Consider the following 57,671-nt stretch of genomic DNA (forward strand, 5'->3'; position numbering starts at 1 on the left):
ACCGATAATAGAAACTGTAAAAAGGCTATGGCAAAACTCGATTTCCAGCACGAAGGAACGATGAAAGAGTGTGAAGTAAAAAATGGACAATTTTTAAGTGTTGATATTTACGCAAAGCTAAAGACGAGCTAGTAACCGTTTATAGCAAAGAATAAGTAATTAACCTACTTTGAGACAATGTCTCCTGGAGTATCCAGGATTTCAAATAGAGAAGTACATCATATTTGTGGAGCAATGAATTTCACCCATTACGAAAATATGGTGAACTTATATAAATTAATAGGAAAGGGAAGATTTCGCTTTATTGGATTACCATTAAAAATACGCGGCGGCACAGGTTCACCGGTTCGGGCCGTGGCTATTTTTGAGAATTAGAAGCTAATCACTTGTATTTTTAATTAAGCCACTAAAATTTATGAAAATTTTCAAAATTCTAATATGAGTATTAAATTTCAAACTAATCGCCTACTCATAACACCTATTTCCTTATCAGATTTAGATAAGATACACAATCTACATTCGCTTCCCGAAACTGATAAATTCAATACGCTAGGCATTCCTGAAAATATTAATCAAACAGAAAAAATAATTAAAGATTGGATTGAAAAGAATAACAATCCAGAAAAGAAAAATCTTACATTCAAAGTGGAATTATTAGAAAACGAATCATTTATTGGTTTGATATCATTGAATTTGGGTAAACCTAAATTTAAAAATGCAGAAGTCTGGTATAAATTTCATTCTGATTTTTGGAATAAAGGCTATGCAACGGAATCTTTAAATAGAATCCTGACTTTCGGATTTGAGGAACTTAAATTACATAGGATTGAAGCTGGATGTGCAGTAGATAATATAGGCAGTATGCGTACCTTAGAAAAAGTTGGTATGCTTAGAGAGGGAAGAAAACGAAAAGTTTTACCTCTAAAAGACGGTTGGTCTGATACTTTTGAATATGCTATTTTAGAGGCTGACTTTAATAATACCAGTAAGCAATAGAAAAATGTGGGCTTAATATAATAAGGAATGCTTTGTCCATAATTAAGAAAAAAATAAAACAAAATTTCTGTTCAGCCTATGATATTCAATAAAAGCTAAAAATGAAATATCTACTTACAGGGGAGGAAACCCAAAGGCTTAAATTCCGGCTAGTACAACCGGAAGATTTTGATTCTTGGGTAAGTTTATTTAATGCAAAAGATATAGCAAAACACTTAGATCTTGATTCAGCATTGTCAGAACATGAATTATGTAAGATTTGGTTTAAAAAGGTTTTTTATAGATACGATAATAGTTTAGGAGGAATGAATGCCCTGATAGACAAGAAAACAAATCGACTCATCGGTCAATGTGGACTATTAATTCAAACTATTGAAAATATGGAAAGACTTGAAATTGGGTATTCTATTCTTCCGGAATTTTGGCATCAGGGCTTTGCTATAGAAGCAGCAATAAAATGTCGAAATTTTGCCTTTGAGAATAATTATGCTGATTCCCTAATTTCAATGATTCATATAGACAATTTGGCTTCTGAAAAAGTTGCATTAAGAAACGGAATGTCTTTCGAAAAAAGGATAAAAAATTTTAATATTTTTCAAATTAGTCGGTAGTGTTGGAAGATAAAAACTACCGCTTACAAAAATTAAATAGCGGATAAGAGTGATTATTTTATCGAAAAATCTGACGATGAACTTAAAATAAGCGCAATAATAGATGCAAGCGATAAGAAACAACTAAAAAATTTTTTAAGCGCTATTAAAAAGGAAATAAGCGAGTCCGACTTTTCTGAAAACCTACGTTCAGTTTATTTTGATATTGGCATGCCTATAAAGAATACTCTAATGAATAAAAAGTAATTGATCCGGGCTACTATGAAAAGCATGGCTGAAATCTATGGGGAAACACACCTAATACTTATGTATGGCGTAGCTTCAGGCCAATCTGCGGATGATTTTGCATACTTTCAGGAGAAAATTCCAGGAGTGTATTTTTTTCTGGTAGGTTCAAATTATGAGAAAGGAATTAGCGCAATGCCACATACTCCAGGCTTTGCTGTAGATGAAGAATCTATTAGGATCGGCGTTAATTATTTTTCATCAATGATTGTAGAGCGGTTATTTAATTAGCTTTTTATTGATAGGAATTAATAGGCGCCTGGTACATATTATTCCTATAATTAAAATAGCCATCGGTAAAAAAGCTTATTTTAGTCCACTATTAGCAGCAATTGAGGAGTCTAAAAAGGAAAAAATGAGCACAAAAAGAATAACAAAACTAATAATAGGTCTAGTTTTAATCATTTCTAATATTAGCTGTGATCAAATTACAAAGAAGGAAGTTCGTGAGAATATAAACCCAAACGAAAAAATAGAAGTTATAGGAGATAACATTATTCTTACCAAAGTTGAAAACACCGGCGCAGCACTAGGTTTTGGTTCAGGTTTTCATCCTTACATCAAACTATTTATTTTCCAATTCTTGCCAGTTTTAGTTCTGTTATGCTTGTGTTATTATTTGTATAAAAGAGAAGATGTTTCTAAATTAAACTTTATCGCTATCACGTTTTTTGTTGGAGGCGGCATCGGAAATATTCTTGATCGTATACTTTACAATTCGGTTACTGATTTTATGTATTTGAAACTAGGACTGCTTCATACTGGTATATTTAATATGGCAGACGTGTCAGTTACCTTTGCGGCAATTTTGTTCTTAATTAGTTCCTTCACTAGTGAGAGAAAAATTAAGTTAAAAGAAGCCGATGCATAAGACGGTTTATTACGATTAAAAGTATAATTCAGGAATCAAAGAGATACTATGAAATTCAAATTTTTTCTTGGCTTATTTTTATTAAGCTTATCTATTTATTCTCAAAATGTCATTACTATAGGCGAAACCGAAACAGTTCATTCAGAAATACTGAAAGAAGATAGAATTGTTGAAATTCATCTGCCTGAAGGTTATGGAGAATCAGAGAAAACTTATCCGGTTCTCTATTTGCTTGATAGTTTTTATAATTTCTCCCATGCTGTAGGTACTGTTGAGTATCTTCAGTTAAATAAGCTAATTCCAGATATGATTATTATAGGGATAAGGAATACTAACCGTAACCGTGACCTAAGTCCAGATTCACCAGAACTTAGTAGGGAAGAACGAGAAAGAATGGGAGTATCTGGCGAAGCCCATAATTTTATGACTTTTCTCGAAAAAGAATTAATTTCTCATATAGAAAAGACCTATAAAGCAGCCCCGTACAGGGTTATCTTTGGCCACTCTCGAGGGGGACTTTTTAATGTTTATACTTTTTTTAAAAATCCGGAATTATTTGATGCTTATCTCACAGTTAGCCCTAGTTTATGGTATCCAAATGAATTAATTTCCCGGGACTTTGAGGAAGTTTTTGAAGATCCATCTAAGCTTAGTGCAACGTTTTATATGACCCTTGCAAATGAAAACAAAGGAAATATGCGCGGAAACGTTCTGAAATTAAGCGGAGAATTCAATAATTATATTAATGCTCATAAAGAGGCCGATCTTCGTTTTAAATATGAACCTATGCCTGAAGAATCTCATGGTACTGTAGGTTTACCATCAATTTTTTCTGGTCTACGTTTTATTTTTGAACCTACGCAATATGAAATACCCCGAACAAAAGAGGAAATTATGGTGCAAGGAGGACCGGAAGCTGCTATCCAAAATACAGTCACCTATTTTGATGAATTAACTGAGAAATATAAGTTTGAAGTTACCAATGAAAATGCTTTGACAGATTTAGGGTATGCTTTTTTGAGATTAGAAGAATACAAGGAGTATTCGGTAAATGCTTTTAAAGCCAATGTAGAAGCCAGGCCGGAATCTTACGAGGCTTATTCTAGTTTAGGAATGGCTTATGAGGAAAATGGTGAATTGCAAAAAGCAAAAGCTAATTACGAAAAAGCCTTAAGCCTGGTTATGGAAACAGACGACCCGGAATGGGAATTTTATAAGGCAGATTTGGAGAATTTAAAAAGGAAAATAAAGCAAAAGGCCGATAATTAGGGTTGAATCAATTATGATTCTGATTGTATTGACTAGTGCAAATTAGCAAATAGTGGCAGTATGTAAAAAGTATTCTCTGTCTCCGCACCGCATAAACCAGTTCAGCTTAAAGCGAAGCTAAACCAAAATGAATTTTAAACAAAAAATCTTAAATGTACATTGGTTAATATCCTGGTGTTTTACCTTTTAGCCTTTGGGTTTACTTATACGTTTTTAAAATTTCCAAACCTCATAAAGCAGTTGTGGGTCTCAGCAATAGGCTTAGAAGTAAGCTTCAACTGGAATCACGGCTTAGGACTTTTTTTGGCTACAATTATTTGTTACCTGGTTTTTAAAGGAAAATATAAGGTCTCATTTTTAGGGAATAAGCCGTTAAAAAGTATGCTGGTGGCAGGCTCTTATTTGCTTTATTACAGCCTTTTTGGTTTATCCAACAAATTAGGCATCAATGAACATTTATGGGCGTTTATATTCTGCGCTTCTATGTTAACTTATAATATTTTTGAAGAAACCGCCTGGCGAGGTTTTTTGCACGATAAACTGGGAGACAGCCCTGCATGGTTAAAAGGTATTGTTACCGGAATTCTATGGGGTTTTTGGCATGTGTTGATATTTAAAAACTTTAACCAGTTTGGAGGTTTGCATTACTTTGTTTTACTAACAATAATAGTCTCAATTATTATGGCTTATGCGGTAAAGAGGACAAACGCTATTCTGGTTGCGGCTTCTATTCACGGCCTTTTGATTTTGAGGAATAACTATGTTACCGTAATTTGTATGGTGTTTTGGACCATATTAATTATAACCTGGGAAAGAGATAAGTTATTAAATCGTAAAAAAACGTCTTAAGTGGTTCTCGTAAAAAGCAGTAATATTGTCTCTCTAAACTAATTTTGGATATCTCGGGATGAGATTGTACCAAGTTGCACAATATTCAATTAGATGGAAATAGGGGTTTTCAAAAAACTGACCTGGTTATTTATATTTGGAATTTTATCGGTTTCAATTTTACCAAATATCTTTTTCGATTTTTGGTTTGTTGACATTTTCGCAAATTTTAAACTTCAATATTTAGTAATCTCTGTTTTATTACTGGTCGTAGCAATAATCTTACTCCAAAAGAAAATACTGGCAATCATACTTCTTTCATTAGCAATTTGCTGGAATAGCTACTACATAGTTCCTTATTATTTAAAATCCGATCCTTTACCCAAAACCTCGGAAAATCAGCTAAGAATTTCAAGCATCAATTTATTGTCAAGTAATTCAAAAGTAGATCTGGTTTTAGACTACATACAATCAGAAGATCCGGAGGTTCTAATTTTAATGGAGTTTACTCCAGAATGGCAAAATCAATTACTCCCAGTAATTCAGAAATATAAATATAAAGAATTAGCACCAAGACGGGATAATTTCGGAATTGCCTTATTGAGTAAACATAGAATGAAAAGTTCTATTGATTATTTCGAGCTAAATAACAAACCATCAATCGTTGCTGATCTACATGTTGAAAATGAGAAGTTATCATTAATAGCAACTCATCCAATTCCACTAATCAGCCAAACAACATTCGATAAAAGAAATAAGCAATTAGTGAAAATAATTAATAAAAGATCTCAGTATGCCCATAATCTTATAATAGCTGGAGATTTTAATATTTCTTCCTTTTCAAATCATTTTAAAATCCTTTTAAGGAATGGTTTAAAAGATAGTAGATTAGGTTTTGGTTTATTGCCCACCTGGCCGGCAAATTATAGTATTTTGCAAACAACTCTAGATCATTTTTTAGTTTCAGATCATATACCTGTTATAGATAGATCTACCGGGCCATATATAGGTTCTGACCATTTACCAATTAATATGATAATTGGAATAAATTAATCAGAGCAAAATGATTGTTTAGGCTTTATTCCAACCTGAGAATAATAAAATTGAAGTTGACATAACAATTGAAGCCATAAAAAAAGGAGAAGATGAAATTTTAAAAAGTGCCCTTAACTTTTTACATAAAAAATAAATAAAACTTTAATCATTATTTTACACAGTGGGTTTATTCAGAGCAATAGCATTTACTTTAATTCTAGTGATAAGCCTTTCTTGTCAAAGAAATTCAGAAAGTTCAGTAGCAACTGATATTGCTATCCAAAAAGATAATAAGGAGAAACAAGAACAAATCATCAATGAACATTTAATTAATGGTGCCTGGAACCACCAAGTTTATACACAAGAATGGCAAAAAGAAATTGATAAAGGATTAGCTAAGGATTCCACCATAGCATATTTGTGGCAACAGAAAGCGATGCCACTTTTTAAACAGAGTAAATACGAGCTGGGAATGCCATTCATTGATAAAGCCGTTAAGTACAATCCTCGAAGGTGGCAGGACTATCGGGCATTTATCAAATGTATATTTTCAAAACAATATAAAGACGCCATCCTGGATTTCCAGGATTATCAGAAAAAATATGGATATGGCTTTGTAATGGATCACTCTTATAACTTCTACATAGCTTTAAGCTACTTACAACTTAATGAGTTTGAAAAAGCAGAAAAGCTTTTTGAGGAGGACTACAAAAGAACCATCGAAGAATATGGGGAAGACTGGTTACACTACTTAGATCTTTTTTACTATGGGATTAGTAAGTACGAACAAAAGAAATATGCTGAGTCTTTAGAGTTATTTGACCAAGCTTTGGCCTTTTATCCTGAATTTTCAGATGTTCAGTATTATAAAGCCAAGATACTATATAAGCTTGGCAGACCAGATGAAGCGGATAGTTCCTATAAGCAAGCAAAAGAGAATGCAGATAAGGGGTTTTCAATTAATGAAGATAATGTAATTTATGAACGTTACCCTTACCAGGTGAGGTGGCCTTAATCAGAATATAAATTTAATGATTAGAAAATATTCAAATAGTGATAGGCGCACAATAATTGGAAATAAAAAGGTTGAGTACTGAATATTGTAACTTTTTTAGAAAACTAATACTTATACCTGTATAATATATTAAATGTGAAGCAACAAATTACTATCCTACTATAAATACCTGATTTCTTGAAAAACCACCCCCTTTTCATGAGGAAAGTAATTTTTCTTCTTACACTTCTTTTTACCACTCAATTAATTCAGAGTCAGAACTCTGAGCTAACCGAAGTCGATAAACTAGCTGCTACAGTAAAAATCTGGGGTTTTCTTAAATATTATCATCCTCAAGTGGCCAAAGGCAAGTTTGATTGGGACGAGCAGCTTTTTGAGATCTTACCTGAAGTTCAAAAATCTAATAATAAGCAAAAATTATCTAAGGTTTTTCTAAACTGGATTGGTGAGTTAGGCAAAGTGAAAAATTGCAGGAGATGTTCTAAAGAAAAGAAAGAGGATTATTTCGATAAAAATTTTGATCTAAGTTGGATCTATAATGATGCGTTTTTTAGTGAAGAATTATCGGAAAAACTTCGCCATATAGAAAGAAACAGGCATCAGGGGAAAAAACATTATACTACTTCCAGGGGCAGGGATGAAGTGCTTGAAAAAGCCATTGAATACATAAATACAACCATAAATTAATTTGAAAATATGATTTGGCTGAATATTAAAAAACTGGAACTTAAATTATTAAAGAATGAGCTAACTGAGCACGGAGCCTATCAATATCTGTTAACTATTTTAATTTTTATTACGTTGGCCACTCAGTTACCGGGATCATTCGATTTCTCTTCAGATCTATGGAGACTTCTTGATTTTACGCTAGATGTACTCATCACCATTGGTGGGACTTACATCCTGTTCGCTATTAATTCAAAAGGGGATAATCAGGATTTTTTAAAGCGTTATTTTTCGCTTGCATTCGTTCACGCGCTTCGCCTGGCAATTCTATTAGTTATTCTAAAGTTGATTTATAAAATTATCATGTTCGTTGTCCCGATAGACCTTTGGCGGATTGTTAATGAATTTGCTACTGGAGATGTTGCAGAGATTATTTACAACCTGATTATTTCACTAATTTTTTATTTTCTATTAAGAGGTTCTTTTAAACGAGTAAACGAAAACTCCATCAAATTCATACATAAGCCTAACAATGCCGAAGAATCATTTCGTTAGTTAATCTTATTAGTCATGCTAAAAATTAAGGTTGAATTAATAACAGGAAAGCCCAAAAGGTAATTGGAAAAGGCAATGAAAATTATCGAAAGCAAATAAAATTATGACGAATTCTGAAAATTAAAAATAACATCTTATCTCAAATGAAAAACTTTCTTACTGTTCTATTTATGCTATTTTTATTTATGGGAAATGCCCAGGAAATAGAAACCATAGAAATACAACCTTCTAATTCAAAAGATCATAGTGATCTTAACTTTCTAAAGGATGAACTATATGGAAAAGATGTGGTTATGCTGGGAGAGTATACCCATATCTATGGAAATATTTTTGAGATGAAAGCTCGTATCATAGAGTATTTGCACGCAGAATTAGGTTTTAATACGATTGCAATTGAATCTCCTATGTATGATGTTTGGAAAATGAATCAGAAAGGTTTCGACCCGGATGAGTTTAATAATGCCATTTGGGGGGTATGGGGAAAAAATGATGAATTCCAGCGTCTCGTAAATTACATTGAGAAAAATGATCTAAAAGTAATAGGTTTTGATTCCCAGGTAAAAAAGACCTCGGCATTCATTGAAGATTTTTTTGATTTCTGTGAGGAGAATAATATTGCTTTCAAAATTGATGAAAATGACCTGGGGATCATTATAGAGGGAGTTTTAGACGATTATTCTTATGAAGCATACGATATTGAGTTTGACCGGTTTGAAAAGGAACTACAGTCTATCATTAAGCAAATAGAGAAATTAAAGGAATCAGAAGAAAATTATATTTGGAAGCAATTATCCAAAAACCTTCTTGCAGCTGCTCGTGAAGCAAATATGGATACAGAGCCTGTTCCAGGTTCTGAAATGATTACCGGGGAACAAAATATAAGGGATAAAGAAATGGCCAATAATTTATTATCCTATATATCCAGGAATAAAAATGAAAAGATCGCGGTTTGGGCAGATAATATTCACGTGATGAATAACAATTCCAGCATCAAAAAACCAATTGCCCGGGATTTTGTTTCCATGGGAAATCATATAAAAGAAGAACTCGGGGAAAAGGTATATAGTTTAGCCACAATTCACGGTAATGAGTCTTTTTACGAGAAAGGAAAATGGGAGCCAACCCCCATCTTAGCCGGAAGTTTTGAAGCACAACTTAGTGAGAAAAATATTCCATATCAATTTATTAGCTCGAACCAGGAGGCTATGAATAAGGCATTTGAAACAAGACTTTTAAGTTTTGAAGACTTTTATGAAATTAGAATGGACCAGGTTCATGATGGGTATATTTTTTTTGAAAATGCAACGTTACCCCAAAAAGAACAGGATCTAATAGCAAGAAATGAGTCAGAGCTTAAAAAGGATGAAAAAGCTATCCCAAAAATTATTCAAAAAGATCTAATCACTTTAACAGGACAACTTTTAGATATAGAAACCAATGAACCGATAGCCTTTGCCAATATTATTCTGAAAGAAGAGGAAATCTATAGAGTAGCCGATAAAAATGGTTTTTTCGACCTTACTGTAAATAAGAGAATGTTTAATAACGCAACGGCAACAATTAGTTCGTTGGGTTATGAGACAGTAAATGTGAATTTAAAAGAACTAAAAGATAAAACTTATTTACAAGCAAGCTTTGAAAGTTTAGCAGAAGTAGTGATTACAGCTAATTTAACCCCAATTTCAGTTCTAAAAAATGCAGTTAAAAAGAAGTATGAGAATCACTCTGAAGAGCCATTTAATTACTATCGCTATAGCAACTCTATTTTTAATCAGAATGATGTAACCACGCTAAATCTGGACGTTATTACAAAAAACTATGATAATGGATTTTCATCTGAATATGTAACCACAAATAGGGTGGAGCAAATTAGGTGGAATAAGAATCTATTGGGAAATAAAATAAAATATACAGGAAGTCTTTTTGGAGGCAGGGAAGATGCCATTAGGTATTCCAATATTTTACACAAGAGGAAGTACAAAAAATTTGATCTCGAGTTTGTAAGTTCGGGACTTCCTGAAAATAATGGGCTTTATATTATAGCTTTTAAAACGGATAGAAATCGTTGGAATTATACCAATCGTGGGTATCCAACTGAGTATTCTGGTAAAGTTTACATAGATAAAAATAGTTTTGCAATCGTAAAAGTGGAAGAAAACTGGAAAGCCCAATTAAATATAGATGATATCAAAAAGTATTATAAGGGTAATAGGGAATATAAGAATGAAATAAACCTAATCATAAAGGAAGAAAATATATGCTATTATAATAAAGTGAAGAATGGCAAATATTACCCTTCACGGTATTTTAATAGAAGATACCAGGAATCAGAAATGAAAAATCAAAAAATGGTCAATAGTGTTTCTGAAGCAGATTCCTATTTATATGATTATGAATTTGATGAGGTTGAGTATATAGAATATGAATATTATGGAAAAGAAAAGCAAACCGTTTTAGATCGTGTGGAGTTTGATCCGGAATTCTGGACTAGTTTTGAAATGGAAAATTCAAACTCTTAGGGTTTAAATATTTATAAGGATAAAATTAAAAATATCACGTTAGAAAATGTTGTTAATATTTAAGGAACACAGGTTTATATCCATAGGTAAATACTACCAGGATTAGTAGTAGGAGTGTTTTCTGTATTAAAGAATAACCGAATGATTTTACTTAACCAGTGGAACGGCCAGTAAAGGTATCTTTAGTTCATCTACAAGATCTTTCTTTTTGTTCGCTGTAAAAAGACTGTATATAAAGTTCTTTTTGCGATGCCCTGCCACCACAAGATCTATATGATGCTTTTCGGTAATATCTCGTAGAGATTTTACTACTGGCCCCTCAATTAAAAGCCCTTCAGCTTCAACTTCCTTGTTATTCTTGAGATCTTCAACCCATTGGTGGAGAATCATGGCCTCCTCTTTACGCTCTTTCGATCTTTGGTCATAAACATACTGTGGGCCGGCCTCTCGGGCAAGAAAATCATCAGGATCTGGCTCTGTCACATGTATAATCCAGATTTTTGCTTTGGCAAGCTTCGCAATTTCTACCGCCTGGGCTATTAATTGATTTGCCTCTTTTTTTCGGTCTATGGCTACTAATATGTTTTTCATATATAATTGAAATTATTAACCTTAAACTTAAGAAAAATAAAATACTTTTTAAAAATTAAGTTCATAATAGGAAAATTAAGTATTCACGACGCTATAATAGTATCAAAAAACTTACCTAATCATCCTTAGAATCTGATGCAGACTTTTTCGGCATACATCTATTCCTACCCAAATTTCAAAATCAGATCTATAAGGTCGCATTATTTATTATGCTTTTCTTAAATACCATTACGGGCTATATAATCTTTATACCTTTAATTTTTTAAAATAGAGAAACCATAATAAGCCTTTATGCGCATCATTAACGCCCACCAAAATACTCTTAAGAATATTTCCTTAAATATTCCTGAAAACCAACTTATTGTAGTGACCGGATTATCAGGTTCTGGAAAATCGTCCCTGGCCATGGATGTGATTGCTAATGAAGGCTATCGCTATTTTTTAGAAAGTCTCCCCGCTTATAATCAACAAAATGCACAGTTAATTCCCACCGTGGAAGTAGATGATATTGCCGCTTTACCGCCCGTTATAAAAGTTGGACAATCTAAACGATTTCAGTCTATAAATGCCACTTTTGGAACTTTATCAGAGCTTACGGCTGTATTTAGGATTTTGTTTGCACGCTATGCCGGTAATGAACCTATGAGTAAATCCCTTTTTTCTTTTAACCATCCAAGAGGAGCTTGCAAGCGCTGCAACGGCCTTGGTGAAGCTGAATATATAGATCTTGATAAATTGGTTGGTGATGAAAATAAAACTCTTAGAGAAGGTGCTATCACCACAACCCTGCCTAATGGTTACATCGTCTATTCGCAGATTACCGTTGAAGAATTGAATAAAGTATGCAAAGCACACGGCTTTAATGTTGATATTCCCTGGAAGCAACTCACAGCCGAACAGCAGGATGTTGTCTTAAATGGAAGTGATCGTATTAAAGTTTTTTATGGAAAACACACTTTGGAATCCCGTTTAAGATGGGAGGGCTTAAAAGCAAAGCCTCGTGAAGAGGGTTATTACAAAGGAATGCTCCCTATTATGAAGGATATTTTAAAGCGGGACCGCAATCCAAATATCATAAAGTTCGCGAGCTCAGAAATTTGCCCGGTATGTAATGGAGCGCGCATTAAAGCCGAATACTTAAAATACAAATGGAAAGGACTTAACTTTCAGGAATGGATGGACCTTTCTTTAAACAATTTATATGAAAAGCTGAAAAACCAGGACCTTACAGCTGGGGAACAGGTATTAGTTGATAAGATTTGTGTGCAGTTATTTGACCTAATAAGACTAGGCATGGAGGAATACCAATTAAGTACTCAAAGTAATGATATTTCTTCCGGGGATGGCCAGCGCATTAAATTGATAAAACAGGTTAATAGTGGCTTACAGGGAATTCTATATGTTTTTGATGAACCTTCTATTGGTTTATCTGAAAATTATCAGTCCTATTTACGCCATATTCTTAACCGATTAATTAGTCGCGGGAATACCGTGATTGTGGTTGAGCATGATCTAAATTTCATAAAATCTGCCGATTGGGTTGTAGAATTAGGCCCTGAAGCAGGCGTGCATGGAGGGGAAGTGATTTTTAACGGACCCGTCCAGGAATTTTTAACTTCAGAAAGCTTAACCAGCGCTACTTTAGCTGAATTTCGTAAAGAACCTTCAGAATCTATTAAGAAGCCTAAAGTGGTGTCATCAGCTTCGTTTCAACCCCAATTAGAAAAGTTGACCGTGGTGAGAAGGAAAACACCTCAAATAATGCAAACACTTTCAAAAGTTTGCGACAAAGATGGTCTTAAACTACTCACAGTATCCGACCAGCCTATTGGCAAAACTCCCAGAAGTAATCCTGCAACTTATACCGGCCTGGCTGATAAAATACGTGATTTATTGGCGAAATCTCCGGAAGCTAAATCTTTAAAATTGACTAAAGGAGCTTTTTCTTTTAATAATAAAACGGGAAGATGTGAAGCTTGCGAGGGCGCTGGAGTGATTACTCTTTCAATGAATGTGATGGGGACTATTAACCAGGTGTGCCCTACTTGTAATGGGAAGCGTTTTAAACCTGAAGTATTACGCGTAAATTGGAACCATAAGAATATTTCTGAAATCTATAATCTAAGCATCGAGGAAGCTTTTGATTTCTTTTCTGAAGAAAAGAAAATCACCAAAATACTCTCTTTGATGCTGCAATTAGGGCTCGGGTATATCAAACTCGGTCAACCTTCTAACACATTATCAGGTGGTGAAGCGCAGCGTATTAAACTTACGAAGCATTTTGCTAAACAATCTAAAAAGACGCTATTATTGTTGGAGGAACCCAGTATTGGTTCGCATCAGCAAAATGTTAGACAGCTATTAAAAGCTTTGCATCAACTTAAAAAACAAACCGCAGGCATACTTTGCTTTGAGAATCATCCACTTTTTCAATCTTCTTGCGATATCCTGATAGATAACGCCCAAAAAGCCATGGAGTTTGATTTGAAAGAAACATCAGCTCAGCAAAGAGATACAATCTTTATAAAAGGAGCTAGAACCCACCATCTCAAAGATTTGGATGTAGAACTGCCTAAAAATCAATTATCGGTAATTACTGGAATTTCTGGTTCTGGGAAATCTTCTTTACTAATAGACACCCTGCACGGCTATGGCTTGCAGGAAATGACCAAACAATTTTCTTCATATCAACAGTCCAGGGTAGGAGTGAATTTTCAGTTTGAAGTCGATTATATTGAAGGACTTACCCCCACAATTTGTATTACACGCAAAGAAAAAAGCTTTACCGAACGTTCTGATATTGCCAGGCAAACGGGGATAGATAAAATTTTACGATTTGCCTTTTCCAGGAAGGCCCAGTACGAAGGCAGTGAATTATCTGCCAGTCATTTTTCTAATAACCACGAGTTGGGAAAATGTGCTATTTGCGATGGGATGGAAGAAGAATTACTTCCAGATGTTAATAAAATAGTTTTAGATCAGGGAAAAAGTATCGCCGCCGGACTCTTTGAGCACAATAAATCGCTGGCATATTATGGACAGGCTGACAGCCAACATATGGCTATTATTAAAGAACTGGGAGAAACATATGGTTTTAGTCTGGGAACTCCTTTTAAAGAGTTGACCAATCAACAGAAAGATATCATCTTTCAGGGTGCAGGAGAAAAAAAATGGAAGACAGAATGGGTTTACAAAACCAAAACTACAGAGGGCACGCAGGAATTAAATATGCAGTGGAAAGGGCTTTTTCATTATTTGAAAGACGAATATTACAAGACCCGTAAAAATAAACATATAGATAAACTTAAAGCCCTATTTTCTCCTGCTGAATGTAGCCATTGTGAAGGTAGTGGCTTAAAACCGGAAAGACTAAGCTTTCGAATTGGAGGAAAATCTATTCATGATATAAAATCGATGAATTTTAAAACTTTGGAAGTGTGGCTTTCTAAACCCGGAAATCAGGCGGAGATAGATCAGAAACTTATTGCGGGAATTCAACCTCATTTGGTCCATACTATTCAAAGAGCTAAACAATTACATATTGATTATCTTCAACTTAACCGAAAATCGTCTACGCTTTCCGGAGGAGAAAATCAACGGGTAGCTTTAATTAAGCAGCTAAACTCTCCGCTTAAAGGCATTACTTATCTTTTAGATGAACCTTCAGCTGGATTGTCTAATGACAATATCCCAGATCTGATCAATATTTTAAAAGAACTAATTGAAAAAGGGAATACGGTGTTGGTTATTGAGCATAACAAGGAAATTATCCTGGCCGCAGATCGTTTAATAGAATTAGGACCTAAGGCAGGAAAATTAGGAGGACATATCACCTACAAGGGAACTCCTCAGGATTTTCTCAAACAAGAAAATTGTCATCCTTTTTTAAAAACTTCTTCTGAAGCAATAAAGTTAAAAGAAGGAAAGGAAGCTATTTCCCTTCGAAAATTAGCTAAACATACCCTGGTAAAAGATGAGTTGAAAGTTCCGGTTGGAGGAATCACCGCCATTAGCGGAAAATCGGGAATTGGGAAAACGACTTTGGTAAAGGATATTTTGATTCCCAGTGTTCAAAATGGTAGACCCATAAATTGTGAAAGTATATTATTTCCGAAGAAATATTCAGGAGCGCATTATTTTGAGTCTAAAAAATTACGAACCCACGCAAAGACTTTGTTAGTATCTTATTTGAACCTTTTGAATGATATAAATAAAATATTTGCGAGCAATACTAACTTGAAAGCTCGTGACTTTTCCTATAAAACAAAAACAAGTCAGTGCCCAAATTGTAAAGGCACAGGTTATCTGGAAACCAGTCTGGATGTAGCCGCCAACGCGATTGAAAAATGCGAAGTTTGTAAAGGACAACGTTACCAACCGAATATATTGGTTCATGAGGTAAAGTCGAAAAATATCGCCGAGGTACTTTCCTTAAATATTTCAGAATTAAAAAAATGGTTTGAAAATTCCAATATACTTGCTAAAACTCTCAATTTTTTAGATCGGTTGGCAGAAATAGGACTGGAGCATCTTAGCTTAGAGCAGCCGGTACAATCCCTTTCTTCAGGGGAAAAACAACGATTATTGTTATTGAACTGGCTTCAGGATCAAACTACTGATACGCTTTATATTTTAGATGAACCCAGCACCGGACTTCATTATGCCGATATTGACCTACTTTTTGAGATACTCAAAAAACTCAGTAAAACCAACGATATTCTTATTATTGATCATAATCCTTATTTATTAGAGAAAATTGGAGTAGGGGTAGTTTTAGCGTGAGGTATTAAGGTATAATATCTTATCATTTTTCAAAAAAATACAATCCATAATGCAGTTCAGCATAGCAAAATGCTTGGCTATGGTAGAAATAATGGGGATTTTGTCCGCAACTTTTTGATGTGTATCCCATCTATTTCCCCAACTCCAATTACAAACTAGCTCATTTTCAATAGGGTTTATTGAGGTACATAAATTGCTATGTCATTTACCATTGTAAGTGGTTATTCGATTATCTGAATCAAAAAATGAATAACCCTTCTTAAATAAATGTATAAGTATGGTTACCTCAAACTTAAAATATTCTCTAAAGACTTCGACCAAGGATTTTCGAATCAGTGAGACTCTTCCTCAGCAAAATGATCAACCAGTAATTAACGGAATTGAAAAAGAATCTGTGGATTATAGTAAAGCCACTTTCACCAAGCGGCATTTTTCTATTTTAACCGGTACATTCCTGCTTCTAATTGGGGCAGCTTATTCTTTTTATATTTTTCATCCTGAATTTCAGGAAATAAATCTCAGCAGAAGAAATACCCTGTGGGGAATTGTACTATTGGTAATAACCAGTTTTCTTTTAATATTTAGATTAGGTTTCCTAGCATATATTGCCAGGTTATTTTTTAAATATAAGCCGGTAGATTCTGTGTCAGACTCAGAATTACCTTCCTGTACTGTAATTGTTCCGGCTTATAATGAAGGTAAATTGGTCTATTCAACCTTGCAAAGTTTGGTGGCCAGTAAATATCCATCAGAAAAATTGCAGTTAATTGCTATAGACGATGGTAGTAAAGATGACACCTGGGATTGGATGCAAAAAGCCAAAGAAGAATTGGGTGACCGAATTTCTATATTTCAACAACCTAAAAATCAAGGTAAAAGACATGCGCTTTATCGTGGATTTAATATCGGTACGGGAGACGTGTTTGTAACGGTAGATAGTGATTCTATTGTTGAAAAAGATACCTTGCGCAACCTGGTTTCACCATTTGTAACCAATAAAAATTGTGGGGCTGTTGCAGGAAATGTTCGGGTTTTGAACAATGAAAAAGCAATTATACCACGAATGCTAAATGTTAGTTTTGTATTTAGTTTTGAGTTTATTCGTTCGGCGCAAAGTGTATTGGGATCTGTATTATGTACTCCCGGTGCTTTAGCTGCTTACAGAAGGAATGCAGTAATGAACTGTTTGCCAGAATGGATTAATCAAACTTTCATGGGGAAACCAACCGATATTGGTGAAGACCGTGCAATGACCAATATGATTTTGAAACAGGGATTTCACGTGTTATTTCAGAGAAATGCTTATGTTCTTACTAATATTCCAGAGAAATTTAGCAGTCTGCATAAAATGTTTACGCGGTGGGAAAGAAGTAATGTACGCGAAAACCTTATGATGTCTAAGTTTGCATTTAAAACCTTTAGAACAGGATCTAAATCGGGTCCACGTATTTTATTACTAAACCAATGGATGAGTATGTTAACTGCTTATCCGGCAATTCTAATTATGTTTGTTTTACTGGTAATGCACCCGGTTCTATTTATTACTTCAGCCTTGTTGAGTATTCTTATATTTTCGAGTCTGCCAGCATTCTTTTACGCTAAGAAGTATAATATAGCTGAAGCTTTATGGATTTACTCATATAGTATATTTTATACCTTTGGGTTGTTTTGGATAACTCCTTATGCTATGGCCACTGCAAGCAGAAGGGGATGGCTAACCCGCGAATTACCACAGAAAATTTAAAAAATAAATTGAATTTGAAGATGTAAAAAAGTCACCCATTGTTTGGTGACTTTTTGCTTTTAAATGACTTTACAATATCCTGGAATTAAAAAACGGACTAGGGAAGAATAAGGATTCAGCTCTTTTCAGGGTTGAATATTGGATAATCTTTTGATAATTAATTACATTTCAATTATTTATTTTCAAATTGGAAAATAGCTTCTATAGGTAATTTAAAGAGTTTTGAAATTCTAAAAGCTGTTGGTAAACTGGGGTCAAACTTCTCTTTTTCTATTGCATTGATTGTTTGCCTTGACACACCAATTATATCCGCTAAATCTTCCTGGGTATAGCTATGTTCGGCTCTAAGCACTTTTAATTTGTTTTTCATGCGTATCTTCTGGTATTTACCGTGACTAAGATCAAATAAGTTAAACCTATAAATATTACCAGGTTACTTATTTCTGCATTAAAAGCAATTAAATTGGTAGTGTCAAGTAGAGAATAAGACAGGCCAACTACCACTGCTAATCCCAATGTTAAAGCCAAAGATTCCAAATGAATTTTACGTTCCAGCTCATCAAAATTATTAAACATTCGTCGGTTTGCGAAAATCATTAAGATTCCGTGAATAAAGTTGACTGATACTGCCAATGTGGTTAACACAATATGGTCATCCCAAATATACTTTGGTCCAAATGCGGCAATTGCCATTGTAGCCACCCAGCTCCAGGTCCAAAGGGCAAGGGTGTAAAGATTCTTTTTTCGTTCTTTTTTCATTTGAATGTAATTTATAGTTTACTTTATGTAATGTTTACTTTACAAAAGTAAACAATTTTTTAAATGTAAAGTGTTATTTACATATTTATTAAAAACATTGAATAACTGAGAATTTTTTGAATATGCAGCTTAAAAAATTTATTACCTTAAAATTTTAAATAATCATTCCTATGAAAAAAATATTTCAAGTTCTAATTATGTTTCTGGCAGTAAATGCTTTAGGGCAGAAATCCGGAAAAACCGATGAAGACCAGATCAAAGATCTCATTACAAATTCTTTTCAAGAGATATTTTCTGATTTAGATCAAAAGGCGCTAGACGTTTATTGCACTCAGGATTTTCTTCTCCTTGAAACCGGGGAAGTTTGGAATATGGATAAGATGAAAGGTTATGTGAAGCGAGCCAGCGAAGAAAAAACGGAGGTAAAAAGAATAAATTCATTTGATTTTATAGAGATAAAAATCAATGGTAAAATGGCCTGGGTGGCATATCGCAATAAAGCTGAATTTATGTTGAGAGGCGAAGTTTTAAGAGAAATAAATTGGCTGGAAAGTGCTACCGCTATTCTTACAGAGGAAGGATGGAAACTGCAGCTGCTTCATTCTACCCTCGCTAAAGACTGAAAGCTATACATTCTCTAAAGGTGAATTTTATCTTTAGCAACAGGAAAAGAAATTAATTCTACAGGAAAATAAAAATATTTTTTCAATCATTTCTTTCATTACCTTTATGAGGTTAATATTAAAATAATTAGAACCCATGGCGAAAGAAAAATCACCTTCAAAGAATTCGGCTAAAAAAGAGCCGGTTTTGAGCTTGAAAGAGAAGCGGGCTGCTAAAGCTGCTAAGAAGAAAAATAGAGCTTAAGTGCATATTTAAAAAAATCCCGCAGTGTTGCGGGATTTTTCTTTTAAACAATTTTTATATTTTAAAAGAGCTAATCTTCTTTACTCGATAATCGAGATTAAATGCTCCTTAGGCTTGTCTCGATATCGAAAAATGTTTTTCTTATAAGATACCTCCTGGGCTTGCCCCGAGTTTATTTACTTTTTTTTTAGCATCTTCGAATTCAATATTTTCATCTACAGATCCTGAAAAAGCATCTATCCAGGCATTTTTAAAGATATTTAAAACGGTAGCCCAAACTCCAGACTTTACATTATTTAAATCACCCTCAAGAGGAACCCTGGTTGCTAAGGTATCAGTTCCCTGGTTTTTCAGGGCGAACTTAAAAAAGCCTACAAAACCTTCCCATAATTTCTTAAACAGGCCGCTGTCATCATTCTTAGAGATAAGTTTTGTATTTATAAGCATTGGTTTTATATAACCCTTTAGGTATCCATCAGCGATAGCAATTTCGCTATATAATTCAAAAGTTCCGCTTTCAAAATCTACCCCGGCATATCTACGGGTGATATCGTTAAGGGCCGTCGCTTCTGATTTTTGAAGTGTAAATTCCATATCCATATCAGGAATTTGTTTTAGCAAATTTAGATCACCGTGAATTTCTACGTTTCCACCGCCCATAGAAATGGCTTTTGCCCATAAATGCGAGGGAAGATCTTTTTCTTTATCTACTACATTACTTAGGTTATGTGCCTCAAGACTAATCTCTTCTAAAAACAAACTAATTTGTGGATCTGCAGATACTTCAACGAAATTAGCGGTACCATTGTAAACTACAAAGTGATTAATATCAATAGGGACTAAACTTGTAAGGGCTTTAGTCCAATCTTCAACATTGGCTTCATCCTCCTTCTCCTGGTTTTCAAAAATATAATTGAATTTAGGATCCTGCATTTCAATCTCACTAACTATTTTTCCTTTTAATAAAGAACGCCAGTCAATAGAAATATCTGAATTTGGAAAGTCTAAAAGTGGTTTTTCTCCCTGGGTATCTTTTTCTCTTAGAATTAAACCTTCTATTTGATAGGCGCCACGCCAAAGAGAAATATCAATATCTGAAACACTACCTTCGTAACCGGGAATATTATTTAAAGTTTTAGTTACGTAATTTTCCAGAAGGTAAGGAAGTGCAATTCTCCCTATAATTAAAAGCGAAACGATAAGAATTGGTAATGCATACCTTTTCTTACGATATCTTCTTCTTTTTCCTTTTTCGCTCATAATGCCTTGTTTCTGCTAAAATGAGACTGATAATCAGTAATTTGAGTTAAGGATTATCTAAAATGCGTTATTCGATAGTAATAAAATAGGAAGCTTCAAAAGTATTACCCGAATCTAATTTTTCGATTCCCTCCTTGGTCTTTAAGTTTTGATCGGTGCCTTCAATATCGGCAATTCCCAGCCAGGGTTCTATACAAACATACGGCGCTCCCGGTTTTGCCCAAATTCCTAAATTTTTAAAATCAGAATAGCCTACGCTTAAAACCGTTCCTGAATTTTTACTTTTTAAGGCTACTTTTTTTGAAGGAATATTCTTGAAAATTAGCGCGTCTTTGGCAAAAAGTTCTTTGTGCAATCTAATTTTATCTTCATTATCTAAAATTCCTTCGGTATGGTGACTTACCAATCCGCTTTCGCCCAAAACGTGAGTTTTGAGATCCATTTTCTGGTCAAATTCCAGGTAATAATCTTCGTAAACTTCATTTGTACTTATGGGTGCATTAAATGCAGGATGCCCGCCCAGCGAAAAATAAAGTGGTTTTTCATCTAAATTGAAAAGCTTATGTTTTACTTCCACCGTTTTTTTATTCAGAATAAAAGAAATCTCAAAACGAAATTTAAAAGGATATATTTCCAGGCTTTCTTCAGAAGAATTTAGCTCAAAAACCAGGCTGTTTTCCGTTTTTTCTTTTAACTGAATATTTTCGTCATGCCTTACAAAACCGTGTTTCGGCATTTCATATTCTTTGCCTTCAAAAATGTATTTACCTTCTTTTAAAACGCCAATTACCGGAAATAAATTAGGAGCCTGACTAGCCCAAAATTCTGGATTTCCCTGCCATAAATGTTCAATGCCGGTTTCCAGGTTTTTAAGGCTGGATAATTCGGCACCTGTGGGGTTGACTTTTATACTTAAAAATTCGTTTTGTAAATTATGCATTTAAGGCTATTTTTTTCTTTTTCGGTTCGCGTTCTTGTCACCGCGGGTTTTTGGCTTTTTATACTTTTTGGCAATTTCCCTTCGGTAAGAGCCACCAAGATTTTCTTTCCTGTTTTTCTCTTTTTTCTCGTGAAAAGCAGGTCCGGGAGCATCATCATCTCTGTTTTTCCCTGGGTTGTTGATTTCAAAAACTTTTGGTTGTTCTTCCCGAATTAATTCTGAAGAAATTTCAATTTCCGCTGGTATTTCTTCCTGCGGAACTTCCATTTTCATCAAATTCTCAATCTTTTCAAGCGATTCCATTTCAGCTTCCGTAGTCATTAAAATCGAATTTCCTTCTTTTTCAGCACGTCCTGTTCGCCCAATTCGGTGCATATAGTTTTCAGGATATTTTGGCGTATCAAAATTAATTACGTGGCTCACCGATTCTATGTCAAGACCTCGCGCCATCACATCGGTTGCAACTAAAATTCGGCAAAATCCGCTGCCAAATTGTTTGATGCTCCGCAGACGATAATTTTGAGTTTTATTAGAATGAATCACCGTACAGTCATCGGGAAAATATTGTTCTAATTCAGTATAAAGTCTATCGGCCATTCTTTTGTAAGCCACAAAGATTAATACTTTAGAGTAAGTTTCTTTATCTTTTAGAAGATGTTTCAGGAGGTTGACTTTTGTATAAAAGTTTGGAATTTTATACCCGGTTTGTTTGATATTATCCAGGGGAGTTCCACTGGCGGCTACAGAAATAGTTTGTGGACTTTTGAAATTAGCTTCAATTAGATTTTCAACATTTTCAGTAATCGTCGCAGAAAACATAATGTTTTGGCGGTTCTGAGGAAGCAATTCAAAAATATTATTGATTTGAAATTTAAAGCCAAGGTCTAACATGACATCAACTTCATCTATCACCAATTTTTGGATAGATTTTAGCTGAAGCGCGCGCCTAAGTACCAGATCATATAGTCTTCCCGGTGTGGCAACCACAATATCCTGGCCTTGCAAAAGCGATTGATGCTGGGTGTTCATATTTACGCCGCCGTAAATTCCGGTAGTACGAACATTCATATAAGCAGTTAATTTTTCAATCTCTTCCACTACCTGCACCACAAGTTCGCGCGTAGGTACTAATACCAAAACCCGTGGGTTCTTTTGTTCGGAATATTTAAGCATTCGTAAAATGGGAAGCATATACGCAAAGGTTTTTCCCGTACCGGTTTGGGCAATTCCCACCATATCTTTTCCAGACATAATGGTAGAAAAAGATTGCTCCTGAATAGGCGTGGGCGTGGTAATCTGTATATCTTCCAGCGCATTGCGCAGTGGAGTGGTAATATTTAAATCCTGAAAAGTCACTAAATGAAGTTTTTATGAACTGGCAAAGTTAGTGAAACTCTAATTTAAAATTGCTGTAGGCAATTTTAAATTAGCTAGTTGAACCAATCCCGCCGCAGGGCGGGATCTCAACCACTCAAAATTTCTTAAATAGTTGAAGCTATTTTTAATATGCAAAGTTGAATTAATTATGCCGCAGGGCGGGATCTGCTAAACTATATCTCCGTAATATCTAAAATTATATTTTGTATTTTTGAATAAAACCTGTTGTTATGAATTTACAAACCCGGAAAAAAGAATTTGTAGATGAGTTTCTGAAAATTCAGAATGAGAAGGCAATCGCTCGATTTGAAAATTTGCTGAAAGAGGAAAAGCAATCTTCGGAAGAAAATATTGAACCGATGAGCCAGGAACAACTAAATACGGATATTGAAAAATCTCTTGAAGATTCCAAAAATGACCGCGTAATGGAGGCCAAAGCACTAAAGCGTATAATAAAGGAATGGAATTAAGTGTTTACTGGACAGAATTTGCTCAAAATAAACTCATAGAGATTAAAAAATATTATAGTAATAGAACCGGTTTAGAAGTTGCAGATAGGCTAATAAATGGAATAATTGAGAGCACAATAGGCTTGGAGAAAAAACCATTTTCCGGTCAGCTAGAAATAATTTTAGAAGATAAGCCCCAGAATTTTAGATACTTAATTTATAAAAATTATAAAATTATTTACTGGATTAATTATTCTAAAAGCCGATGATATAGCTACGGTTTTTGATACAAGGCAGAACCCAAAAAAGCTTTCTAAAATTGATTAGCACCTCTATTTTTATATTGAAGAAAGATTCATTTATTTCGGTATTTTTGATAAAAATCGTTTAGATGAAAAAGATCCTTGCCTTTGCCGGTTCTAATAGCAGCACTTCCATAAACTTTCAATTATTAAAACACGTTGCCAACCGCATCCAGGGGCATGAAGTGAAAATTCAGGACCTTACCCAATACGATCTGCCAATTTACAGCGCAGATACGGAAAAGGAAAGAGGGATTCCAGTAAATGCGACAATTATCAATAACATCATCAAAGAGCACGATGCACTGGTAATTGCGGTAAACGAACATAACGGGACTGTTTCCGCTTATTTTAAAAATATAATTGACTGGCTTTCGCGTCTAGATCGCAACTTTTTGGCCGGGAAAAAGATATTATTGATAAGTACATCTCCCGGAAAACGAGGTGCAGCATCAGCCTTAGAATACACAAAAGGAATTTTGCCCAGGTTTGGCGGTGAGGTAATTGAAAGTTTTAGTTTGCCTTCTTTTAACGACAATTTTAAAGAAGATGCAGTGCTAAATGAAGTTCTGGATATGGGAATCCAAGACGTTTTAACTACATTCTCTCATCAGCTAGACGAAGAAAAATTAAGTTAATTTGCTTTCTTAGCTTTCACACTAAATTCTTCGTTTGCTTTGCCAATACTGGACATTTCGGCGTCAGATTTTCCTGTAATCCCCATCTCTTCCCTATGTTTATCTACCGGGCTTCCGAATAGAATAATCCAGGCTTCTTTTATAGATTTCGATTTCCAAACATCCTTACTAATATCAATCCATTCGTGGAAAACCAGGAAAAAAGGATTGTATGAATTTACCGGTTTTGTAATACCATAGCGGGGTTTTTCGTCTTCCTCCTGAAAAGTTCCGAATATGCGGTCCCAGAATATAAAAGTGGAACCATAATTTTTATCAATATATTTTTCATTTACCGAATGGTGTACCCTATGGTGTGAAGGTGTTGTAAAAATATATTCAATTGGTCTCGGTAATTTTTTTATCAATTCAGTATGAATCCAAAATTGATAAAGTACTTCGAGCTGATGTACAATAAAAAATACCAGCGGATGGAAGCCCAACAAAACTACTGGTAAAAAGAAAATGATCTTTAAATTCTGCGTCCAGGATAACCTAAAAGAAGTCGATAAATTATAATGTTCAGATGAATGATGAACCACATGCGTTGACCACCAAAAGCGCTGTTCGTGTGCAAGTCTATGCGCCCAATACCTGCTAAAATCTAATAATATTAAACATAAAACATAAGACCACCAGGTATGCGGAATTCTAAAAGGCGCCAAATTAAAAAAGAATAGGAAAACCATAAAAACCCCGATTTTCATAAATCCGTTCAGGATTAAATTTCCAATCCCTATAGCTGTAGAAGCTAAAAAGTCTTTTCCAGAATACAGATTTTTGTATTTTTTTCTTCCAATTAAAAATTCAATAAGAACAAACAAGAACATAAGTGGAGCCACCACCCAGATTACAGTAGTGAAATCGAGATTTTCTATATCGGCTAAGGTGAGTTTTTCGGTGTCTTGAAACATTAAAGAAATTTGCGATTATTTATAAAGTTGCTGCATAACAGTAAGATTCTATATTAGGCTATTTTTACCAGAAATACAAGAGGATTTTTATTCTGATTTCCTAAATTTTGGATCGTTTAAAATCTTAGCCTTTTTTTGGAAGAAATCGCAGCAGCATTTAAATAGGTGCTACATTAAAATCTTTTTACCTTTACGCACCAAATTAAGAGCTACGTGCGAACCACAATCACCTACACTTTAGAAGATCCATTAAAATTCAAGAAACAACTATTGCAGTGGAGCCGACAGTTTGAAGAAATTGCCTGGTTAGATAGTAATAGCTATGCGCAACAATATGGTAAATTTGATGCTTTGCTGGCTGTAGGTGCATTTACCGCGATAAAAACCGATGCATTCCAGGCTTTTGCAAAGCTCCAGGAGTACCAGCAAACTACAAAAGACTGGATCTTTGGTTACTTATCTTACGATCTTAAAAATGATGTAGAAGCGCTTTCTTCCAAAAATTTCGACGGACTCGATTTTCCGGATATTTATTTTTTTCAACCTCAAAAATTATTTCTGCTGAAAGGAAATCAGGTGGAAATGCATTATCTAAACATGCTGGATGATGAAATTGAAGAAGATTTCGAAGAAATTAATAACTCAAAACTCATAACCGGCAACCGAAAACTCACAGCTGGCAACTCACAACCGCACATCCAATCTCGAATTTCGAAAGAAGAATACCTGGAAAAGGTGGATAAAATGCTCGCTTACATTCAACGTGGGGATATTTATGAAGCCAATTTTTGTCAGGAGTTTTTTGCTGAAAACAGGGAAATTGAGCCGTTTGAAGTTTTTCAGGAACTCAATGAAATTTCAGGTCCGCCCTTTGCTACTTTTTTAAAATTAGAAGAACATTATTTATTGTCGGCTTCGCCGGAACGTTATTTAAAGAAAACGGGTTCAAAATTAATTTCGCAGCCTATAAAAGGAACGGCGAGACGTTCTCAGGATTTAGACGAAGATTTGGAAATTGCCAACCAACTTTCTAAAGATCCAAAAGAACAATCGGAAAATGTGATGATTGTGGACCTTGTTAGAAACGATCTTTCTAAAATCGCCCAGAAAGGCAGCGTAAAAGTAGAGGAGATTTGTAAGGTTTACTCTTTTAAACAAGTGCATCAAATGATCTCTACAATTTCTGCTGAAATCGAAACTGGAATTCCGCCGGTAGAAGCTTTGCGAGCAACATTTCCTATGGGAAGTATGACGGGTGCTCCAAAAATTTCAGCAATGAAAATTATCGAAGAATTGGAAGAAACCAAACGCGGACTTTACAGTGGCGCGGTGGGCTATTTTACCCCGAATGGTGATTTCGATTTTAACGTGGTAATACGCAGTATTCTTTATAATTCAGAAAAAAAATACGTTTCCTTTTCGGTTGGCGGTGCGATAACTGCCGGCTCAGATCCCGAAAAAGAATATGAAGAATGTTTATTAAAAGCCGCTGCAATGCGACAGGCTTTAGAATAATTTATTCAGAAAATATTTCGCAAACTGCCAACTGAAACACTGCCAACTGTTTTCGTATCTTTGATTTTCTATGGAAAAAGCCTTCAAAAACGAGATTAAATTACAGTTTCCTTATCTGTGTAACAGCAAACTTTTGGTTGCGGTAAGTGGAGGGGTAGACAGCATCGTACTTACGCATTTATGTAAAAGTGCGAAACTTGATTTTGCTTTAGCGCATTGTAATTTTAACCTTAGGGATGAAGAAAGTGACGCCGATGAAGATTTTGTAGCCGCCCTGGCCAAAAGGTTAAAAGTCAAGCTTTTTACAGAGAATTTCGATACTGCGCAATATGCCCAAGATAATGGTATTTCTATTCAAATGGCGGCTCGCGATCTTAGGTATGAATGGTTTGAAGAATTAAGCCTAAAGCATCAATTCGATTATACTTTAACCGCGCATCACGCCAACGATAATTTAGAGACATTTTTTATCAATTTAGTTCGTGGTACCGGTTTGGAAGGATTGAGTGGCATAAATTCTCACAACAATAAAGTGATTAGGCCATTACTAAATTTCTCCCGAAAAGAAATTGAAACTTACGCGAAAGCAAATAAAATTGCCTGGAGGGAAGATAGTAGCAATGCTTCTACAAAATATCTTCGGAATAAAATTCGGCACGAGATTGTTCCGATTTTTGAAGAATTGAATCCGCAGTTTTTGGAGACTTTTATGAAAACCCAGTCTCATTTAAAGGAAAATGAAGAGCTGGTAGAAGATTATATGAGTCTGCTTTACCCAAAAATTATAGCAAAAACTAAATTCGGTTATAGCTTGGATATCAATTATCTAAAAAAGATCCCGAATCCTCCGGCAGTTTTATATCAATTGCTTAAATCTTTCGGGTTTACCGAATGGAACGATGTCTATAATTTAATGACTGCTCAACCGGGAAAAATGGTTTTTTCAGCTTCCCATAGGTTAATAAAGGATAGAGATTATCTTATTTTAACTGAAATAAATAATACTGAAGACAGGGAATATAAAATAGCAAAAGATGAAGATTTTGCCATCTTACCAATGGGAACATTTTCATTTTCAGAAGTAGACAGGATTGGCGATAAAAATTCAAATTGTATTTATGTAGATCCCGAAAAACTGGATTTTCCGCTACAGGTTAGAAAATGGCAGGAAGGCGATATTTTTTATCCATTTGGAATGCAAGGAAAAAAGAAGTTAAGCGACTTCTTTAAAGACAAAAAATTATCTTTGCCCGAGAAAGAAAACAGCTGGTTGCTGTGTTCTGGAGATAAAATTGTTTGGGTGATTAATCAACGCGCCGATAGGCGTTTTTCCATTAACTCACCCAATCAAAAAATTATAAAAATTACTTTCAGTTTATGAAATACCTGGCGAGTCTGCTCATCTTTTTAATTCCTTTATTTCAGGTACAGGCACAATATTTTAACGATGGGAGCGAAGACTCCCAAATGGACGACCCCATTAGCTGGGAGGCTTCCGTAGAAAAAGAAAACGATAGCATTTTCACCTTAATTTTTACTGCAAACCTGGAAGAAGGCTGGCATTTATATTCGCAAAATGAAGCCGATATTGATATTGCGCCAATCGCTACTACTTTCTCTTATAATAATGATGAAGAAAATTTTGAGCTTCTTGGCGAAACCGAAGAACCCGATGTTGAGCCAATTTACGACCAGGTTTTTGAAGCCGATATCACCTATTTTGAAGGTGAGGCAGTTTTTAAACAACAAATAAAAGTACTTGCTGAAACTAAACCTGAAATTATTGCTGAAATTTATTTTTCGGTTTGTGATGATGAAAAATGTTTACCTCCGGAAACCGAACGTTTTAATATTTCCCTTGAAAACGATGAAATAACTGAAGGTTTTACTGATCTTGAAATTTCAGAAAAAGACAAAAAACTTACCGAAGCATTAAATATCAATGTTTCAGGAATGGAAAAATATGCGCCTGAAGAGGAGGAAGGCAATAATTTTTTGAATATTTTTTTACTCGGTTTTATCGGCGGATTGATAGCGCTTTTAACTCCCTGTGTTTTTCCTATGATTCCGCTTACGGTTTCCTTTTTTACCAAAGGCGCTAAAAACCGACAAAAAGGTCTCTTAAATGCAATTCTATATGGTTTCTTTATTTTTTCGATCTATCTTTTACTCAGTTTACCTTTTCATTTGTTGGATAGTGTAAATCCAGAGATCCTCAATAATATCTCTACCAATGTTACGCTGAATATTATTTTCTTTATCATTTTTATCATTTTCGCGTTCTCATTTTTCGGGTATTACGAAATAACTTTACCGAGTTCCTGGAGTAATAAAATGGACGATAAAGCTTCCAGTATTGGTGGCTTTGTGGGTATTTTCTTTATGGCGCTTACTTTGGCTTTGGTTTCCTTTTCCTGTACTGGGCCAATCTTAGGTTCGCTACTTGGCGGGTCGCTTACCAGCGATGGTGGCGCGATGCAACTTTCTATGGGAATGGGAGGTTTTGGACTGGCGTTGGCTTTGCCTTTCGCCCTTTTTGCCTTATTTCCAAATTGGCTTAATTCTTTGCCAAAAAGTGGCGGTTGGTTAAATACGGTAAAAGTGACTTTAGGTTTTATTGAATTAGGGCTTGCTTTTAAATTCCTTTCTAATGCTGATCTTGTAGAACATTGGGGACTTTTAAAACGCGAAATTTTCCTCGGAATCTGGATTCTTGCGGGGTTAGGCTTAATGGCTTATTTATTCGGATTTATTCGTTTTCCACACGACGGACCTAAAAAGAAAATCAGTAAGGCCAGGTTTGGTGTTGGTGTGATCACCTTCTTTTTTGTGCTTTATTTAATTCCCGGTTTAACCAATACTTCTGCTGCGAATCTTAAATTGTTAAGCGGATTCCCACCACCATTGTTTTACAGCGTTTATGACAAAGGAACTGATGCCCCGTTGGGTCTTACAGCTTATAAAGACTGGGACAAGGGCCTTGAAGCCGCCCGCGAACAAAACAAACCTATAATCCTGGATTTTACCGGTTGGGCTTGCGTAAATTGTCGAAAAATGGAAGAACAGGTATGGAGTGAACCCGGGGTTTATGATATCCTGAATGATGAATATATCCTTATTTCACTGTATGTAGACGATAGAAAAGAACTGCCGAAAAAAGCGCAGTTTAATTATATGAAACCAAAAGGCGGGATCAAGCCTATAAAAACAATTGGGGATAAATGGGCGACTTTTCAAACTTTAAATTTCCAAAATAATTCGCAACCTTTTTACGTGCTGTTGGATAATGAAGTGAACTTGCTTAACGAACCGGTTGGTTATACTCCTAAAGCTTCAGAATATCTCAGTTGGCTGGAAGAGGGGCTTGCGAAATTTAGAGAAGTCGCGGAGAATTAATTATCTCGTGGTTTATTAGACTTTTATAGAGATATTTAAATCCCGCAGTAGTGTTTAATTTCCAGTGGCTTTTGCCCTTGTTAAAAAATAAGCCTCCTGAGCTTGCCCCAAGCTTCTTAGTAAGGGCTGAAGCCAAACAGTTTTAATTATCGATTATCGCGTAAATTTCCTTTAGGTTTATCGGTGTAATTTCTATCTTAGGGGCTTCAAATATCCCATAACTATGAAATTATTGCGTTTTAGTTTTATCCTTTTATTTTTAAATTTTTTGCCTGTGCTAACAATTGCGCAGGAAGATTATAATGTAAAAGAGCATTATAATAAAACAGAGGTAGATATCCCGATGCGTGACGGTACCAAGCTGCACACCACAATTTATTCACCAAAAGATACTTCGCAGGAATATCCAATAATTATGCAAAGAACGCCATATAGCTCCAGGCCTTATGGTGAAGGGCAGTTTCGCTCGCTTATTGGTCCTAACGAGTATTTAATGAAAGAAGGTAATATCATCGTATACCAGGATGTTCGCGGACGTTGGATGAGTGAAGGGAAATACGATAATATGCGGGCAATTATTCCGAATAAATCAGGAGCTGAATTTGATGAATCCAGCGATACTTACGATACTATAGAATGGCTTATTGATAATGTAGATAACAATAATGGGAAGGTAGGAACCTGGGGAATTTCGTATCCCGGTCATTATGCAGTCGCTTCTTTGGTAGACGCACACCCGGCTTTAAAAGCAGTTTCTCCGCAAGCCGGAATTGGAGATTTCTTTTTTGACGATTTTCATCACAATGGCGCTTATTTATTGAGCTACTGGAGAGCCACCGCGCTTTTTGGATATGATAAAACCGGCCCAACTACAGAGGCCTGGTATGATTTACCAGATCTTGGAACAGAAGATCAGTATCAATTCTTTTTAGACGTTGGTCCTCTTAGTAATTTAGATGAGTATTATGGGGAAGACAATGTATTCTGGCAGCAGTTAAAAGAGCATCCAAACTATGATGAATTCTGGCAAAGTAGAGGCATTATTCAGCATTTAGAGGATATTGAACCTGCAGTAATGGTTGTAGGCGGTTTATTTGATGCTGAAGATCTGTATGGTCCTTTTAATACTTACAAGAAAATCGAAGAAACTAGCGATAATTACAACATAATGGTTTTTGGCCCGTGGAGCCACGGGGACTGGGCGAGACAAACAGAAAGACAGTCTGTGGGGAATGTTTATTTTGGAGACAATCTTTCTGAAGACTATCAGCGAAATATAGAAACTAAATTCTTCAATCATTTTCTTAAAGAAGAAGGTGATGGCCAGGTAGATCTCGCTGAAGCCTATGTTTATGATACTGGCGCCAGAGCATGGAACTCTTACGAGAACTGGCCTCCAAAAGACGCTGAATCTAAAGTTTTTTATTTAGGAGATAATCAAAAACTTACCCAGGAAGCTTCCGAAAATGAAGAAACCTTTGTAAGTGATCCTAAAAAACCGGTTTCGTATAACGACGAGATTAAAGCGGTTTTCACTCCAAGAGAGTATATGACCGGTGACCAGCGATTTGCGGGAAGAAGGCCTGATGTTTTGGTTTTTGAAACCGAGGTGTTGGAAGAAGATATGAAACTTACCGGGGAGATTATGGCCCGCCTAAAAGTTGCAACAACGGGAACTGCGGCAGATTGGGTTGTGAAAGTGATAGACGTTTACCCGCCAGATGCCGAAAATTATGAGGAAACTATGGATCATTTAGATATGGGTAATTACCATATGATGGTGCGTAGTGAAGTAATGAGAGGGCGTTTTAGAAACAGTTTTGAAAATCCTGAGCCATTCGTCGCTAATGAAAAAACCGATGTAAATATTACGCTTCAGGATATAAACCATACGTTTAAGAAAGGTCATAAATTGCAAATCCAGGTGCAGAGTACCTGGTTTCCGCTTATAGATCTTAATCCACAAACCTATGTGCCAAATATTTTTAAGGCTGAAGAAGAAGATTTTCAGAAACAAACACACAGCGTTTTTGGGGATTCAGCTATAGAATTTTCAGTATTAAAATAATCAGAAATGAATTTTAAGATTCTCCATAAAATCTTAGCTATAGTACTTTTTGTGCTTCTAATTTCCTGTAACGATAAAACCGGAAATTATTCAGCAGAAGAAATAGCGGAACATTCAGAAAAATTAAATGAATATTTCGAGGCTGAATTTCAAAAAGATTTGTCGGAATCTCCTATGATGCAAACCCAACTTGGACAAAAAACCAATTATGGGAAGTGGGATGATTTTTCTCATCTAAAATATGCCGAGGATCGAAAAAAAGCTAAGAAACGCCTGGAATATCTTGAAAAGGTTGAGGTAGGAGCCTTGAATAAACAAACTAAATTAAGTTACGATCTATATCTCCAAAAGATTGAAAATGAAATTGAAGATTATGATTACAGGTTTTATGATTATCCGGTAAATCAAATGTTCGGGTATCACGCCGAGTTACCTGCATTTTTAATCAATATGCACCGAATAGATTCCTTAAGTGATGCTAAGGCTTATATATCTAGACTTGAGGGAATTCCAAAGGTCATGGACGATGTAATTGGAAATCTAAAGATTAGAGAGCAAAACGGGATAGTTCCCCCGGTATTTGTTTTTGATAAAGTTTTAGATGCCAGTAGGAATGTGATTAAAGGAAAACCTTTTGGTAAATCCTTAGATGACAGTGCGCTTTTGAAAGATTTTAAAGCTAAAATTGGCAATCTGGAAATTTCAGAAGAAAAAGCAAATGGGTTGATATCAGCGGCTGAAAAAGCATTGACCAAAGGGGTAAAACCTGCCTACCAAAATTTGATTGTCTTTTTAGAAACGCAGCAGAAACGCGCTAATAACGATGCGGGAGCCTGGAAATTTCCTAAAGGTGAAGATTTTTATAAAAATGCCCTAAAAAGAACTACCACTACAAATCTTTCTGCTAAGGAGATCCATCAAATTGGATTGAGTGAAGTAGAAAGAATTCACGCTGAGATGGAAGAAATTAAAAAAGCAGTAGGTTTTAATGGTACCCTCAACGATTTCTTTGATTTTATGAGAAACGATGAGCAGTTTTATTTTGCGAACGATTCTATTGGCAAAAAGAAATACTTAAATGAGGCTACTGCAATAATCAATACCATGAAGGGTAGCTTAGACGACTTGTTTTTAACAAAACCTGAAGCAGACTTGGTGGTAAAAGCTGTGGAACCTTTTAGAGAAAAAAGTGCAGGAAAAGCTTTTTATCAGCAACCCGCTAAAGATGGCTCAAGACCGGGGACGTACTATGCTAATTTATATGATATGATGGCGATGCCAACTTACCAAATGGAAGCTTTGGCTTATCATGAAGGGATCCCGGGACATCATATGCAAATTGCCATTGCGCAGGAATTGGAGGATGTTCCGCAGTTTAGGAAATTCAGTTTTTACAATGCTTATGTAGAAGGATGGGGACTTTACAGCGAATTATTGCCTAAGGAAATTGGATTTTATAAAGATCCTTATGCTGATTTTGGACGGTTAGCCATGGAACTTTGGCGCTCTTGCAGACTTGTGGTAGATACCGGAATTCACGCTAAAAAATGGACTCGCGAGGAGGGAATAGCTTATTATAAAGAAAATACGCCTAATGCCGAGAGCGATTGTGTAAAAATGGTAGAAAGACATATTGTAATGCCCGGACAGGCAACAGCCTATAAAATTGGGATGAATAAAATTCTTGAATTAAGAAACCATGCCGAACAAGAACTTGGAGAAGAATTTGAAATTAGGGAATTCCATGATGTGATTCTTCTAGATGGAGCGTTACCTTTGAATATTCTGGAAGAAAAAGTAGATGACTGGATTTCCAGTAAATAACTTTAAGGCAAACCTAAGAGATACTATATAAATTTTGTGATGCTTGGCAAGCCTAGGTGTATTTAATCTCGATTATCGAGTAAAACAAATAAAAGATAGAATTTGAAAGCTATTAAAAAAGAAGATCTAAAGACTATAAGTTTAATTAATAATAAAGGGAGTGAGCTCCAGGTACTCAATTATGGAGCTGCTGTACTTAGTCTAAAGATCATAGATAAGAATGGAGATAAGCTTAATGTGGTGGTAAGTCCAAGGGCAGAGGAATTTATTACTTCTGCGTACAAAGATCATAATAAGTGTTTTGGTGCTTCAGTGGGAAGATATGCCGGTAGAATTTCTAAGGGCGAATTTAAACTTGATGAGGTTACCTATAAATTATTTGAAAAAGATAATGTGCATCTTCACGGTGGAGATTATGGCTTTCAGTATAAAATTTGGGAAATCGAAGAAGAAAACGATGCGCCCAATCCTTCCGTAAAACTAAGTTATTTCAGCAAAGACGGGGAAGAATCTTATCCCGGAAATTTGGAGGTAGAAGTGAAATATACACTTTCTGAAGATGATGAGTTGCTTATAGAATATTCAGCAAAAACAGATAAGAAAACAGTAATTAATCTTACGAATCATACCTATTTTAATCTGAATGGTAGCGGTAGTATAAGTGATCAATTTTTAAAGATCGAGGCAGAGAAAATTCTGGAAGTTGACAAGAATTTATTGCCTACCGGAAATTTGACCAAGTTGAAGAAACATCCAAAGAATTTTGGCGAAAGTAAATTAATAGGAAACCGTCCCCTGGATGATACCTTTGTTTTAAAAGCTGAAAAAGATGAAGTAGCGGCAAGACTTTTTGCGCCTTTAACAGGGATTAAGATGGAAGTAAAGACCAATCAAAAAGCTTTAGTAGCCTATGCACCTGAAAATTTACCCGATGATTTAAATTACCGTACTGAAATTGCGGAAGCCTATCCTTCAATATGTTTGGAAGCACAAAATTTTCCAGATGCTCCTAATTTTAGAAATTTTCCTGAAGCCGTTTTAAAACCGGGAGAGCAATATTATAATCGAATTTCCTATAAATTTTCTGTAACCGGAAAATAAGAAGTTTACTCGAACTTGAAATTTAAAATGCTCTGGGCTTGCTCCAAGGGAATTTACTGACTAAGGAGAGGATAACTCCCAATTAAAATTTTATATTTAACAAAATTTTTAAATAAGCTATGGTTGGAATTTTATCATTTATAGGTTTCACGCTTTTAGTAGCTATTATTGCCTATTTAGCTACCCGTAAAACCGATGAAAATACAAGTGACGGTTATTTTCTTGGAGGTAGAAGTCTTACTGCTGGAGTTATTGCAGGCTCGGTATTACTTACCAATTTATCTACAGAACAAATTGTAGGGTTGAATGGGCAGGCGTTTAGCGAAGGAATTTTAGTAATGGCCTGGGAAACCCTGGCCGCTATAGCCATCGTGATAACTGCATTATTTTTACTACCACGATATTTAAAAGGAGGCTTAACCACAGTACCTCAATTCTTGGAAAAGCGATTTGACAGAGGAACTAAAACCCTGGTTTCGGCACTTTTCCTGTCTGGCTATATGATTATTTTTCTACCAATAGTTTTATATTCAGGAGCTCTGGCGATTAGTACAATGTTTGACATTCCTGAAATGTTAGGGGTGAGTTCAAATACAGCTTTATGGCTTACGGTATGGGGTATTGGGATCATAGGATCTATTTATGCGATTTTTGGAGGCTTAAAAGCGGTAGCAGTATCAGATACCATTAATGCGGTTGGTTTGCTTATTGGTGGTTTGTTGATCCCGATTTTTGGGCTTATGGCCATTGGAGACGGAGGCGTTATAAACGGATTGGATACTTTAGTAAATTCAAATCCAGAAAAATTTAATTCTATTGGTGGGCCTGATGCTTCAGTTCCTTTTTCAACAATATTTACGGGGATGATGCTGGTGCAATTATTTTACTGGGGTACCAACCAGGCCATTATTCAAAGAGCCCTGGCCGCTAAAAATCTTCGCGAAGGACAAAAAGGATTAATGCTGGCTGCATTTATAAAAATTTTGGGACCCATCATCGTGGTTCTACCGGGGATTATTGCCTGGCATATGTTTCAGGGAGATTTAGAAAATGCAGATCAGGCTTATCCTGCCTTGGTAAACGCTGTGCTTCCGCCGGTATTAACGGGATTCTTTGCTGCGGTACTTTTTGGTGCTATTTTAAGTTCTTTTAATTCGGCTTTGAATAGTTCGGTTACGCTATTCGGAATTGATATTTATAAGCAATATTTTAATGCCGAAGCGAGTGAAGCCAAAGTGGTAAAACAAGGAAAACGCTTCGGAATATTTTTAGCTATTGGCGCAATGCTTATCGCTCCATTTATTGCCAATGCACCACAGGGACTATTCGGTTATTTACAGGAGGTTAATGGAAGTTACAGTATACCTATTCTAACTATAGTAATTGTGGGGTATCTAACTAAACGTATTCCTGCTATTGCCGCTAAAGTCGCTATTTTTAGCGGCGTAGGGTTCTATTTAATTTACCTGGGTCTAAAGTATTTTGTAGTTGGAGAAGATGCCTTACCGCATTATCTACACGTAATGGCTATTCTATTTGCATTAAATGTGATAATCATGTTCGCAATAGGAAAATGGAAGCCAAGAATACAGCCATTCATTTTAGATTACACTAAACAGGTAGATATTCAGCCCTGGAAACTGGTTAAACCTGTTGGTCTTGGAATTGCAGTGCTGGTGATCTTTATTTACGCCTATTTTGCGCAATAGATTTGCCGACTATATCCCTATAGTGTTACCCTTAATTATATAGAATACCATAGGTTTGAATTTTACCATTCCTTTTGGCATTTTACTTTTGATTAAATTTAAGCAGAAATTTAGCTATACATGATGTCTGAACCCATTAATGATTATTACGCTGATAACGATAAAATGTATGTCGCTACCGATTGTATAATTTTTGGTTTTGATGAAGGAAAACTTAAGTTATTAATCTTTAAAAGAAGAGTAGAGCCTCTAAAAGGCACCTGGTCTTTAATTGGGAGTTTTGTTAAGTTAGATGAAGATGTAGACCACGCGGCAAAACGTGTGCTCAAAGAGATTACCGGTCTTGAGAACGTTTTTATGGAAGAGCTTAAATGCTATGGAGTGGCTGAAAGAGATCCCGGGTATCGCTCAATTTCAGTTGGTCAATACGCGCTTATCAGGTTAGATGAATATGATAAAAAACTGGTAAACAAACACGGCGCGCACTGGTATGAAATAGAAAAACTACCAGACCTGGTGCTGGACCATAACCAGATGGTAAAAGATGCCCTTGAACGCTTAAAACGAAAGGCGAGGTATAAGCCTATAGGATTTGAATTATTGCCCGAAAAATTTACCATTCCTCAACTGCAGCAGCTTTATGAAGCTATTTATCAAAAGGAGCTGGATGCAAGGAATTTTAGAAAAAAAGTACTCTCCCTAAATGTCCTTTTCAAGTTGGACGAAAAAGATAAAACTACTTCACGCCGGGGAGCATTTCTCTACAAATTTGATCATAAAAACTACAAAGAACTTCTTCAGTCTGGTTATAATTTTGAGATTGCTTAATCCATTTTTTACTTGGGTTTTAATGTTAAGAAAAAATTAAAAAATCTTGAATAAAATGTTTGTTTTCTGAAGAATAATTGTATAATTTACGTTTATAGTATTTCAGGTTATAACTTAGGCATTCTGTACTAGTTTGAGTTTTAATTCTGAATGTTCTATAAAATATTGAAAATTTTTATTGCCAGTTTTTAAGCAATCCCGAAGAGATTTTATGCTCTCATTGTTTAATTTGAATTTCGTGATTTATTTTAATTACGAAAATTTTATCTAAATCGTTTTGCTTTTTTATCATTTAAATCAACCAACTTAAAAAACCAATTATAATGAGTAAGAAATTTTCCAGACGTGATGCACTTAAGGGTATCGCAATAGGCTCAGGAATTTTGAGCATTAGTGGCGTTGCATCTTCTTTTGCGGCTATAAATTATATAGATAACAATACCCTACCCAAAAGTCAGAAAAATAATATAAAGCATTCGGTTTGTCGTTGGTGTTTTCAGGACGTTCCTTTAGAAGAATTCGCAAAAACATGTGCAAATATGGGAATTCAGGCTATAGATCTTTTAAGACCTTCAGAGTGGGAAACCGTTGAAAAATATGGATTGGTATGCTCTATGGCTACTGATGATTTCGCCAATATTGAAAACGGATTTAATGAGCCTAAAAATCATAAAAATCTTCAAGGTAAATATAAAGGTCTAATTGACAAAGCTTCAGAACATAAAATTAAAAATGTGATTGTTTTCTCTGGCAATCGCCGCGGAATGGATGAAAAAACCGGAATTAAAAACTGTTCCAAAGGCTTAAAACCTTTACTGAAATATGCGAAAAAGAAGAACATAAACCTCGTTATGGAATTGCTTAACAGTAAAGTTAATCATCCTGATTATATGGCAGATCATACAGAATGGGGCGTAGCTTTGGCTGAAGAAATGGGAGCCGACAATTTTAAATTACTGTATGATATCTACCATATGCAAGTAATGGAAGGCGATATTATTGCAACGATAAAAAAACACCATAAGCATATTAACCATTACCATACTGCTGGGGTTCCAGGGAGAAATGAGATTGATAATTCCCAGGAGCTTTTCTATCCTGCAATTATGAAAGCTATTTTAGATACCGGTTTTGATGGTTATGTAGCCCAGGAGTTTATTCCTAATAATGCTGATGGTATTGCTTCACTGAGGAAAGCTATTGAAATTTGTGACGTTTAAAATTTATTTATGAAGAGAAAGTATTGTTTAAGCCTGCTTATTGGCTTAATGAGTGTCTTGGGATTTTCACAGGAAAAAAAGGATGTTTATGTAGATGATGAGGGCTTAATGCGCTGGGGTCATAACGATGATGAAGTAAAAGGCTTCGGAGTAAATTATTCGGTGCCCTTTGCACACGCCTATAGAAGTGCTCAAAAGTTAAATGTAGACCTAAAGGAAGTTATAGATAAAGATGTTTATCATTTCTCCCGACTTGGATTTGATCTCTACCGAATTCACGTTTGGGATACCGAAATCAGCGATGAAGAAGGAAATTTATTGGAAAACGAACACCTGGAATTGTTCGATTATTTGCTGAAAAAGCTAAAGGAACGCGATATAAATTTTGTGATTACTCCTATTGCATTCTGGGGCAACGGCTGGCCAGAACCAGATGAAGATACTCCCGGATTTTCAAATAAATATGGAAAAGCGGGAAGCCTAACCGAGCCGGGGGCGATTAAAGCCCAAGAAAATTACCTGGCTCAGTTTTTGAATCACGTGAATCCGCATACTGGAGTGGCTTATAAGGATGAGCCAAATTTAATTGCTTTTGAAATTAGCAACGAACCGCACCATAAAGGAGAACCTGAGGAAGTACAGAAATTCATTGAGAGAATGGTAAAGTCAATGAAAAGTACGGGTACCAAAAAACCAATTTTCTATAATGTAAGCCATAGTATTCATCTTGCCGAATCTTATTTTGATGCAGGAATAGACGGTGGGACTTTTCAATGGTATCCCACCGGACTTGGTTTTCAAAAGGAATTGGAAGGCAATCTTTTACCAAATGTGAACGATTACAATATTCCTTTTAATAATGTGATTGAAGAAAATAACGCGGCAAAACTGGTTTACGAATTTGATGCTGCCGATGTAATGAAATCTTATATCTACCCGGCAATGGCGAGAAGTTTTCGGGAAGCGGGCATCCAAATCGGTACTCATTTTGCTTATGAACCCAGCTTTTTGGCGCACGGCAATACTGAATATAATACACATTATATGAACCTGGCTTATACTCCAAAAAAGGCATTGGCATTAAAAATTGCAGGGGAGATTTTTCACCAGGTTCCTGTAAATAGTGATTTTGGTATTTATCCAGAAAACCTGGAATTTCAGGATTTTGCGATTGATTATGAAAAAGATCTCGCGGTATTGAATTCTGAAGAAAAATTTATTTATACCAATACAAATGAAATTCAGCCAAAATCTTTAGAAACCCTCAAGCAAGTTGCCGGTTTTGGAAATTCTGAAATTGTAAAATATGAAGGTAAAGGTGCTTATTTTTTGGATAAATTAGACGACGGTGTTTGGAGATTGGAAGTGATGCCAGATGCTGTTTTGGTAGATAATCCTTTTGGAAGCAACAGCCTTGAAAAAACCGTTGCGGTAATCAATTGGCAGGAATGGGAAATGACTTTAGATCTTGCCGGTTTAGCCGATAATTTTAGCCTGGAAGCTTTAAATGAAGGAAATGAGTTTATTCCGGAAATTGAAAGAAAATCCTTTAAAATTCGCCCGGGAACTTATCTTTTAAAAAATGAGAATGTTGAATTTGATAAAAATTCAGACTTAGATTTAAGATTTGAACTGGAAGAATTCACTGCGCCCGAGACCACCGTGGAAAGAACCTATGTATTGCACGAAGCGGTAAAGGAAGTTGCTGAAAATTCTTCAGCAGAAATTAAAGCAGAGATCATTTCAGATAAGAAAATAGAGAAAGTAGAAGCCTGGTTGCAAAACGGAAACTCTTATGAAAGCCTGGAGCTTCACAATAACGAAACATATAATTATTCCGCTGAAATTCCGAAAAAAATGCTCAAAATCGGCTTTTTGGAATATAGAATCATAGTTACTACTGAAGATGGAAAGGAAACCTTTCCGGGAGAAGTTTCCGGAAGTCCCGAAGATTGGGATTTTTATTCCGAAGAACAATTTTCAACGCGCGTGGTTAACGAAAACAAGTCGCTTTATGTTTTTAATGCTGCGGAAGACGAAAATTATATAGTAGGGGAGTGGAGCCCGCAAAATAACCTGGTACCTACCAACAAGCCCGGAGAAGCAGAATACCAGGTAAAAGTGCAAAAACTCTTTGAAGAAGATGTTGAAAACCCCGAAGCAACTGCTATCTATGATTATTCGTTTCGATATAATTTTAGTAGAAAAATTGAGGGACGCAAAGCAGAATTGGATTCAAAAGATAAAATCATCATAAAAGCCAGAGCGCTAAGGGAAAGTACAGCTAAACTTCAGCTTGCTTTTGTTATGAAAAACGGTGCGGCTTTTGGAACTCTAATCGATTTAGATTCAGAAATCGAAACGTATGAAATTGAGGTTTCCTCCTTAAAACCGGTAAAAACGGTAAGTCTGCCAAGACCTTATCCTTCATTTTTACCCTATTATTTTGAGCATTCTTACGAGGGTAATTTTGAGTTAGAAAATGCAGAAGCCCTGCAATTCTCAATCGGAGCGGGAATTGAAGATACAGAACTGGAAAATCCGCACGGCGTGGGGATTATTTCGGTGAGTTTGGAATAATAAAATTATAAATAATATTAAACCTCATAGGTTTCTAAAACCTGTGAGGTTTTTTATGCCGTAATATGTCGCTCCACTGGAGCTCTGCAATCTCAAATTTCTATTTTCTACAAATATTTCGCTCCTACGGAGCTTTCATAAAACAGAATTTTTATCGGTTTGGAAGTAGTAATTATTTTTATCCTGCAAGGTTTCTAAAGCCTTGTGGGTTTTATCATTGTGAATCTTTAAAATGTAAAAACACAGGATCAAAATCTTAATGAGCCTCAAAGAGGCGGTATACTTATAGAAACAGCAGAATTTTAAAACTAGAGCTCCAGGGGAGCGACATTTCTAAAAACAAAATGCCTTTTGAAAATTTCAAAAGGCATTTTTTATCTAATCTAAACAAGAGACTATCCGCATTTGGAAGAGCCGCAATCCTGACAGGTAAGGCAGCCTTCCTGATAGATAAGATTAGATGAATTACAATTGGTACATTTTTGTTTCTTGGCAACGGTACCATCGGCGATAAAGCGTTTTAGCGCCCTTGCAACTCCGTTTTTCCAGGTGTTTATAGATTCACTGTCTAACTGCAAACTGCTTATTAAATCTACTACCTTTTCAATTGGCATGCCGTGTCTAAGCGTTGTTGAGATCAATTTCGCATAGTTCCAATATTCCGGGTTGAATTTATGCGATAAGCCTTCTATGGTTGTCTTATAACCTCGTTTGTTTTCATATTGGAAATCGTAACGAGAAGTTCCATCTTCATTTCTGGCTTTAATAATAGTACCTTCAGTCACCCAACGCGGAAGCAAAATTCCTTCTTCATCATCGGCAAAACCGGTAAAGATCTCGTATGGTCTATCGTCAATTAAGCCAATAAAAGCGATCCATTTGTCCTTATTATTCTGGAAACGAACCACATCTGCGGTTAAACTTTGCGGGCGAGTAGTTGGGAATGGTGTATTGTTTTCTTCTTCAGCTTCCTCTTTTTTCTCATCGTTAGAAATTAGAACTCCAGAACGAGAACCATCACGATAAACGGTAACTCCTTTACAACCCGCCTGCCAGGCTTCTAAATAAAGCTGACCAACCAATTCTTCGGTAGCATCGTTTGGTAAATTAATGGTCACACTAATAGAGTGATCTACCCATTTTTGTACCGCTCCCTGCATTCTTACTTTACTCAACCAGTCAACATCGTTAGAAGTTGCTTTATAATAAGGAGAAGCTTTTACAAGCTTGTCCAGTTCGGCTTGTGTATAATCATCGGTTATTTCGTGGCCGTTAACCTTCATCCATTCTTTGAAACGGTGGTGGAAAACCACGTATTCTTCCCAGGAATCGCCAACTTCATCTACAAAATCTACACGGGAATCCTTATCATTAGGATTTACTTTTCTTCTTCGCTTGTAAACAGGCATAAATACCGGCTCAATTCCAGAACTGGTTTGCGTCATTAAACTGGTAGTTCCTGTGGGGGCAATAGTAAGTAAAGCAATATTACGACGGCCGTATTCAAGCATATCGTAATACAATTTCTCATCGGCCTCTTTAAGTCGAAGGATAAATGGATTTTCTTTTTCTCTTTCTGAATCAAATATTCCGAAAGCACCTCTTTCTTTTGCTGCATAGACTGAAGCTCTGTAAGCTTCTAAGGCAATAGTTTTATGAATCTTTACTGAAAAATCTACACCTTCATTACTTCCGTATTTAATACCAAGAGCAGCAAGCATATCACCTTCAGCGGTGATACCAATTCCGGTTCTTCTACCTTCTCTTGCTTTGGTCTGGATGTTTTTCCAAAGATTGTACTCTACACCTTTAATCTCTGAACCTTCAGGATCTGCTTCAATTTTAGCAAGAATTGCATCAATTTTCTCTAATTCAAGATCAATGATATCGTCCATAATGCGCTGTGCAGCGGCAATATGTTTTTTGAAAAGTTCAAAATTGAAAGAAGCTTCTTTAGTAAACGGATTTTCTACATAAGAAAATAAGTTTATAGCTAACAGCCTACAAGAATCGTAAGGGCAAAGCGGAATCTCGCCACATGGGTTGGTAGAAACCGTTTTGTAGCCAAGATCTGCATAACAATCGGGCACCGATTCGTTAATTACAGTATCCCAGAAAAGAATTCCCGGCTCAGCCGATTTCCAGGCGTTATGTACTATTTTTTTCCAAAGCGTATTAGCTTCAATTTCTTTGGTTTTCTTTGGGTTTTCGCTAAATATTGGATATTTCTGAACGTAATTCCGGTCTTCTTTAACCGAACGCATAAATTCGTCATCAATTCTCACAGAAACATTGGCGCCGGTTACTTTTCCCTGCTCCATTTTTGCATCTATAAAGTCTTCAGAATCTGGGTGATTAATAGAAACTGAAAGCATAAGCGCTCCACGACGTCCATCTTGCGCAACTTCACGAGTGGAGTTGGAGTAACGCTCCATAAAAGGAACAATACCGGTAGAGGTAAGGGCCGAGTTTTTTACCGGGGAGCCTTTTGGCCTAATGTGTGAAAGGTCGTGACCAACACCGCCACGTCTTTTCATTAGTTGTACCTGTTCCTGGTCTATTTTCATAATCCCTCCATAAGAATCTGAATCGCCATCGTTACCAATAACAAAACAGTTAGAAAGAGAAGCAATTTGGTATGGATTACCAATACCTGCCATTGGGCTACCTTGAGGAACAATATATTTGAAGTCTTTGATGAGATCAAAAACTTCATTCTCACTCATTGGGTTGGGGTAGCGTTGCTCTACACGGGCAATTTCTTTTGCAATTCTACGATGCATATCGTTTGGCGTAAGCTCATAAATATTCCCCTGGGAATCTTTAAGCGCATACTTATTTACCCACACCCGTGCGGCTAAATCATCTCCTTTAAAATACTCCAGCGAAGCTTTAAAAGCCTCATCCTGGCTATACGTTTTAGGAGCGGCGGTAGTAGTGTTCACACCCATATTAATTTTAGATTTTGAATTAGTAATTATTTCAAGCGGAATGTAAATATAGACAAAGATGTAGAAGAATATAAAATCTTGTTAAAAAAAGTTATCAAACAAAAATTGTTAATAAGCTAATAATCAATTAAATAAGAATTTATCAACAGTCGAAAGTTGACATTTTTTTGAAAAAAGATAAATTAAGCTTGTGTAGGAGTAATGTACTGGATGTGAAGCGAATTAAATGATTGGTTGGGTAATTATGAGAAAATAAAAGAAATAGAAGCGGCGATAAAAAATAAAAAATTGATTTGGCCGGAAATAAAAGAGGCTGGTTGAATTAACAACCAGCCAGTCTTTGAATTAACACCTATGAAAATTCAAAATAAAACCTATTTCGTGATGGAATATATTGAATATCCATTCGCCGGAGCTTCAATTGTTACCATTCCGTTTTCATCGGAGGTAGGGGTGTATGTTGTGTTACCACTATAATCTAACAGGGTAACGTTATTCCAATTAGTTTGAACGTTTCTACGTTTAGTAGTACTGCCGGTGCTAATATATAGAATTAATCCGGGGTTTTCAGCATTCCCTTCTCTTTTCATTACATATTCGTCATTATCTACATGAAGTACTTCTACATCACCAAGTGCCAGACTGTTATGAATTTCGATTAACTGCTTAATTTCTTCGTTAAAAGCTTCATTTTCGTAATCTGAATAGAAAATTGTGGGATATCCGTCGTGTGTTAAAATATAGGCGTAAGCCTTCATTTTATTTTCTGTAGCGATGCGATTGTCTTCATTTTCGTCTTTTTCGGTATCATGATTAGCTACAAAGGTCACCGCTTTATCAGGATAAACCTTTCGAAGCATACCACCGTCTAAATAATTTAAGTCATCAAAACGATCAAAAGCTTCTTCCATTTTATAGAAAGCAGCAAAATCAAAGGCTGAAACTCCTGTGGCATCTACCCAGTCTACTAAAACATCTGGATTACCATCAAAATTTTCACCTACTGCGAATCCGCCGACTTCGTCCATCCATTCTTCAATTACCCAGGTTCCAAAACCTTTTACGTAATCAAATCGCCAACCGTCGAAGCCCATTACATTTTTATAATATTTTGCTACAGAATTCTCTTTTTTCCAAAGCCAATCCTGTACATAGGGAACATCGTGATCTACATCCTGTTCAGAAAAGAAAAGGTCGCCTTCATCGCTTTCACTTATATCGTTAGGGTGAAAATGCTCGTAATTTCTATTAAACATCCCTGAAGCGTTTCCGTTTTCTTCGTTGAATAGAGTGTAAGTGTTTTTATCACGATAAGGGTTGTATTCTAAACCTCCGCCAGAATTATGATTTAGAATGATATCTGCAATCACTTCAAGGCCCAGATCATGGGATTTTGCAATAAGATTTTCCAGTTCTTCGCGGGTTCCAAAACGGGTAGGTATGGTCCCGTGCTGGTCATACTCTCCAAAGTCAAAATAATCTGATGGATCGTAACCCATAGAAAATCCACCGGACTGGCCTTTGGTACCTGCTGGAAGCCATATTCTATCTACTCCTGCATCTGCCCAACCTTCAACTTTATCTGAAAGGTTATTCCACCATTCAAAGCGAGGTTCTACATCCCAATAAAACGTTTGCATCATTACTTTTTGACCGCTGGAATATTGAGAAAGGTCTAGTGCTTCTGGTTCGTTTGGAGTTTCTTCCGGCTCTTCGCCGCCGGTTATATCATCGGTTGCATCAACAACCTGGTCATCGTCTTTAGAACATCCTGATATGGTTAGCAGGATACTAAAGAGAAAAGGAAATAAAATTTTAGTTTTTTTCATATGAATTAGAATTAAAAAGGGCTGCACGCGGCAGCCCTTAAAATTAATTTAGTCTTTTACTCTTCACCTTGAGGGATAAAAGTATAACGACCATCCAGTGTATTAAACCAAACATCATAAGTCCCTGCAATAACTGGAATATTTGGTCCGGCTACTGTAGTTTCTCCGCTTACTGGAGTTGTTCCACCCCAGTCAAGATCCCAGGCATCATCAGCTCTAAACTTTGCTTCACCATCAGTTAATTCAATTCCCTGGATATACCAAATGTGTGGATTAAATTCTGATTGGGTCATATCGGTGTCAGCATCCCATCCATTAGGAGTTGAATCTCCAATAATTCCAATATTTGTTTGAACATCAGCTGCACTTTCATCTATAGCTTCCCAGGTATAGGTCATTTCATCAACATTTACCATTAAAGAATAGTAGGCATCATCATCTACTGGGAAAGCATTAGGATCTTCACCTAAGATATCACTATTAGTAAGTTCACCATTAGATAACCCCCATTGTGGTTGCCATTCAGTAGTTTGTAAAAATTTGAAACCTTCTATTTCTGCACCTCCGGCAAATCGACCCTGGAAATAATAGATGTTTTCGTTTTCACCATCTCTAAACAAAGGTGTATTGTTGTTAGCAGGATTCCAACCGGCTTCGGTAGCATCTCCTACAAGATAAAGCTCCATTTTAGGTGCTTCACCTTCTTCTTCAGCTTCAGGAAGTTCTACATTAATAGCTACAGGTTCAGAGAATTCTTCTAAAGCGTTTCCTTCACCATCACCGGCAAAAGCACGAACTTTAAAATAAACGGTTCCTGTATTTGGCGCTTCGGTTTCAGGATCATTGTCTAAACCTGCATCTGCAGCAAGTTCTCTCATTTGACCTATAGTTACCCCAAGATTGTTACTCCCTGTACTTCCTATTACCATAAAATCTCCGAAAGATTCATCTGCCGATCCCTGAAGCTCATAAGTAATTGTGGTAGGCGCATCAAAGTTTACGTCATTCCAAACAAATCTTTCAGCAAGGTTACCTATATTACCTGATGGCAATATATAGGAACTTTGGAAGCTGTTGCTAAACTGAATTCCTTCCGGGTCTGGTTGTGCAACGAATACTATATCGTCGTCTTGTGTACACGCATTAAAACTTAATAGCGCGATAAATGCTAAAAATAAAATTGAAAGTTTTTTCATTTTAATTCTTTTATAAAATTAATATCCTGGATTTTGTTGTAAGTTGGTGTTAACTCCTAAATCTGAAGCTGGAATAGGCATTAGATCTCTATAACTTTGGGTGGTAGCTCCCTGGGGAACATTACCTTTCCATGGCCAAATTCCGTTTTCAGTAAACTGGTTGAAGCGAATAAGATCGGTTCTTCTATGTGCTTCCCAATATAATTCCCGGGCACGCTCATTTAGAATGAAGTTTAAATTCAAGTCTGAACCACCAATTTGATCGGCATCAACTCGTTCTCTTAGTTCGTTTACATAGCCCACGGCTGCAGACTGGCTACCACCGCCACCTCTTAGGTGCGCTTCAGCATACATTAAATAAGCATCTGCAAGTCTAAACATTGGAAAATCGGTATCGGGAAATTCTCCGGTATTATCAGATCCCTGTTCTCCATTTACAGTTACGTTTTTAAATTTTGTGATTGCAAAACCATCATTAAAACTGGAAATATCTTCGATTTCTTTTGTTTGTCCTTCCGTAAAGAATAATGCTCTATTATCTTCAGAATCTGCTCCGTCAGGGAATTTATCTACAAGTGCAGAAGTGGTTCTAAGTCCGGCCCATCCACTGCTTACGCCAAAATCTTCAGGATTCATATCCCCACCAATTGATGCGTGAATAATAAATGCCATCCCACCATAAGACTGAGTTTGTAGTCCATCAAAAGTGATTGGGAAGATCACCTCAGCCTGGGCTCCATTCGTGTCATTATCTGCAAGGAATAATTTTTGGTAATCATCAACTAATGAAAAATTAGCATTTATTACTCTTTCAGAATAATCTAAAGCTTCTGTATAATGATTTTCACCGGTATAAACTTCACCATTCAAGTAAAGCTTAGAAAGTAACATCCAAACAGCAGCCTGGTCGGCACGACCATATTCATTAGAATTCGCAGTAACAATTTCATTTTCGATAGCCAAAAGTTCGCTCTCTACAAAATCAAACAATTCTGGTCTCTGAATTTGCTGTGGTAGAAAGGCACCTACTGGATCTTCTTCGGTTACAAAAGGAACATTGCCAAAAAGATCTAACGCATGATAATAATGTAAAGCTCTTAGGAATCTTGCTTCAGCACGGTAGCGCGCTACATTTTCTCTTTCATCAGCCGAGAGTCCTCTGGATTCTAAAAGCTCTGGAGTGCTTTGTCTTAAATACTCGTTGGTTAATGAAACCTGGTACATAATTCTGGAATACATAGTTCTAATAAACTCATTTCCGGCAGTCCAGTTTTGCGCATGCAAATCCTGGATAGTACCATCGTTCCATCCAATTACGGCCTCATCGGTTGTTAGTTCCTGCATAGACCAGTATAATCTTAAATACTGGGAGAAACCTTCGTCAAGGCCAACAAGGTCTGGATCGCCGGCAGGACCTTCCTGGCCGCTAACTGCAAGACCGGCGTAAAGTTTAGCTAAAAACTGCTTGTAAGATTCTGGATCTTCAAAAGTAGTTTCAGCCGTGAGCCTGTTATCTTCAGGCTGCAAATCTAAATCGTTTTCACAAGCCCAGAAAAAACCTGCGCTTATAAAAAGGATAAAGAATGGTTTTAGTGTTTTTAACATAACTATTTTATTAAATATTATTTCTTAAAATGAAAGATTTAAACCAAGTACAATTGTGGTAGATCTTGGATAAAAATTGTTGTCTATACCGTTTGCAATTTCAGGATCTAAACCATCGTAGTTGGTTATTGTCCATACATTAGTAGCGGTTAATGAAGTTCTAATATCTAAATCTTCTCCTGGAAATAAATATCCTACAGAGATGTTGTCTAACTTCACGAAATCTGCGCTTTGTATATAATAATCTGAGAAGAACTGGTTATTGTTGAAGTTACTCTCCAATACATTGCTGTTAAAATTAGAATAGTAAGGTTGTGGGGTAACTGTACCCGCTCCAATAAATCCGTTTCCAGATTGCGTATTGTTATACATGTAATTTCCGAAATTACCTCTAAAAGTAAAGCTAAAATCAAGATTTTTATACCTCATAGTATTGGTTAATCCCATAAAGTAATCTGGAGTTGCTTTTTTATAAGGTACACGATCTTCTTCGGTAATTTCATTATCACCGTTTACATCTACATAAGCGCCTTCTATTGGTTGCCCATTTTCGTTGTAAACCTGTCTGAATACATTAAAAGTAGTAGGATCGTAACCTTCTTTCCAAAGCTGAATATTGTTACCAACACCTCCACCTATTTCACCTTGTGGAATTTCAAAATTTGGATCTTCACCTAAGGTAAGATTAGTGATTTCCAAATCCTGGAAAGTAAGGTTGTAATTTACATCCCAGTTAAAATCTTCCTGTTGAATAATCGCACCATTAATTCCAAATTCAAGTCCTTTACTTACGGTGCTACCAACGTTGGTTACCAAAAGGTCTGTAAGGTTGGAGCCGGCTGGAACCGGTACTTCGGCTAAAAGATCTTCGGTTTCACGGTAATATGCTTCTACAGTACCTGAAATTCTATTGTTGAAAAATCCATAGTCAATACCAACATTGTAAGTTTTTAATTCTTCCCATTTAAGATTAGAGTCAAAAGCTTCTGGACGTAAAGTATTATAGAATTGATTACCAAACTGGTAACGAACTCCCCCTACACTTGGATTGTAAACTCCGAAGTAACCATAATTTGGACCAATTTCCTGGTTTCCTGTTACCCCATAACCTGCACGCAGCTTTAATTGGTTTAGAACATTAGAATCTGCAAGGAAATTTTCGTTGTGTAACTTCCAACCTACAGATAATGATGGAAAGAAACTCCATTTATTATCTCCTCCAAATCTTGAAGAACCATCTCGTCTCACACTACCTGATACCAAATATTTGTTAGCAATATCAAAACTAGCCCTGGCAAAATAAGATTCTAATGCATTACGATTAGTCTCTCTTGGGAAATCCTGAATACTGTTAGAGATTGTTTCAATTCTCTTACTTGTAATAAAGAATTCCTGGTAAGAATGTCCTGCTGTAAGATCTACTTCAGTATCTAGAAAATCTATATCGTTTCTATAATTGAAGTAAAAATCCAGTAGCGTATTTCTATTGAGTCCGCCATATTCTTCAAAATAAGGAATATTCTGATTATTTGCAGCAGAGGTTAAAGGTCTTCTATTATACCCATCATTCTCAGAATAATCAAAACCAGCATTTACATTGAATTTTAATTCTGGTAAAAAGTGAAATTTATATTCAGCATTCAGGTTGGTAATATTTCTCTTAGTAACACCACGTCCATCTAATTGTTCTAAAAGCGCTAATGGATTACGAGTAGCTTGAATTTGCTGTTGTTGTGGCGAAGTAGTGAATTCGTAATACCCGTCAAAATAACTTCCCTCCTGGTAAACAGGCTGAGTAGGATCAAAAGCTACGGCTGAACCAATAGCTCCCTGATCTGCAAAACGGTTCTCGTCTACAATGTTCTTAGAAGAAAGGGTTAATTTTAAGTGATTATCAAACAAATCCTGGTTAAGGGATATGTTTAATGCATTCCTTTCATAAACATCGGTTTTTAAAACCCCTGTTTGCGATGTGTGGTTATAATTAACACGGTAAGAGAAATTCTCGAAACCCTGTGTAGCCGTAAAGTTATGGATCGCACCAACAGAAGTTTGGTAAATTTGATCCTGCCAATCGGTACTGGTATCTCCTAATAAAGAAGGATCTGTACCGGGGGTGTTTTCAATTAAAGTTCTAAACTGGTCTGCATTAAGAACATCTACTTTATCAATGATTCTTCCGGCAGAAACTTTAAGATCGTAAGTTAGGGCCAGCGGACTATCCTTTTTACCTTTCTTAGTAGTGATTAAAATAACCCCGTTAGAAGCCCTGGAACCATAAATAGAAGTTGCTGCGGCATCTTTCAAAACCACAAAATCTTCAATTTCATTCGGGTTAATAGAATTCAACTGGTTTCTTACTCCCTGAACTCCTCTTTGATCTAATGGAATACCATCTACTACAATTAATGGAGAATTATTTCCTGAAAGGGAAGATCCACCACGAATTCTAATTTCAGAACCACCTCCAGGTTCACCGCTTCCAGGCGTTATTCTAACCCCGGCCGATTTACCTGCAATTAATTGTTCTGGAGATACCACTGCACCCTGGTTAAAACTTTCTGCAGAAATCTTTTCTACAGATCCAGTAGCATCCTGCTCTGAGGTACTTCCATAACCAATAAGTACTACTTCTTCTAAAGTAGCCTGGTCCTCATCTAATTGAACATCTAAAGTAGACTGACCTTCATAAGCAATCTCCTTGCTGGCAAAACCCAGGAAAGAGAAAACAAGAATATCATCTTCACCTACATTTTGAATGGTATAATTACCGTCAAAATCTGTAACTGCACCATTTGTTGTTCCTTTAACAATAACGTTTGCGCCCGGAATCGGAAGACCGGTTGCGCTTTCGCTAACAACGCCGCTAACGGTTTCCTGTGCAAAAAAGCTCATTGGCAGCATAAAGAGCAACATCAACGTGCTTTTAAATAGTGTTTTCATAAATTTTTCTATTGATTTTTACTAAAAATTAAGCTTATATTTTTACTTCCTGAGGTTAAATGTATGTAAATGGCATGTAAAGAAATAGGGAATTCCTTAACACTATTTTGCGAAAACGTTTGAGTGTTGAAAACTTTTGGATTTTAAGGGTATAGCGTAATTTTTGTGGTATTTTTACGACATCTTAAAATAATACTTCGGTTATTTTTTAATAATAGTTTTATATGAGACCAAAATTAACTTTAAAGCAAATTGCTAGAGAATTAGATGTTTCAATTTCTACGGTTTCCAAAGCATTAAGAGATAGTTCTGAAATTGGAGAAGACACCAAGAAGAAAATTAAAGCTTTTGCTAAACTTTATAATTACAGGCCTAATAATATTGCTTTAAGCCTCAAAAACCGAAAAACGAAAACCATAGGAATAATTATTCCTGAGATAGTCCATTATTTTTTTACTACCGTTATTAGTGGAGTAGAACATGTAGCCAACGAAAAGGGTTATAATGTAATTGTATGTCTTTCCAATAATTCTTTTGATAAAGAAGTATTAAATATGGAGCTACTGGCCAATGGAAGTACTGATGGGTTTATTCTGTCTATGGCCAAAGAAACGATGCAAAAGGAAGACTATCACCATCTCTCTGAAGTAATTAACCAGGGAATGCCGTTGGTTTTATTTGATCGTGTGATAGATGAAATTCATTGTGATAAAGTAATTATAGACGATGTAATTGGAGCCAAAAAAGCGGTACAATATTTAATAGATAAGGGAGCGAAAAAAATAGGGCTTGTTTCTACCGTAGATTATGTTAGTGTTGGGAAACTAAGAACCCGTGGTTATCTTGAAATTTTAAGAGAAAACCAGGTTGAAATTGATGAAAATCTTATCCTTAAAATAGAGGATATGGATAATAGTGAGGTAGAGATAAAAGATTTTATCAATAAAAATGAAGTAGATGCGGTATTTGCAGTTAATGAACATTTTGCTATTCATGCTATAAAAGCCATACAGGAAAAAGGATTGAAAGTGCCTGAAGATGTTTCGGTAATTGGCTTTACAGACGGGGAACTTTCTAAACGATTTATTCCGAGTCTTACTACGGTAAGTCAGCACGGGGAGCGAATGGGCGCTGAAGCAGCTCGCTTATTAATTGATAAACTGGAAAGAAAGCCAGAGGAGGAAGAATCGTATAAAACAGTGATTGTGGAAACTAGTTTAATTGAAAGAAATTCCACTAAATTGTAAACTACCTTGAATGAAGCCTACAGGCTATTAAGTGATTTTTTTGATTGTTGCAACAATCCTTGTAGTATTTAAATTTCGATTATCGAGTAATTTTGAAGTCTAAGCTTTAAAATTTTATTTATATTTACCCCAGCTTAATTATTTTATCAGAACTTATATTTTTACTTCCTACCTAAAATAAGTTTTGATAAGCCTTACGCTTATCGTAAACGTTAATTGTACGATATGCAAAAACGTAGATTAAGTTTCTGGGAGATCTGGAACATGAGTTTCGGTTTTCTTGGAATCCAGATGGGGTTTGCACTCCAAAATGCCAACGCAAGTAGAATTTTACAAATTTTTGGCGCCGATATCCATGAACTTTCGTGGTTCTGGTTGGTTGCGCCGGTTACCGGTTTAATCGTTCAGCCTATTATAGGCTACTATAGCGATAGAACCTGGACCAGCCTTGGCCGTAGGCGACCATTCTTTCTAACTGGAGCAATTTTAGCGGCAATAGGTTTGATTTTAATGCCTAACGCCGATTGGTTTATCGCTATTTTGCCTTCCCTTTGGGTAGGCGCCGGGATGCTTTTTATTATGGATGCATCTTTTAATGTAGCGATGGAACCTTTTCGTGCCCTGGTGGCAGATAAATTACCTTCAGATCAACGAACCCTAGGTTTTAGTGTACAAACTGTTCTAATAGGAATTGGAGCCGTAATTGGTTCCTGGTTGCCTTATGTATTGACCAACTGGTTTGATATTAGCAATAGAGCAGTGGTAGGCGAAGTTCCGTTAAATCTTCTATTATCATTTGTAATTGGAGCAGCCATTTTGGTCGGGAGTATTCTGGTAACCGTAATTACTACCAAAGAATATTCTCCTGAAGAACTGGAAAAAATGGACGACCACGTTGAAGAACCGGTCGATGAAAATGAAAAATCCAGTTTGCTGGATATCTTTTCAGATTTTGCTAAAATGCCACATACTATGCGTCAGCTTAGTTGGGTGCAATTCTTTTCATGGTTCGGGCTTTTCGGCATGTGGGTGTTTTCTACTCCCGCAATTGCACATCATATCTACGGTTTGCCATTATCAGATAACAGCAGTGAAACCTACCAGGATGCCGGCGATTGGGTTGGTGTACTTTTCGGGGTTTACAATGCCGTTTCAGCGGTTTTCGCATTTTTCCTTCCGGCTATCGCCTTAAAAATTGGAAGAAAAAGCACGCATATCGTTTCCTTATTTATTGGTGCTTTAGGGATGCTTTCCATTTATATAATGCCGAACGAATATTGGTTACTACTTTCTATGTTCGGGATTGGGATAGGCTGGGCCAGTATTTTGGCAATGCCTTATGCAATTTTAGCAGGTTCTATTCCAGCGAAAAAAATGGGAGTTTATATGGGGATTTTCAACTTTTTTATTGTGATTCCACAAATTGTAAATGCCCTTGTTGGCGGGCTAATGGTAAAATATCTTTACGACGGAAACCCAATCTACGCTTTAGTTACCAGCGGAATTGCTTTTCTAATCGCCGCTATACTTACTTTTAGAATAGACGATGTAGACGAACCCGTTAAAGCATAACAATGGTAGTTCGAGTAGATTTAATGAAACACAGTGAAAACAAAATATATCGAGAACTTCTCGATAATAGTAGGGATCACTTGAAGTGACAGTATAAAATAGGATGCAAGTTCTATTAGCAAATAATAATACTACATATTAAACAGATAGAGAGATAATTTAAAATGATGGAGACAAATAAAGGAGTAATATTCGATTTAGACGGGGTAATTGTAGATACCGCGAAGTTCCATTTTTTGGCCTGGCGAAAACTGGCTAACGACTTGGGATTCGATTTTACCGAAGAGCAAAACGAGCAGCTTAAAGGGGTGAGTCGCGAAGACTCATTAAAGAAAATATTAGACTGGGGAGAACTTGAACTTTCTAAAACAGAGTTTAAACGCCAAATGGCGCTAAAAAATGAAAATTATCTCTCTTATGTTGCCAAAATGGATGAAGACGAAATTCTGCCCGGCGTTCAAAAGGTGATCGATTATTTAATTGAAAATAATGTCCCTTTTGCTTTGGGCTCTGCCAGTAAAAACGCACGTAACATCTTAAAAAAGATCAATTTGCTGGAAAAATTTGACGCCATTGTTGATGGCAATGATGTTAGTAAAGCAAAACCCGATCCTGAGGTATTTCTCATCGCTGCAGAAAAAATTAACATTAAACCAGAAAAAAGTATCGTTTTTGAAGATTCGGTTGCAGGAGTGCAGGCCGCAAATAATGCAAATATGATGAGCATTGGAATTGGCGAAAAAGAAATATTGGGTGAAGCCGATTATGTATTCAAAGATTTCACCGAAATAGATATAGATTTTATAAAGAAATTACTCAGTAACTGAGATATTTTTTTTCAATAATACAACTTAAGCCTTTGGGTTTGTCCCGGGTTTATCAATTAGAAATTAGACAGAAATAAAGCAATGAACCAAGATTATATACAACCTAACGAGTGGTCCATTCTGGAAGAAGGATTTGATGTAGAACGCGTAAAATCGTCTGAAAGCCTTTTTAGTATAGGTAACGGCGTTATGGGCCAGCGAGCCAATTTTGAAGAAAACTATTCCGGGCCAAGTTTCCAGGGAAGCTATATTGGCGGGGTTTACTATCCCGATAAAACCAAAGTAGGCTGGTGGAAAAACGGCTATCCAGAATATTTCGCAAAAGTGCTTAACGCACCCAACTGGATTGGGATAAACGTTTTTGTAAACGATGAAGCCTTAGACCTTTTTACCTGTAAAAAAGTTGAAGATTTTAAGCGTGAGCTTAATATGAAAGAGGGTTTTCACCGCAGAAGTTTTGTAGCTACGCTTCCAAACGATATCGAAATTTCAGTAAAAGCTACGCGCTTTCTTTCTATCGTTGAAGATGAACTTGGCGCGATAGATTTTGAAGTTGAAGTTTTGAATAGTGATGCTGAGGTTCGTTTTGAGCCTTATCTAGATGGCGGAATCACAAATACAGATGCCAACTGGGAAGAACGTTTTTGGAAGACTTTAGAAGTGAAATCTGAAGCCAACAAAGGTTTTGTGCTATCTAAAACCTTGAAAACCGAATTTCACGTGAACACCTATATGCAATCTGAAGTTTTGCTAAATGGGGAAAAGCAAAATATAGATTTCGCTGAAACGAAAACCGAAGATAAACTTACTTTTTCCTATTCAATTAAAGCTGAAAAAGGACAAAAAGTAAGTCTTAGAAAATACGCTGGTTACGTGACCGATATGAACCATAAACGTTCAGATCTGATTGACGCTGCAAGTAAGGTCCTGGATTTTGCAACTAAAGCCGGGTTTTCCAAATTGCTTCAGGAGCAAAAAGAAGCCTGGGAGAAAATTTGGGAAATGGCCGATATCACTATTGAAGGTGATGTAAAAGCCCAACAGGGAATTCGCTTTAATATTTTTCAGCTAAATCAAACTTATTTAGGAAAAGATGAGCGTCTAAATATTGGTCCAAAAGGATTTACCGGCGAGAAATACGGCGGAAGTACTTATTGGGATACCGAAGCTTATTGTATTCCTTTTTATATGGCAACCAAAGATCAGCAGGTAGCCAGGAATTTATTGACTTATCGTTATAATCATTTAGACAAAGCCATAGAGAATGCCGAAAAGCTTGGATTTAAAAATGGCGCGGCGCTATATCCAATGGTAACGATGAATGGCGAAGAAAGCCATAATGAATGGGAAATTACTTTCGAGGAAATTCATAGAAATGGCGCAATGGTTTATGCCATTTATAATTACGTACGCTACACGGGCGATTTCGATTATATCCCGGAAAAAGGCCTGGAAGTAATGATCGCGATTGCGAGATTCTGGCAGCAACGAGTGAATTTCAGCGAACACAAAAAGAAATATGTGATGCTTGGTGTGACCGGGCCAAACGAGTACGAAAATAATGTACACAATAACTGGTACACCAACTATTTAGCGAAATGGTGTATAGAATATTGCCTGGAAACAATTGAGAAGGTTAAAGATTCTTATACTGAAGATTATGAGCGTGTAATGGGTAAAACCAAACTCAATGAAGGAGAATTGTCAAAATGGAGAGAGGTTGCTGAAAATATGTATTTCCCATATTCCGAAAAGCACGAGGTTTTCCTTCAGCAGGACGGATTTTTAGATAAAGAGATCGTCCCAATCGCTGAATTAGATAAATCTCAGCGACCAATTAACCAAAAATGGAGCTGGGACAGGATTTTACGTTCCTGCTACATTAAACAAGCTGATGTTTTACAAGGTTTCTACTTTTTTGAAGATCACTTCAGCAAAAACGAGCTTG

The 57,671-nt window shown here is 36.1% G+C and carries 45 protein-coding genes (2 of these 45 cut by a window edge); 33 read left to right on the forward strand and 12 right to left on the reverse strand.

The features are described from left to right. The 13 genes from FG27_RS15585 to FG27_RS15645 form a co-directional block, all read left to right on the forward strand. Positions 1 to 132: the final stretch of a GNAT family N-acetyltransferase gene (locus FG27_RS15585; RefSeq protein ID WP_037320739.1), read on the forward strand. It extends 390 nt beyond the left edge of the window; only the last 132 of its 522 coding nucleotides appear in the window; its start codon lies off the left edge, out of view; it ends in the stop codon at positions 130 to 132. A 45-nt stretch (positions 133 to 177) separates the two neighbouring features. Continuing rightward, positions 178 to 375, forward strand: a complete 198-nt coding sequence (locus FG27_RS15590) for a hypothetical protein (protein WP_037320741.1) — start codon at positions 178 to 180, stop codon at positions 373 to 375. A 63-nt stretch (positions 376 to 438) separates the two neighbouring features. Further along, complete coding sequence (locus tag FG27_RS15595) at positions 439 to 996, forward strand: GNAT family N-acetyltransferase (protein WP_037320742.1); 558 nt, start codon at positions 439 to 441, stop codon at positions 994 to 996. 101 nt (positions 997 to 1,097) lie between these two features. Next, on the forward strand, positions 1,098 to 1,607 hold the full coding sequence (locus FG27_RS15600) for a GNAT family N-acetyltransferase (protein ID WP_037320743.1): 510 nt from the start codon (positions 1,098 to 1,100) through the stop codon (positions 1,605 to 1,607). A gap of 261 nt (positions 1,608 to 1,868) precedes the next feature. Continuing rightward, positions 1,869 to 2,123, forward strand: coding sequence for a hypothetical protein (locus tag FG27_RS18765; RefSeq protein WP_051935887.1), 255 nt, complete (start codon positions 1,869 to 1,871; stop codon positions 2,121 to 2,123). Between the two features lie 7 nt (positions 2,124 to 2,130). Then, the gene (gene lspA, locus FG27_RS15610) at positions 2,131 to 2,763 is read left to right on the forward strand and encodes a signal peptidase II (protein ID WP_231563340.1); all 633 of its coding nucleotides are present in this window, start codon (positions 2,131 to 2,133) and stop codon (positions 2,761 to 2,763) included. A gap of 48 nt (positions 2,764 to 2,811) precedes the next feature. Beyond that, the gene (locus FG27_RS15615; protein ID WP_037320744.1) at positions 2,812 to 4,032 is read left to right on the forward strand and encodes an alpha/beta hydrolase-fold protein; all 1,221 of its coding nucleotides are present in this window, start codon (positions 2,812 to 2,814) and stop codon (positions 4,030 to 4,032) included. A gap of 240 nt (positions 4,033 to 4,272) precedes the next feature. Next, on the forward strand, positions 4,273 to 4,881 hold the full coding sequence (locus FG27_RS15620) for a CPBP family intramembrane glutamic endopeptidase (protein WP_156101248.1): 609 nt from the start codon (positions 4,273 to 4,275) through the stop codon (positions 4,879 to 4,881). Between the two features lie 93 nt (positions 4,882 to 4,974). Then, positions 4,975 to 5,913 (forward strand): endonuclease/exonuclease/phosphatase family protein, encoded by a 939-nt coding sequence (locus FG27_RS15625; protein ID WP_037320747.1) that lies wholly within the window; start codon positions 4,975 to 4,977, stop codon positions 5,911 to 5,913. 163 nt (positions 5,914 to 6,076) lie between these two features. Next, positions 6,077 to 6,910, forward strand: a complete 834-nt coding sequence (locus FG27_RS15630; RefSeq protein WP_081912635.1) for a M48 family metallopeptidase — start codon at positions 6,077 to 6,079, stop codon at positions 6,908 to 6,910. 198 nt (positions 6,911 to 7,108) lie between these two features. Further along, complete coding sequence (locus tag FG27_RS15635; RefSeq protein WP_037320749.1) at positions 7,109 to 7,597, forward strand: hypothetical protein; 489 nt, start codon at positions 7,109 to 7,111, stop codon at positions 7,595 to 7,597. A gap of 9 nt (positions 7,598 to 7,606) precedes the next feature. Further along, positions 7,607 to 8,131, forward strand: coding sequence for a hypothetical protein (locus FG27_RS15640; protein ID WP_037320751.1), 525 nt, complete (start codon positions 7,607 to 7,609; stop codon positions 8,129 to 8,131). Between the two features lie 143 nt (positions 8,132 to 8,274). Further along, a complete protein-coding gene (locus tag FG27_RS15645; RefSeq protein ID WP_037320753.1) occupies positions 8,275 to 10,650 on the forward strand; it encodes an erythromycin esterase family protein in 2,376 nt (791 codons plus the stop codon). 147 nt (positions 10,651 to 10,797) lie between these two features. Here FG27_RS15645 and FG27_RS15650 read toward each other — a convergent pair whose 3' ends face one another. After that, positions 10,798 to 11,241, reverse strand: coding sequence for a universal stress protein (locus tag FG27_RS15650; RefSeq protein ID WP_037320755.1), 444 nt, complete (start codon positions 11,239 to 11,241; stop codon positions 10,798 to 10,800). Between the two features lie 291 nt (positions 11,242 to 11,532). On the opposite strand from FG27_RS15650, the gene FG27_RS15655 reads away from it, so the two are divergent. Both FG27_RS15655 and FG27_RS15660 read left to right on the forward strand, forming a co-directional pair. Then, positions 11,533 to 16,023 carry an ATP-binding cassette domain-containing protein gene (locus tag FG27_RS15655; protein ID WP_037320758.1) on the forward strand — a complete coding sequence of 1,497 codons (4,491 nt, stop codon included), beginning with the start codon at positions 11,533 to 11,535 and terminating at the stop codon, positions 16,021 to 16,023. A 277-nt stretch (positions 16,024 to 16,300) separates the two neighbouring features. Continuing rightward, positions 16,301 to 17,767 (forward strand): glycosyltransferase, encoded by a 1,467-nt coding sequence (locus FG27_RS15660; RefSeq protein WP_037320761.1) that lies wholly within the window; start codon positions 16,301 to 16,303, stop codon positions 17,765 to 17,767. 172 nt (positions 17,768 to 17,939) lie between these two features. On the opposite strand, the gene FG27_RS15665 is transcribed toward FG27_RS15660, so the two are convergent. Both FG27_RS15665 and FG27_RS15670 read right to left on the reverse strand, forming a co-directional pair. Then, positions 17,940 to 18,137: a helix-turn-helix transcriptional regulator gene (locus FG27_RS15665; RefSeq protein ID WP_037320764.1), complete on the reverse strand. Its 198-nt coding sequence runs from the start codon at positions 18,135 to 18,137 to the stop codon at positions 17,940 to 17,942. Next, the gene (locus FG27_RS15670; RefSeq protein ID WP_037320766.1) at positions 18,134 to 18,526 is read right to left on the reverse strand and encodes a hypothetical protein; all 393 of its coding nucleotides are present in this window, start codon (positions 18,524 to 18,526) and stop codon (positions 18,134 to 18,136) included. Before FG27_RS15670 ends, FG27_RS15665 begins: the two co-directional genes overlap by 4 nt. Before the next feature lie 170 nt (positions 18,527 to 18,696). Between FG27_RS15670 and FG27_RS15675 the strand changes: the two genes are divergently transcribed. After that, complete coding sequence (locus FG27_RS15675; protein WP_037320768.1) at positions 18,697 to 19,149, forward strand: nuclear transport factor 2 family protein; 453 nt, start codon at positions 18,697 to 18,699, stop codon at positions 19,147 to 19,149. Between the two features lie 385 nt (positions 19,150 to 19,534). On the opposite strand, the gene FG27_RS15680 is transcribed toward FG27_RS15675, so the two are convergent. The 3 genes from FG27_RS15680 to FG27_RS15690 form a co-directional block, all read right to left on the reverse strand. Further along, positions 19,535 to 20,653, reverse strand: a complete 1,119-nt coding sequence (locus FG27_RS15680) for a DUF748 domain-containing protein (RefSeq protein WP_037320771.1) — start codon at positions 20,651 to 20,653, stop codon at positions 19,535 to 19,537. Positions 20,654 to 20,720: 67 nt separating this feature from the next. After that, complete coding sequence (locus FG27_RS15685) at positions 20,721 to 21,593, reverse strand: aldose 1-epimerase family protein (RefSeq protein WP_037320773.1); 873 nt, start codon at positions 21,591 to 21,593, stop codon at positions 20,721 to 20,723. Between the two features lie 6 nt (positions 21,594 to 21,599). Next, entirely contained in the window at positions 21,600 to 22,949 is a 1,350-nt protein-coding gene (locus tag FG27_RS15690) for a DEAD/DEAH box helicase (RefSeq protein WP_037320775.1), read from the reverse strand. A 251-nt stretch (positions 22,950 to 23,200) separates the two neighbouring features. On the opposite strand from FG27_RS15690, the gene FG27_RS15695 reads away from it, so the two are divergent. From FG27_RS15695 to FG27_RS15705, 3 genes are all read left to right on the forward strand, one after another. Beyond that, positions 23,201 to 23,440, forward strand: coding sequence for a hypothetical protein (locus FG27_RS15695; RefSeq protein ID WP_037320778.1), 240 nt, complete (start codon positions 23,201 to 23,203; stop codon positions 23,438 to 23,440). Further along, entirely contained in the window at positions 23,431 to 23,688 is a 258-nt protein-coding gene (locus FG27_RS15700) for a type II toxin-antitoxin system RelE/ParE family toxin (protein WP_051935889.1), read from the forward strand. Before FG27_RS15695 ends, FG27_RS15700 begins: the two co-directional genes overlap by 10 nt. A gap of 122 nt (positions 23,689 to 23,810) precedes the next feature. Then, positions 23,811 to 24,359, forward strand: coding sequence for an NADPH-dependent FMN reductase (locus FG27_RS15705; RefSeq protein WP_037320779.1), 549 nt, complete (start codon positions 23,811 to 23,813; stop codon positions 24,357 to 24,359). On the opposite strand, the gene FG27_RS15710 is transcribed toward FG27_RS15705, so the two are convergent. Continuing rightward, positions 24,356 to 25,312 (reverse strand): sterol desaturase family protein, encoded by a 957-nt coding sequence (locus FG27_RS15710; RefSeq protein ID WP_051935890.1) that lies wholly within the window; start codon positions 25,310 to 25,312, stop codon positions 24,356 to 24,358. The genes FG27_RS15705 and FG27_RS15710 overlap by 4 nt on opposite strands. 213 nt (positions 25,313 to 25,525) lie before the next feature. Between FG27_RS15710 and pabB the strand changes: the two genes are divergently transcribed. The 10 genes from pabB to FG27_RS15760 all read left to right on the forward strand — a co-directional run bounded on the left by pabB (position 25,526) and on the right by FG27_RS15760 (position 41,553). Continuing rightward, the gene (gene pabB / locus FG27_RS15715) at positions 25,526 to 26,827 is read left to right on the forward strand and encodes an aminodeoxychorismate synthase component I (protein ID WP_037320781.1); all 1,302 of its coding nucleotides are present in this window, start codon (positions 25,526 to 25,528) and stop codon (positions 26,825 to 26,827) included. A 70-nt stretch (positions 26,828 to 26,897) separates the two neighbouring features. After that, complete coding sequence (tilS, locus tag FG27_RS15720) at positions 26,898 to 28,208, forward strand: tRNA lysidine(34) synthetase TilS (protein ID WP_037320784.1); 1,311 nt, start codon at positions 26,898 to 26,900, stop codon at positions 28,206 to 28,208. Next, entirely contained in the window at positions 28,205 to 30,223 is a 2,019-nt protein-coding gene (locus FG27_RS15725; protein WP_037320787.1) for a thioredoxin family protein, read from the forward strand. The genes tilS and FG27_RS15725 overlap by 4 nt, the downstream gene beginning before the upstream one ends. Before the next feature lie 223 nt (positions 30,224 to 30,446). Further along, positions 30,447 to 32,291: a CocE/NonD family hydrolase gene (locus tag FG27_RS15730; RefSeq protein WP_037320789.1), complete on the forward strand. Its 1,845-nt coding sequence runs from the start codon at positions 30,447 to 30,449 to the stop codon at positions 32,289 to 32,291. A 6-nt stretch (positions 32,292 to 32,297) separates the two neighbouring features. After that, a complete protein-coding gene (locus FG27_RS15735; RefSeq protein ID WP_037320791.1) occupies positions 32,298 to 34,115 on the forward strand; it encodes a DUF885 family protein in 1,818 nt (605 codons plus the stop codon). Positions 34,116 to 34,217: 102 nt separating this feature from the next. Then, complete coding sequence (locus FG27_RS15740; protein WP_051935891.1) at positions 34,218 to 35,216, forward strand: aldose epimerase family protein; 999 nt, start codon at positions 34,218 to 34,220, stop codon at positions 35,214 to 35,216. 119 nt (positions 35,217 to 35,335) lie between these two features. Further along, the gene (locus FG27_RS15745; RefSeq protein WP_037320793.1) at positions 35,336 to 36,925 is read left to right on the forward strand and encodes a solute:sodium symporter family transporter; all 1,590 of its coding nucleotides are present in this window, start codon (positions 35,336 to 35,338) and stop codon (positions 36,923 to 36,925) included. Positions 36,926 to 37,048: 123 nt separating this feature from the next. Then, positions 37,049 to 37,753 (forward strand): NUDIX domain-containing protein, encoded by a 705-nt coding sequence (locus FG27_RS15750; RefSeq protein ID WP_037320795.1) that lies wholly within the window; start codon positions 37,049 to 37,051, stop codon positions 37,751 to 37,753. 323 nt (positions 37,754 to 38,076) lie between these two features. Continuing rightward, positions 38,077 to 38,973, forward strand: coding sequence for a hydroxypyruvate isomerase family protein (locus FG27_RS15755; protein WP_037320797.1), 897 nt, complete (start codon positions 38,077 to 38,079; stop codon positions 38,971 to 38,973). Between the two features lie 9 nt (positions 38,974 to 38,982). After that, entirely contained in the window at positions 38,983 to 41,553 is a 2,571-nt protein-coding gene (locus FG27_RS15760; RefSeq protein ID WP_037320798.1) for a hypothetical protein, read from the forward strand. Between the two features lie 395 nt (positions 41,554 to 41,948). Here FG27_RS15760 and FG27_RS15765 read toward each other — a convergent pair whose 3' ends face one another. The 5 genes from FG27_RS15765 to FG27_RS15785 form a co-directional block, all read right to left on the reverse strand. Beyond that, a complete protein-coding gene (locus tag FG27_RS15765; protein WP_037320799.1) occupies positions 41,949 to 44,504 on the reverse strand; it encodes an adenosylcobalamin-dependent ribonucleoside-diphosphate reductase in 2,556 nt (851 codons plus the stop codon). Positions 44,505 to 44,878: 374 nt separating this feature from the next. After that, positions 44,879 to 46,333 (reverse strand): alpha-amylase, encoded by a 1,455-nt coding sequence (locus FG27_RS15770; RefSeq protein WP_037320800.1) that lies wholly within the window; start codon positions 46,331 to 46,333, stop codon positions 44,879 to 44,881. Positions 46,334 to 46,389: 56 nt separating this feature from the next. Continuing rightward, positions 46,390 to 47,529, reverse strand: a complete 1,140-nt coding sequence (locus FG27_RS15775) for a SusF/SusE family outer membrane protein (protein ID WP_037320801.1) — start codon at positions 47,527 to 47,529, stop codon at positions 46,390 to 46,392. An 18-nt stretch (positions 47,530 to 47,547) separates the two neighbouring features. Next, complete coding sequence (locus FG27_RS15780) at positions 47,548 to 49,134, reverse strand: RagB/SusD family nutrient uptake outer membrane protein (RefSeq protein WP_037320803.1); 1,587 nt, start codon at positions 49,132 to 49,134, stop codon at positions 47,548 to 47,550. A gap of 24 nt (positions 49,135 to 49,158) precedes the next feature. Beyond that, complete coding sequence (locus FG27_RS15785; RefSeq protein ID WP_037320805.1) at positions 49,159 to 52,077, reverse strand: SusC/RagA family TonB-linked outer membrane protein; 2,919 nt, start codon at positions 52,075 to 52,077, stop codon at positions 49,159 to 49,161. A 224-nt stretch (positions 52,078 to 52,301) separates the two neighbouring features. Here FG27_RS15785 and FG27_RS15790 point away from each other — a divergent pair, with 224 nt between their 5' ends. The 4 genes from FG27_RS15790 to FG27_RS15805 form a co-directional block, all read left to right on the forward strand. Further along, a complete protein-coding gene (locus FG27_RS15790) occupies positions 52,302 to 53,324 on the forward strand; it encodes a LacI family DNA-binding transcriptional regulator (protein ID WP_037320807.1) in 1,023 nt (340 codons plus the stop codon). Between the two features lie 225 nt (positions 53,325 to 53,549). Further along, the gene (locus FG27_RS15795; RefSeq protein ID WP_037322372.1) at positions 53,550 to 54,896 is read left to right on the forward strand and encodes an MFS transporter; all 1,347 of its coding nucleotides are present in this window, start codon (positions 53,550 to 53,552) and stop codon (positions 54,894 to 54,896) included. A 167-nt stretch (positions 54,897 to 55,063) separates the two neighbouring features. Continuing rightward, positions 55,064 to 55,723, forward strand: coding sequence for a beta-phosphoglucomutase (gene pgmB / locus FG27_RS15800; protein ID WP_037320809.1), 660 nt, complete (start codon positions 55,064 to 55,066; stop codon positions 55,721 to 55,723). 81 nt (positions 55,724 to 55,804) lie between these two features. Beyond that, positions 55,805 to 57,671 carry the 5' portion of a glycoside hydrolase family 65 protein gene (locus tag FG27_RS15805; protein ID WP_037320812.1) on the forward strand. 440 nt of this gene lie beyond the right edge of the window, so only the first 1,867 of its 2,307 coding nucleotides appear in the window; the start codon lies at positions 55,805 to 55,807; the stop codon falls past the right edge of the window.

The sequence above is a fragment of the Salegentibacter sp. Hel_I_6 genome (assembly GCF_000745315.1).
In the GTDB taxonomy this organism is placed as follows: Bacteria; Bacteroidota; Bacteroidia; order Flavobacteriales; family Flavobacteriaceae; genus Salegentibacter.

Bases quoted from the DNA above. Each gene is read 5' to 3' on its own strand.
- FG27_RS15590 (WP_037320741.1), top strand. From the start codon at position 178: ATGTCTCCTGGAGTATCCAGGATTTCAAATAGAGAAGTACATCATATT.
- FG27_RS15595 (WP_037320742.1), top strand. From the start codon at position 439: ATGAGTATTAAATTTCAAACTAATCGCCTACTCATAACACCTATTTCC.
- FG27_RS15600 (WP_037320743.1), top strand. From the start codon at position 1,098: ATGAAATATCTACTTACAGGGGAGGAAACCCAAAGGCTTAAATTCCGG.
- FG27_RS18765 (WP_051935887.1), top strand. From the start codon at position 1,869: ATGAAAAGCATGGCTGAAATCTATGGGGAAACACACCTAATACTTATG.
- FG27_RS15615 (WP_037320744.1), top strand. From the start codon at position 2,812: ATGAAATTCAAATTTTTTCTTGGCTTATTTTTATTAAGCTTATCTATT.
- FG27_RS15625 (WP_037320747.1), top strand. From the start codon at position 4,975: ATGGAAATAGGGGTTTTCAAAAAACTGACCTGGTTATTTATATTTGGA.
- FG27_RS15635 (WP_037320749.1), top strand. From the start codon at position 7,109: ATGAGGAAAGTAATTTTTCTTCTTACACTTCTTTTTACCACTCAATTA.
- FG27_RS15640 (WP_037320751.1), top strand. From the start codon at position 7,607: ATGATTTGGCTGAATATTAAAAAACTGGAACTTAAATTATTAAAGAAT.
- FG27_RS15645 (WP_037320753.1), top strand. From the start codon at position 8,275: ATGAAAAACTTTCTTACTGTTCTATTTATGCTATTTTTATTTATGGGA.
- FG27_RS15650 (WP_037320755.1), bottom strand. From the start codon at position 11,241: ATGAAAAACATATTAGTAGCCATAGACCGAAAAAAAGAGGCAAATCAA.
- FG27_RS15655 (WP_037320758.1), top strand. From the start codon at position 11,533: ATGCGCATCATTAACGCCCACCAAAATACTCTTAAGAATATTTCCTTA.
- FG27_RS15660 (WP_037320761.1), top strand. From the start codon at position 16,301: ATGGTTACCTCAAACTTAAAATATTCTCTAAAGACTTCGACCAAGGAT.
- FG27_RS15665 (WP_037320764.1), bottom strand. From the start codon at position 18,137: ATGAAAAACAAATTAAAAGTGCTTAGAGCCGAACATAGCTATACCCAG.
- FG27_RS15670 (WP_037320766.1), bottom strand. From the start codon at position 18,526: ATGAAAAAAGAACGAAAAAAGAATCTTTACACCCTTGCCCTTTGGACC.
- FG27_RS15675 (WP_037320768.1), top strand. From the start codon at position 18,697: ATGAAAAAAATATTTCAAGTTCTAATTATGTTTCTGGCAGTAAATGCT.
- FG27_RS15680 (WP_037320771.1), bottom strand. From the start codon at position 20,653: ATGAGCGAAAAAGGAAAAAGAAGAAGATATCGTAAGAAAAGGTATGCA.
- FG27_RS15685 (WP_037320773.1), bottom strand. From the start codon at position 21,593: ATGCATAATTTACAAAACGAATTTTTAAGTATAAAAGTCAACCCCACA.
- FG27_RS15695 (WP_037320778.1), top strand. From the start codon at position 23,201: ATGAATTTACAAACCCGGAAAAAAGAATTTGTAGATGAGTTTCTGAAA.
- FG27_RS15700 (WP_051935889.1), top strand. From the start codon at position 23,431: ATGGAATTAAGTGTTTACTGGACAGAATTTGCTCAAAATAAACTCATA.
- FG27_RS15705 (WP_037320779.1), top strand. From the start codon at position 23,811: ATGAAAAAGATCCTTGCCTTTGCCGGTTCTAATAGCAGCACTTCCATA.
- FG27_RS15710 (WP_051935890.1), bottom strand. From the start codon at position 25,312: ATGTTTCAAGACACCGAAAAACTCACCTTAGCCGATATAGAAAATCTC.
- tilS (WP_037320784.1), top strand. From the start codon at position 26,898: ATGGAAAAAGCCTTCAAAAACGAGATTAAATTACAGTTTCCTTATCTG.
- FG27_RS15725 (WP_037320787.1), top strand. From the start codon at position 28,205: ATGAAATACCTGGCGAGTCTGCTCATCTTTTTAATTCCTTTATTTCAG.
- FG27_RS15730 (WP_037320789.1), top strand. From the start codon at position 30,447: ATGAAATTATTGCGTTTTAGTTTTATCCTTTTATTTTTAAATTTTTTG.
- FG27_RS15735 (WP_037320791.1), top strand. From the start codon at position 32,298: ATGAATTTTAAGATTCTCCATAAAATCTTAGCTATAGTACTTTTTGTG.
- FG27_RS15745 (WP_037320793.1), top strand. From the start codon at position 35,336: ATGGTTGGAATTTTATCATTTATAGGTTTCACGCTTTTAGTAGCTATT.
- FG27_RS15750 (WP_037320795.1), top strand. From the start codon at position 37,049: ATGTCTGAACCCATTAATGATTATTACGCTGATAACGATAAAATGTAT.
- FG27_RS15755 (WP_037320797.1), top strand. From the start codon at position 38,077: ATGAGTAAGAAATTTTCCAGACGTGATGCACTTAAGGGTATCGCAATA.
- FG27_RS15760 (WP_037320798.1), top strand. From the start codon at position 38,983: ATGAAGAGAAAGTATTGTTTAAGCCTGCTTATTGGCTTAATGAGTGTC.
- FG27_RS15765 (WP_037320799.1), bottom strand. From the start codon at position 44,504: ATGGGTGTGAACACTACTACCGCCGCTCCTAAAACGTATAGCCAGGAT.
- FG27_RS15770 (WP_037320800.1), bottom strand. From the start codon at position 46,333: ATGAAAAAAACTAAAATTTTATTTCCTTTTCTCTTTAGTATCCTGCTA.
- FG27_RS15775 (WP_037320801.1), bottom strand. From the start codon at position 47,529: ATGAAAAAACTTTCAATTTTATTTTTAGCATTTATCGCGCTATTAAGT.
- FG27_RS15780 (WP_037320803.1), bottom strand. From the start codon at position 49,134: ATGTTAAAAACACTAAAACCATTCTTTATCCTTTTTATAAGCGCAGGT.
- FG27_RS15785 (WP_037320805.1), bottom strand. From the start codon at position 52,077: ATGAAAACACTATTTAAAAGCACGTTGATGTTGCTCTTTATGCTGCCA.
- FG27_RS15790 (WP_037320807.1), top strand. From the start codon at position 52,302: ATGAGACCAAAATTAACTTTAAAGCAAATTGCTAGAGAATTAGATGTT.
- FG27_RS15795 (WP_037322372.1), top strand. From the start codon at position 53,550: ATGCAAAAACGTAGATTAAGTTTCTGGGAGATCTGGAACATGAGTTTC.
- pgmB (WP_037320809.1), top strand. From the start codon at position 55,064: ATGGAGACAAATAAAGGAGTAATATTCGATTTAGACGGGGTAATTGTA.